The 57,369-nt window shown below is 69.3% G+C and carries 47 protein-coding genes and 7 pseudogenes (1 of these 54 only partly in view); 25 read left to right on the top strand and 29 right to left on the bottom strand.

Going from position 1 to position 57,369, the window contains the following annotated elements; all coding sequences use genetic code 11:
• The 10 genes and pseudogenes from AB0D57_RS29340 to AB0D57_RS29295 form a co-directional block, all read right to left on the bottom strand.
• Positions 1-137 (bottom strand): annotated as a pseudogene (locus AB0D57_RS29340) (lipocalin-like domain-containing protein); it reaches 369 nt to the left of the window's first position.
• 29 nt (positions 138-166) lie between these two features.
• On the bottom strand, positions 167-2,374 hold the full coding sequence (locus tag AB0D57_RS29335) for a xanthine dehydrogenase family protein molybdopterin-binding subunit (protein ID WP_362079402.1): 2,208 nt from the start codon (positions 2,372-2,374) through the stop codon (positions 167-169).
• A complete protein-coding gene (locus AB0D57_RS29330) occupies positions 2,371-3,360 on the bottom strand; it encodes a xanthine dehydrogenase family protein subunit M (RefSeq protein WP_362079399.1) in 990 nt (329 codons plus the stop codon). Before AB0D57_RS29330 ends, AB0D57_RS29335 begins: the two co-directional genes overlap by 4 nt.
• Positions 3,347-3,862: a (2Fe-2S)-binding protein gene (locus AB0D57_RS29325; RefSeq protein WP_362079396.1), complete on the bottom strand. Its 516-nt coding sequence runs from the start codon at positions 3,860-3,862 to the stop codon at positions 3,347-3,349. The genes AB0D57_RS29330 and AB0D57_RS29325 overlap by 14 nt, the downstream gene beginning before the upstream one ends.
• Before the next feature lie 248 nt (positions 3,863-4,110).
• Positions 4,111-4,707, bottom strand: a complete 597-nt coding sequence (locus AB0D57_RS29320; protein WP_362079393.1) for a TetR/AcrR family transcriptional regulator — start codon at positions 4,705-4,707, stop codon at positions 4,111-4,113.
• 39 nt (positions 4,708-4,746) lie between these two features.
• A complete protein-coding gene (locus tag AB0D57_RS29315) occupies positions 4,747-6,090 on the bottom strand; it encodes an MFS transporter (RefSeq protein WP_362079390.1) in 1,344 nt (447 codons plus the stop codon).
• A 274-nt stretch (positions 6,091-6,364) separates the two neighbouring features.
• Positions 6,365-7,648 (bottom strand): MFS transporter, encoded by a 1,284-nt coding sequence (locus tag AB0D57_RS29310; RefSeq protein ID WP_362079387.1) that lies wholly within the window; start codon positions 7,646-7,648, stop codon positions 6,365-6,367.
• A gap of 513 nt (positions 7,649-8,161) precedes the next feature.
• A complete protein-coding gene (locus tag AB0D57_RS29305) occupies positions 8,162-8,647 on the bottom strand; it encodes a lipocalin-like domain-containing protein (protein ID WP_362079384.1) in 486 nt (161 codons plus the stop codon).
• 50 nt (positions 8,648-8,697) lie between these two features.
• Positions 8,698-10,275, bottom strand: a complete 1,578-nt coding sequence (locus AB0D57_RS29300; RefSeq protein ID WP_362079381.1) for an aldehyde dehydrogenase (NADP(+)) — start codon at positions 10,273-10,275, stop codon at positions 8,698-8,700.
• Entirely contained in the window at positions 10,272-10,901 is a 630-nt protein-coding gene (locus AB0D57_RS29295) for a cysteine hydrolase (protein ID WP_362079378.1), read from the bottom strand. The genes AB0D57_RS29300 and AB0D57_RS29295 overlap by 4 nt, the downstream gene beginning before the upstream one ends.
• Positions 10,902-11,074: 173 nt before the next feature.
• Between AB0D57_RS29295 and AB0D57_RS29290 the strand changes: the two genes are divergently transcribed.
• Complete coding sequence (locus AB0D57_RS29290; RefSeq protein WP_362079375.1) at positions 11,075-11,665, top strand: TetR/AcrR family transcriptional regulator; 591 nt, start codon at positions 11,075-11,077, stop codon at positions 11,663-11,665.
• 206 nt (positions 11,666-11,871) lie between these two features.
• Here AB0D57_RS29290 and AB0D57_RS29285 read toward each other — a convergent pair whose 3' ends face one another.
• Positions 11,872-12,198 (bottom strand): transposase, encoded by a 327-nt coding sequence (locus AB0D57_RS29285; protein ID WP_362079372.1) that lies wholly within the window; start codon positions 12,196-12,198, stop codon positions 11,872-11,874.
• Positions 12,199-12,400: 202 nt separating this feature from the next.
• Between AB0D57_RS29285 and AB0D57_RS29280 the strand changes: the two genes are divergently transcribed.
• The gene (locus AB0D57_RS29280; RefSeq protein WP_362079369.1) at positions 12,401-14,653 is read left to right on the top strand and encodes a SpoIIE family protein phosphatase; all 2,253 of its coding nucleotides are present in this window, start codon (positions 12,401-12,403) and stop codon (positions 14,651-14,653) included.
• Between the two features lie 301 nt (positions 14,654-14,954).
• Here AB0D57_RS29280 and AB0D57_RS29275 read toward each other — a convergent pair whose 3' ends face one another.
• The gene (locus AB0D57_RS29275; protein WP_362079366.1) at positions 14,955-15,173 is read right to left on the bottom strand and encodes a hypothetical protein; all 219 of its coding nucleotides are present in this window, start codon (positions 15,171-15,173) and stop codon (positions 14,955-14,957) included.
• 18 nt (positions 15,174-15,191) lie between these two features.
• Between AB0D57_RS29275 and AB0D57_RS29270 the strand changes: the two genes are divergently transcribed.
• The 3 genes from AB0D57_RS29270 (at position 15,192) to AB0D57_RS29260 (ending at position 19,642) form a co-directional block, all read left to right on the top strand.
• Entirely contained in the window at positions 15,192-16,136 is a 945-nt protein-coding gene (locus AB0D57_RS29270) for a GMC oxidoreductase (RefSeq protein ID WP_362079363.1), read from the top strand.
• Positions 16,137-16,295: 159 nt separating this feature from the next.
• Complete coding sequence (locus AB0D57_RS29265; RefSeq protein WP_362079360.1) at positions 16,296-17,336, top strand: LacI family DNA-binding transcriptional regulator; 1,041 nt, start codon at positions 16,296-16,298, stop codon at positions 17,334-17,336.
• Between the two features lie 275 nt (positions 17,337-17,611).
• Positions 17,612-19,642, top strand: a complete 2,031-nt coding sequence (locus tag AB0D57_RS29260) for an RICIN domain-containing protein (RefSeq protein WP_362079424.1) — start codon at positions 17,612-17,614, stop codon at positions 19,640-19,642.
• A gap of 191 nt (positions 19,643-19,833) precedes the next feature.
• Here AB0D57_RS29260 and AB0D57_RS29255 read toward each other — a convergent pair whose 3' ends face one another.
• From AB0D57_RS29255 to AB0D57_RS29230, 6 genes and pseudogenes are all read right to left on the bottom strand, one after another.
• Positions 19,834-22,188 carry a glycoside hydrolase family 3 N-terminal domain-containing protein gene (locus AB0D57_RS29255; protein WP_362079357.1) on the bottom strand — a complete coding sequence of 785 codons (2,355 nt, stop codon included), beginning with the start codon at positions 22,186-22,188 and terminating at the stop codon, positions 19,834-19,836.
• A 123-nt stretch (positions 22,189-22,311) separates the two neighbouring features.
• Positions 22,312-23,232, bottom strand: a complete 921-nt coding sequence (locus tag AB0D57_RS29250) for a carbohydrate ABC transporter permease (protein ID WP_362079354.1) — start codon at positions 23,230-23,232, stop codon at positions 22,312-22,314.
• Positions 23,229-24,080 (bottom strand): sugar ABC transporter permease, encoded by an 852-nt coding sequence (locus AB0D57_RS29245; RefSeq protein WP_362079351.1) that lies wholly within the window; start codon positions 24,078-24,080, stop codon positions 23,229-23,231. The genes AB0D57_RS29250 and AB0D57_RS29245 overlap by 4 nt, the downstream gene beginning before the upstream one ends.
• 62 nt (positions 24,081-24,142) lie before the next feature.
• A complete protein-coding gene (locus tag AB0D57_RS29240; protein ID WP_362079348.1) occupies positions 24,143-25,483 on the bottom strand; it encodes an extracellular solute-binding protein in 1,341 nt (446 codons plus the stop codon).
• Positions 25,484-25,687: 204 nt separating this feature from the next.
• The gene (locus tag AB0D57_RS29235; RefSeq protein WP_362079345.1) at positions 25,688-26,638 is read right to left on the bottom strand and encodes a sugar phosphate isomerase/epimerase; all 951 of its coding nucleotides are present in this window, start codon (positions 26,636-26,638) and stop codon (positions 25,688-25,690) included.
• A gap of 46 nt (positions 26,639-26,684) precedes the next feature.
• A pseudogene (locus tag AB0D57_RS29230) lies at positions 26,685-26,807 on the bottom strand (inositol 2-dehydrogenase); the annotation flags it as partial.
• Positions 26,808-27,865: 1,058 nt separating this feature from the next.
• On the opposite strand from AB0D57_RS29230, the gene AB0D57_RS29225 reads away from it, so the two are divergent.
• Entirely contained in the window at positions 27,866-29,809 is a 1,944-nt protein-coding gene (locus AB0D57_RS29225; protein ID WP_362079342.1) for a hypothetical protein, read from the top strand.
• 635 nt (positions 29,810-30,444) lie between these two features.
• Here AB0D57_RS29225 and AB0D57_RS29220 read toward each other — a convergent pair.
• Entirely contained in the window at positions 30,445-31,029 is a 585-nt protein-coding gene (locus AB0D57_RS29220; RefSeq protein ID WP_362079339.1) for a hypothetical protein, read from the bottom strand.
• A 40-nt stretch (positions 31,030-31,069) separates the two neighbouring features.
• Here AB0D57_RS29220 and AB0D57_RS29215 point away from each other — a divergent pair.
• A pseudogene (locus AB0D57_RS29215) lies at positions 31,070-31,288 on the top strand (dihydropteroate synthase); the annotation flags it as partial.
• Positions 31,289-31,322: 34 nt separating this feature from the next.
• On the opposite strand, the pseudogene AB0D57_RS29210 reads toward AB0D57_RS29215, so the two are convergent.
• Positions 31,323-31,673 (bottom strand): annotated as a pseudogene (locus AB0D57_RS29210) (citrate/2-methylcitrate synthase); the annotation flags it as partial.
• 4 nt (positions 31,674-31,677) lie between these two features.
• On the opposite strand from AB0D57_RS29210, the pseudogene AB0D57_RS29205 reads away from it, so the two are divergent.
• Both AB0D57_RS29205 and AB0D57_RS29200 read left to right on the top strand, forming a co-directional pair.
• Positions 31,678-31,779: pseudogene (locus tag AB0D57_RS29205) on the top strand (hypothetical protein); the annotation flags it as partial.
• A gap of 15 nt (positions 31,780-31,794) precedes the next feature.
• On the top strand, positions 31,795-32,271 hold the full coding sequence (locus AB0D57_RS29200) for a hypothetical protein (RefSeq protein WP_362079336.1): 477 nt from the start codon (positions 31,795-31,797) through the stop codon (positions 32,269-32,271).
• Here AB0D57_RS29200 and AB0D57_RS29195 read toward each other — a convergent pair.
• Positions 32,256-32,573, bottom strand: coding sequence for a nucleoside 2-deoxyribosyltransferase domain-containing protein (locus AB0D57_RS29195; protein WP_362079421.1), 318 nt, complete (start codon positions 32,571-32,573; stop codon positions 32,256-32,258). The two genes, AB0D57_RS29200 and AB0D57_RS29195, sit on opposite strands and share 16 nt — an antisense overlap.
• A 398-nt stretch (positions 32,574-32,971) precedes the next feature.
• On the opposite strand from AB0D57_RS29195, the gene uppS reads away from it, so the two are divergent.
• A complete protein-coding gene (gene uppS, locus AB0D57_RS29190) occupies positions 32,972-33,670 on the top strand; it encodes a polyprenyl diphosphate synthase (protein ID WP_362079417.1) in 699 nt (232 codons plus the stop codon).
• Positions 33,667-35,133, top strand: a complete 1,467-nt coding sequence (locus tag AB0D57_RS29185; protein ID WP_362079333.1) for an oxygenase MpaB family protein — start codon at positions 33,667-33,669, stop codon at positions 35,131-35,133. The genes uppS and AB0D57_RS29185 overlap by 4 nt, the downstream gene beginning before the upstream one ends.
• A 235-nt stretch (positions 35,134-35,368) precedes the next feature.
• On the opposite strand, the gene AB0D57_RS29180 is transcribed toward AB0D57_RS29185, so the two are convergent.
• Complete coding sequence (locus tag AB0D57_RS29180; RefSeq protein WP_362079330.1) at positions 35,369-35,689, bottom strand: hypothetical protein; 321 nt, start codon at positions 35,687-35,689, stop codon at positions 35,369-35,371.
• A gap of 480 nt (positions 35,690-36,169) precedes the next feature.
• Here AB0D57_RS29180 and AB0D57_RS29175 point away from each other — a divergent pair, with 480 nt between their 5' ends.
• From AB0D57_RS29175 to AB0D57_RS29165, 3 genes are read left to right on the top strand one after another with little or no spacing between them, the layout of a single operon-like run.
• On the top strand, positions 36,170-36,661 hold the full coding sequence (locus AB0D57_RS29175) for a DUF2975 domain-containing protein (protein WP_362079327.1): 492 nt from the start codon (positions 36,170-36,172) through the stop codon (positions 36,659-36,661).
• Positions 36,661-36,882 (top strand): helix-turn-helix transcriptional regulator, encoded by a 222-nt coding sequence (locus AB0D57_RS29170; protein WP_054237256.1) that lies wholly within the window; start codon positions 36,661-36,663, stop codon positions 36,880-36,882. Before AB0D57_RS29175 ends, AB0D57_RS29170 begins: the two co-directional genes overlap by 1 nt.
• Before the next feature lie 3 nt (positions 36,883-36,885).
• Positions 36,886-37,536, top strand: a complete 651-nt coding sequence (locus AB0D57_RS29165) for a transposase family protein (RefSeq protein WP_362079324.1) — start codon at positions 36,886-36,888, stop codon at positions 37,534-37,536.
• A gap of 247 nt (positions 37,537-37,783) precedes the next feature.
• Here the strand turns inward: AB0D57_RS29165 and AB0D57_RS29160 are convergent, their stop codons facing one another.
• Entirely contained in the window at positions 37,784-39,565 is a 1,782-nt protein-coding gene (locus AB0D57_RS29160) for a helix-turn-helix domain-containing protein (protein WP_362079321.1), read from the bottom strand.
• Between the two features lie 213 nt (positions 39,566-39,778).
• Between AB0D57_RS29160 and AB0D57_RS29155 the strand changes: the two genes are divergently transcribed.
• Genes AB0D57_RS29155 through AB0D57_RS29115 form a run of 9 tightly spaced genes read left to right on the top strand, consistent with a single transcriptional unit; the run spans position 39,779 to position 49,326 of the window.
• Positions 39,779-40,267, top strand: coding sequence for a general stress protein (locus tag AB0D57_RS29155; protein WP_362079318.1), 489 nt, complete (start codon positions 39,779-39,781; stop codon positions 40,265-40,267).
• 43 nt (positions 40,268-40,310) lie between these two features.
• The gene (dnaK, locus tag AB0D57_RS29150; protein WP_362079315.1) at positions 40,311-42,209 is read left to right on the top strand and encodes a molecular chaperone DnaK; all 1,899 of its coding nucleotides are present in this window, start codon (positions 40,311-40,313) and stop codon (positions 42,207-42,209) included.
• An 8-nt stretch (positions 42,210-42,217) separates the two neighbouring features.
• Positions 42,218-42,829, top strand: a complete 612-nt coding sequence (locus AB0D57_RS29145) for a nucleotide exchange factor GrpE (protein ID WP_362079312.1) — start codon at positions 42,218-42,220, stop codon at positions 42,827-42,829.
• Between the two features lie 6 nt (positions 42,830-42,835).
• Positions 42,836-43,789: a J domain-containing protein gene (locus tag AB0D57_RS29140; protein WP_362079309.1), complete on the top strand. Its 954-nt coding sequence runs from the start codon at positions 42,836-42,838 to the stop codon at positions 43,787-43,789.
• Positions 43,786-44,193 (top strand): chaperone modulator CbpM, encoded by a 408-nt coding sequence (locus tag AB0D57_RS29135; RefSeq protein WP_362079306.1) that lies wholly within the window; start codon positions 43,786-43,788, stop codon positions 44,191-44,193. Before AB0D57_RS29140 ends, AB0D57_RS29135 begins: the two co-directional genes overlap by 4 nt.
• The gene (gene clpB, locus AB0D57_RS29130) at positions 44,184-46,823 is read left to right on the top strand and encodes an ATP-dependent chaperone ClpB (RefSeq protein ID WP_362079303.1); all 2,640 of its coding nucleotides are present in this window, start codon (positions 44,184-44,186) and stop codon (positions 46,821-46,823) included. The genes AB0D57_RS29135 and clpB overlap by 10 nt, the downstream gene beginning before the upstream one ends.
• Positions 46,820-47,278 (top strand): thioredoxin, encoded by a 459-nt coding sequence (gene trxA, locus AB0D57_RS29125; RefSeq protein WP_362079300.1) that lies wholly within the window; start codon positions 46,820-46,822, stop codon positions 47,276-47,278. Before clpB ends, trxA begins: the two co-directional genes overlap by 4 nt.
• Before the next feature lie 6 nt (positions 47,279-47,284).
• On the top strand, positions 47,285-47,545 hold the full coding sequence (locus AB0D57_RS29120; protein ID WP_075033266.1) for a UBP-type zinc finger domain-containing protein: 261 nt from the start codon (positions 47,285-47,287) through the stop codon (positions 47,543-47,545).
• A complete protein-coding gene (locus AB0D57_RS29115) occupies positions 47,545-49,326 on the top strand; it encodes an FAD-dependent oxidoreductase (protein WP_362079296.1) in 1,782 nt (593 codons plus the stop codon). Before AB0D57_RS29120 ends, AB0D57_RS29115 begins: the two co-directional genes overlap by 1 nt.
• A gap of 89 nt (positions 49,327-49,415) precedes the next feature.
• Here the strand turns inward: AB0D57_RS29115 and AB0D57_RS29110 are convergent, their stop codons facing one another.
• From AB0D57_RS29110 to AB0D57_RS29100, 3 genes and pseudogenes are all read right to left on the bottom strand, one after another.
• Positions 49,416-50,609 (bottom strand): PP2C family protein-serine/threonine phosphatase, encoded by a 1,194-nt coding sequence (locus tag AB0D57_RS29110; protein ID WP_362079293.1) that lies wholly within the window; start codon positions 50,607-50,609, stop codon positions 49,416-49,418.
• A 126-nt stretch (positions 50,610-50,735) separates the two neighbouring features.
• Positions 50,736-50,899 (bottom strand): annotated as a pseudogene (locus AB0D57_RS29105) (ISNCY family transposase); the annotation flags it as partial.
• A 203-nt stretch (positions 50,900-51,102) separates the two neighbouring features.
• Positions 51,103-51,552 carry a DUF1931 family protein gene (locus AB0D57_RS29100; RefSeq protein ID WP_362079290.1) on the bottom strand — a complete coding sequence of 150 codons (450 nt, stop codon included), beginning with the start codon at positions 51,550-51,552 and terminating at the stop codon, positions 51,103-51,105.
• Positions 51,553-52,357: 805 nt separating this feature from the next.
• Between AB0D57_RS29100 and AB0D57_RS29095 the strand changes: the two genes are divergently transcribed.
• Positions 52,358-54,535, top strand: coding sequence for an FUSC family protein (locus AB0D57_RS29095; protein ID WP_362079287.1), 2,178 nt, complete (start codon positions 52,358-52,360; stop codon positions 54,533-54,535).
• On the opposite strand, the gene AB0D57_RS29090 is transcribed toward AB0D57_RS29095, so the two are convergent.
• Positions 54,509-55,045, bottom strand: a complete 537-nt coding sequence (locus AB0D57_RS29090; protein WP_362079284.1) for a phosphate-starvation-inducible PsiE family protein — start codon at positions 55,043-55,045, stop codon at positions 54,509-54,511. The two genes, AB0D57_RS29095 and AB0D57_RS29090, sit on opposite strands and share 27 nt — an antisense overlap.
• 87 nt (positions 55,046-55,132) lie before the next feature.
• On the opposite strand from AB0D57_RS29090, the gene AB0D57_RS29085 reads away from it, so the two are divergent.
• Positions 55,133-55,744, top strand: a complete 612-nt coding sequence (locus AB0D57_RS29085) for a hypothetical protein (protein ID WP_362079281.1) — start codon at positions 55,133-55,135, stop codon at positions 55,742-55,744.
• Between the two features lie 187 nt (positions 55,745-55,931).
• Here the strand turns inward: AB0D57_RS29085 and AB0D57_RS29080 are convergent.
• Both AB0D57_RS29080 and AB0D57_RS29075 read right to left on the bottom strand, forming a co-directional pair.
• A pseudogene (locus AB0D57_RS29080) lies at positions 55,932-56,083 on the bottom strand (aldo/keto reductase); the annotation flags it as partial.
• A gap of 484 nt (positions 56,084-56,567) precedes the next feature.
• The gene (locus AB0D57_RS29075) at positions 56,568-56,984 is read right to left on the bottom strand and encodes an IS110 family transposase (protein ID WP_362079278.1); all 417 of its coding nucleotides are present in this window, start codon (positions 56,982-56,984) and stop codon (positions 56,568-56,570) included.
• Positions 56,985-57,369 lie beyond the last annotated feature (385 nt).

Raw genomic sequence — 57,369 nt, 5'->3', positions numbered from 1 at the left:
TCGGCCGAATACATGATCAGCCCTATGGGCTGTTCGCCGAAGGGCCGGACGATCTCCTCGTCGTCGACGCTGCTGGCTTCGTAGGAGACAAGGCGCCACGTTCCAACCAGAGCGGCGTGCAGTTCAGCCGGGGTCATCGTGTCTTCCGCCTTTCACCGTTCACCGTTCACAGCAGTTTGTCCAAGGTGATGGGCAGAGAGCGGATGCGGCGGCCTGTGGCATGGAATACGGCGTTGGCGACCGCAGGAGCGATGCCGACCAGGCCGATCTCTCCGATGCCCTTGGTGCCGATGGGGTTGGCAGGGTCGGGTGCACCTACGAAGGCCACCTCCATATCGGGGATGTCGGCGTTGACCGGAACGATGTAGTCGCCGAGCGTGGCGTTGGCGATGCGCCCGGATCCGGCATCGCTCACGGTCTCCTCGAACAAGGCCATGCCGATGCCGCCGACCGTGCCGCCGATGATTTGGCTCACGGCTGTCTTCTCGTTGAGAATGCGGCCGCCGTCGATGACGGAGACTGCCCGAGCCACGCGCAGCCGCCCGAGGTCGCGGTCCACGTGCACTTCAACGTACTTCGCCCCGAATGCCCCTGCCGGGGCCATGCCGAGTTCCTGCGCCTGCGCCGGGGTGCTTTCGCCTTCAGCGGTCAGCTCAAGGAGGCCGTGCCGCATGAGGATGTCTGCATACGACTCCGCCTGAGCTGGATCGTTGCGCCGCCGAAGGCCGCCCGCCCCGACCTCGACATCGTCGATGGCGCACCCTCGCAACGGGGAGTCCGAGTCTTCGGCCACGAGATCGAGGAAGTCGCCGATGAGCCGGCGGCACGCCTCGTACACGGCACTGCCGACGGAGCTCGTCAGCCCCGAACCTCCGGTCTGCGGGGCCACGGGCATGGACGAGTCGCCCAGGCCGAACGTGACCTGCTCGACATCGAGGCCCAGCAACTCCGCCGACAGCTGCACGAAGACGGTGTACGCGCCGTTTCCGATCTCGGTTCCGGCACTGCACACGTATGCGGTCCCATCCCGTCGAACCGTCGCACGCGCCCCGCAGCGTGCCCGGAACCACGGGTAGCCGACAGCGGCCAGGCCGTACCCGATGAGCATGTTGCCTTGGCGCATCGAACGTGGTTCGGGCGATCGCCGTGACCATCCGAAGAGTTCCGCGCCATACACGAGGCACTCCTGCAGCGCGCGGCTGGACCAGGGGAGTCCCAACTGAGGGTGAGTGGTGGCATCGTTGCGCAGACGCAGATCCAGGGGGTCCATGCCGAGCTCGAAAGCGAGCTCGTCCATCGCGCACTCCAGCGCGAAATTGCCTGTCGCTGCTCCAGGACCTCTCATGGAGTTGGGCACCGGGATGTTCAGCCGGGCCTGAGTGTCCCTCGTGGACACATGGGGGCAGGCATAGGCCGCGGCGGACACGGTGGCGGTCGGCTCGAAGTTGTCGTCGTCGATCGTGGTGGCCGTGAGTGCCTCGTGGTCGATGGCTACAAGCCTGCCGTCGCGGGTCGCGCCGATACGCACCCGCTGCTTTCCCTTCGGCCGGTGGCCGCAGGCCGTGAACATCTGCGGGCGGGTGAGGGCCAGTTTGACCGGTCGACCGGTCCTCCTGGCGGCCAGTGCCGCCAGGACCACGTGCGGCCAGACGCGGAGACCGGCACCGAATCCCCCGCCGACGTACGGCGCGATGACGTTGACGGAGTCCTGGGGAAGGTCGAAGGCGGCGGCCAGCGATGTCTGTTCGAGCGAGGCCCATTGCGTCGAGTTGTTGACCAGCAGGGTGTCGCCTTCCCACCGAGCAACGGTGGTGAGGGGACCCATCGGATTGTTCGTGTTGTCGCAGGTGAGGTACGTCTGGTCCAGCACTGCTTCGGCAGAGTCCAGCGCCTGAGCGACGTCACCTCTCTGCGCGTCCCGCCCCCAGGGATTGTTCCTGCGCTCTGCGCGCGGGTCGTCCAGTTCCAGGACGGTCTCTCCGGGGGTGTAGCTCACCCGGACCAGGTGGGCCGCCTCTGTCGCCTCCTCGAAGGTTTCGGCCACGACCACTGCCACGTGCTGGCCGTAGTGGTAGATCACGTCGTCCTGGAGCGGCGCCGGAGGTGAGACGCCCAAAGGCGTCGCGGGCGCGCGTTCGAGCCGGCCGGCATTCAGGTATGTGAGAACGCAGATGACCCCTGGCGCCCGTTCGGCTTCCACGGTGTCGATACCGGAGATCCGGCCCGCGCCAACGGTGCTGCCTACGACCACGGCGTGCGCCATGTCCGGATAGGAGAAGTCGTTGGGGTACGGCGCCCTGCCGGACACTTTGAGCGGCCCCTCGACGCGGTCGCGGCCGGCACCCACGAGCGGGGGGCGAGAGAGCATCGTCATGAGCTGACTCCCGTAGCAGACTGCAGCGACCGCACCAGCGTCCGTTGCGCGAGTTCCACTTTGAAAGCGTTCTGCGGACGGGGCTCAGCCCCTGCCAGCGCCGCCCGCGCAGCAGTCCGAAACACCTCGGTGCGTGCCGGAGCCCCCGTCAGTACCTCCTCCGCCTCGACAGCCCGCCAGGGCACCGTGGCAACTCCACCCAGGGCCACCCGGGCCGACTGAACGATGGAGTCCTCCATCGTCACGGCTACCGCGGCGGAGGAGAGGGCGAACTCGTAGCTTGTCCGGTCGCGCACCTTCAGGTAGGAGGAGTGGGCGCCTACCGGCAGGAGTGGCACTTCGATCGCGGTGATGAGTTCGCCCGGCCGAAGACTGTTCTCCACGTCAGGGGTGTTCCCCGGGGTGCGGTAAAAGCCGGTGAGAGGAATCGCGCGACTGCCACCGGTGTCGGTGACGTGTACGACCGCGTCCAGAGCGATCAGCGCCACGGCGAGATCCGAGGCATGGGTTGCAATGCAGTTCTCGCTCGTGCCCAACACGGCACTCGTACGGTGAGATCCCATGATCGCGCCGCATCCCGTCCCCGGAACCCTCTTGTTGCAGGTGGCAACCGTTCGATCACGGAAATACCGGCAGCGCGTCCGTTGCAGGAGGTTTCCGCCGATGGTCGCCATGTTGCGGAGCTGGACGGAAGCGCTGCGCAACAGCGCCTCCCGTACGAGCGGTAGGCGCTGGGTCACCAGGGAATCGGCTGCGAGTTCTTCCATCGTGGTCAGGGATCCGACGAGAAGCGTGCCGTCGCTCTGCTCGATGCCGCGGAGAGGTAGACGGGTGATGTCGATCAGACGGCTCGGCCGCAGAACGCCGTCCTTCATCAAGTCGAGTTGCGTCGTACCGCCGGCGAGGTACGCCGCGGAACTGTCCGCCTCGGCCTCGGCGAGTGCCACGGCCAGATCATCAGCGCGCAGATAATCAAATGGTCGCACCGTGATCACCAGCCACTTCCTGTATGGCAGCGACAATGTTCTGGTACGCACCACACCGACAGATATTCCCACTCATGTATTCACGGATCTCTTCGGGAGAGCCGGTACGGCCTTCATCGATCAGAGCGAGAGCGGACATGATCTGCCCGGGAGTGCAATAGCCGCACTGGAACCCGTCGTGCTTGAGGAACGCGGACTGAAGGGGATGCGGCGAGACATCGTCACCGATTCCCTCGATGGTGGTCACCTGCCGTTCATGGCACTGCGCCGCCAGAGTGAGGCAGGACAACACGCGTTTTCCATCCACGTGGACCGTACATGCTCCACAAGTGCCCTGATCGCAACCCTTCTTGGTGCCGGTCAGGCCCAGCCTGTCCCGCAAGACGTCAAGCAGGCTCACACGGGAATCCACGCGCATGAGGTGCTCTTCACCATTGACCCATAGCGTGAACTCAGCCTGCGGAACCGTCTGCTCGTCAGGCGGCTTCACCCCGAATATCATGGCATCTCGCCTTTCGTAGCCCCGCGATCTGGACGGCGGCGGCGAAGAACGAGACTTGACCTTCGGCGCGCAATTCGTCACACGGGCCACCGAGACTGTGGCTCGCGCGGTCACCGCTGCACTCGGTTTCAGCCATTTGACTCATCATAGGAGTGGAGGGCAGCACCGGCATCTGCGCGCCCATGCAGGTGAGGGCAGCCAGGATTGTCCATGCGCCCGGTGGCCGTCTGCACCCGCCATAAGACGCTTCACACATTGGTCGGTGACTTGGCAAGTGGCGCCGCGTCGAGGAGAGCGGCCGCAGCGGCGCGGGCGGTCGTGGCGGCGGAGGGGTCACGGTCCATCCGCGCAGATTGCCCTGCACCGTCGTAGAGCAGGTGGAGTTGGCGGGCCAGCTCCTCGGGGTCCGCATATCCGGACTTGGTGGCCAGTTCGGTGAACAGGCCACGCACCCAGGTCCGATAGTTCTCAGCGGCGCGGCTGATCGCACTGTCTGCCGGCGCCTCGGCGGTGGCCCGCACGAAAGCGCAACCGTTGTACCCGGGGTCGGTGAACGCCTCGCGCAGCGCGTCGAAGACACCGAGCAGCTGTTCGCGCGGGGTCCGGAAGCCGGTCAGGGTCCGGGTGATCCGGTCCCGAATGCGCACGTAGCGGAACTCCAGGTAGGCGCAGACGAGGCCTTCCTTGCTCCCGAAGGTGTTGTAGAGGGAGGCTTTGGCCACCCCGGCATGCTCGATGACGCGGTCGATGCCGACAGTCTGCACGCCTTCGCCGTAGAAGAGCTCGTTGGCGGCCTCGAGCAGACGCTCACGCGCAGATGCCTTGGTTGCAGTCCTGGTCGCCATGACCACCACCCTCTCAGACAGATCTGTCTATTCTACCGGTCACCCCTGCGAGGTCTGCGCCACGGGCACGACGTCGGAGGGGAGGTCGGCTTCCGTCCGGATCACCGCCACCGGCTCCGCACGGCGGCCGCTGCGCAACAGTCCGGTCAGTGCCACGAGGGCCAGCACGATGACGGCGATGCCGTACTCCCGTGAGGTTTGCACCAGGCCGCCGCCATGCACGACCAGGACTCCGCCGATCACGGCGGGCACACCGAGGCCCAGATAGCACACGACATACAGAAGGGACAGCACCCCGGCCCGTTCGTGCGGCTCCACCTGCGGCATGACCAGCCTGATGCCGCCCTGGAAACCGCCGCCGAAGCCGAAGCCGGAGATCGCGCCGCCCACGAAGAACCCGATCACGGAGGGGGTGCCGCCGGTGCCCGAGGCGATGGACACCACGGTGATGACCACGCCGACGACCAGCGTGCCGACGCCGATCAGCATGAGGTTCCGCGTCGCGGCTTTACGCAGTATCACGACGGCCAGACCCGCGGAACCGGCGAGCACAAACAGGGGCAGCCCTCCCCACACCGCAGAGGTGGAGTGCACCAAAGTCCGGGTGATGGCCGGTCCCAGAGCGCCATACAGGCCGGTCAGTGCCCATACCGCGAACATCACCGGCGCGGCGATCGCCACCGACGCACGGGCGGACCTTGGGAGCTTGATCTCGGGGGCCATGCTGGCCAGCGCGCCTGGCTTGCGACTCACTGTCTCCCCCAAGGCGAGCACGGCTAGCGCCTGCAGAACGAACACACCCAGCAGTACGAAGTAGACAAGGTGGGTGGGGGCCGGCAGGTACTGCACGATCAGACCGGAGACCAAGGCGCCTCCCCCGGTCCCCATCGTGGGCGCAAAGGAGTTCAGAAAGCCGCCCCTGCGCGCGTCGATGTCGAGCATTCCGGCGCCGAGCGCACCGACCGCCGCCCCGGTGCTTATCCCCTGGACGACGCGTGCGGCCAGCAGTGCGTCCACCCCGCCGGCGGTGACGAACACGACCATCGCCAGCGCCTGCCCGATCAGCGCCACCAGCAGGACCGGCCGTCGGCCCACGTGGTCGGAGATCTTCCCGAAAACCAGGAGCGAGACCAGCACGGCCACCGCATAGACGCCGAAGACGACGGTGATGGTGATGGGCGAGAAGCCCCAGCGTTGCTGGTAAACGGCATAGAGAGGGGTCGGCACGCTGGATGCCGCCAACAGCGAGACGAGGATCGAGGCCAACAGGCCGAGGGAGGCGACGGGCCCCAGTACCCGGCGTCGCGGGGCTGCGTGCGCGGGAGACCGCCTGACCGGGTTGCCCGACGGGGCGGCTAGAGGCGTGGTGGACACGGGGCTCATGGATCACTCTCAGGATTAGACGGAACGCGACCCCTTTCATGCTAGACAGGTCTGTCTAGTAATCGTGAGGCGCAGGATGGTGAGACATGTCGCAAAAGCTCTGCCAAGGCGAACCGGTCTCCGGAAGCGGCCACCGGCGGGATCCCGGCGCGGGGTATCCGCAGGATGCCTGGCGGCTCGGGGGGCGCTCCAAAGCCGGTTGCCGTATAGCGGGTTGCCGTATAGCGGGTTGCCGTATAGCGGGTTGCCGTATATGGGGGCCCGGCCTCGCGCTCTACCGCCGGCCGTTGGTGCTGCCGACGCGGCCGCCGTCCCCCGCTTGCTTCTCAACAGTGTCGGCGGCTACGGTCGTCCGGCCGGCTGCGCGGGGGGCGCGCAGGGCGTACCCCACCAGGACGACACCTGCGAGCAGCAGGAAGCCGAATCCGCTGAACACCACGCCGGTCCACCCGAAGGCAGAGAACAGGATCCCGGCGACTGCGGATCCGACGGCGCCTCCGGCGAAGACCGCGAAGATGTAGACGGTGTTGAGCCGAGCCCTGATCGCGGGGGCCGCGGCGAAGATGCGCGCCTGGTTGGCTATCTGGCCGCTGGTCGTCCCGTAGCCGAGAAGGTTGCAGCCCACAGCGAGGGCGATCAGTGACTGGCCGGCGAACCTGAACAGCGCGAAGGCGAGCAGCGCCGACGTGAGGGACAGGACGTTGACGCTGCGCGTGCCCCATCGGTCGGCAAGGCGCCCCGAGTAACGGGCAGCCAGGGCGCCGGGCACGCTGAACAGGCCGAAGAGTCCGATCACCGCGGGGCCCAGTGAGATCGGGGCCGCGGTGAGGTGGAAGGCGAGTGCCGACCAGAAGGCGGAGAAGGCCGCGAAGACCGTCGCTCCCAGCGCGGCCGACACACGCAGGGGAGCGTGTTCGGCGATCAGTTTGGGGAGCGACGCCAGCAGACGCAGGTAGCTTTCCGACGCTCCGGTCGGGGTCGGCCGGTCGTCCGGCATATAGCGCGGAAGGACCAGGAGCAGGGCTCCAGTTGCCAGGGCGGCGATGACAAATCCGGCCCGCCAGGTACCGGTGGCCTCCGCGATGAGGCCGGCGGCGGTGCGCGAGAGCAGGGCTCCCATGGTCAGCCCCGTCCCCACCGCTCCCAGGACGCGACCGGCATTGCCGGGAGTCGCCATGGAGACGACGGTCGGCATGATGACCTGCGGCAGCACGGTGCTTGCAGAGAGTATGAGGGTGGTCATGCTCAGCAGAGCGACCGAGGGGGCGAAAGCGCCCGCGAGGAGGGCGGTGGCGGTGACCACCAGCAGAAGGACGGACAACCGGCGAAGCCGAACGGTGTCAGCAAGCGGAACGATGGCGATTATGCCCAGCGCGTAGCCGATCTGTCCTGTCGTGGCCACCAGCCCGGCAGCGGAGGGTGATATCCCGAAGCCCCGGGCGATCTCGTCGAGGAGCGGCTGGGTGAAATAGATGTTGGAGACGGTGATCGCAGTCGCGGTGGCGAAGACGGGGATGGTCCCTCGCTTGACGTCCGGGCGGGTGGCTGCGCTGGTCATGGGGTCCTTATGTGCGTGACGCACTGGTTGTGATGGGCGGAGACTCGATCGCGTCGATAGGGCGCGGCAGCGGCTGTCACGGTGGTTCCAGCACGCCGTGGCGATCCGGCGACAAAGAGCAGGCCGGTCCCTGTGCTCCCCGTTGGATACGCCCTGCCGGCTTGCAGGCATGGCCGCAGCGCCTGCACGCCTACCGAAGCAATGCCTGTTCGCGGCACTGAACCCATAGGACGACCTGGCACCGAGCGGCAACGGGAACATCGCCGTCGAGCACGTGCGGCAGAATCGCGCATTCGCGGCTCGATGGACTGGCACCACTCGATGCTCAGGCGGTCACGCCTACGAGACCGGAACCGCTGATGACGGACAGCGACGCGGCCCTGGACGGGAGCACCGCCGAGGTGTCCGAGGAGGGCCCTGAGCTGGTGGAACAGGCGCTAGGCGCGACCTTGCTCAACCCTGCGAACGATGTGCGGGGCACGTCGCGAGGAGTGCCCGCGGCGCAGGCCGCAGTCAGGCCAGCCTGCTCCAGATGATTTCGGCTGTGCGTTCCGCACCCCACAGTCTGGTGGGAGTGGCGACGCCGAGTTTGAGGAGCGAGCCTCCGAAGCTCACCTTCCGCACCTGGGACCGCCCGATCCAGTTCGGAAAGAGACCGGTCGTGACGTGGTGTTCGACGGTCGTGGGATCGACGACCTCGAACGGCCCGCCGTAGGCAACGTAGCCGGCCGCTGCCTGGGCAAGTTCATCGGCCGCCGCGTCCTCGAGACGTGCCGATCTCATGGGTGCGCGGTCGCCGCGCCCCAGCTGGGCGGACATGTATCCCTGAGGGGTGTAGACGATCAGGCCGTTCGGGGTGGGGCCGAGGGGGTGGATGACCTCCCCGTCGGTGCTCGTGGCGGTATACGACACGAGTTGCCATGCGCCGAGCAGCTTCTTGCGTATCTCTTCGCGGGCCTCGCGTTCATTCCCCGCGGCAGCGTGGTCGGTGATGGTCATCGAAGGGACTCCTTTCATGTCACGAGAGCGAACGGGGCCCGTGGCAACGATCAGTGCTGGGTGAGTTCGCCGTCGACGAGCCGCCACACGTGCAGCGGGTTCGCCTCGCGCAGTGGCTGCGGCAGAAGTTCGTCGGGGAAGTTCTGGTAGGTGACCGGACGTACGAACCGCTCGATCGCGCCCATGCCCACGGAGGTGAAGCGGCTGTCGGAGGTGGCCGGGAACGGGCCTCCGTGAGTGGAGGCGTAGGAGACCTCCTGCGGGATCGAGAAGGCGTTGAACACGATGCGTCCGGTGCGGCGCTCCAGGATCGGCAGGAGCTGTTCGGCGGCGGTGCGGTCGTCGACCTCGGCGTGCAGGGTGGCCGAGAGTTGTCCGCGGAAGGCGCGGGCCACCTCAAGCAGTTGATCCGTGCCGGTCAGCCTGACCAGGAGGATGGCGGGGCCGAAGACCTCCTCACGGAGGGCCGGTTCGGCCAGCATTTGCTCACCGCTTACCTCGTACAGCAGCGACTGACCGTCCACTGCGTGGGCCGGGGCTGATCCTGCGCCGATCAGGCTGGCGCCGTCGTTCTCCAGCCGCTGCACGTTGCGGGTGTAGGAGTCGTGGATGCCGGGCGTGAGCATGGTCCGTGCGGCCACCTTCTCCACCTCGACCGTCGCCGCGTCACGCAGTTCCTGGAAGCCGGGTCCGTCGACGGCGAGGAGGATGGCGGGCTTCAGGCAGGCCTGCCCGACGTTGTACATGGCGCGCTGGATCAGGCCTGAGCCGATCTCGGCGCCGCGGGCCGCCAGGGCGGCAGGCAGTACGAAGGTCGGGTTGACGCTGGTCATCTCGGTGAACACGGGGATGGGGTCGGGACGCTGCTGAGCCCGGCGGTAGAGGGCCATGCCGCCGCCCTCGGAGCCGGTGAAAGTGACCGCCCGGACCAGAGGATGGTCCACCAACGCCTCACCGATCTCGTTGCCGGCGCCCCGGACGAGGGAGAAGACGCCTTCGTGCAGTCCCGCCTCGGAGACGGCCTGCTGGATGACACGGCCCTGGATCTCGGAAGCGCCAGGATGTGCGTTGTGAGCCTTGACGATCACGGGGCAGCCGGCCGCCAGGGCCGAGGCGGTGTCGCCGCCCGCCGCTGAGTAGGAGATCGGGAAGTTGCTGGCGCCGAAGATCACCACGGGGCCCAGGGCCACCTTCTGCAGCCGGTGATCCATGCGCGGCGCGGGCCGGCGGTCCGGCTGGGCGGGGTCGATGGCAGCCTGGAGGAACCGGCCCTGACGGACAACGGTGGCGAACTTACGGAACACGGCGGCGGTCCGCGCTGCCTCGCCCTCGAACTGGGCAGCCGGCAGGCCGGTCTCCAGGGCGGTACGTGCGGCGAGCTCGTCCTTGACCGCCTCGAGCTTGTCCGCGATCAGGTCGAGGAACGCAGCCCGCTCGGCCAGCCCGGTGTGGCTGTAGCTGTCGAAGGCCTCATCGGCGAGGTGGAGCGCATGGTCGACCTCGGCCGCGCCGCCGAAGGCGAACTCGGGCTCGATGAGCTCTCCGGTGGCAGGGTTGAGCGCCTTCATGGTCCCGGCGGTGGCGGACACCCGGGCCGCTCCGATCAGCAGTTCTCCGGTCAGGGTCATGCGTGCGCTCCCTTGAATGCGGCGGTGAGCTCGTCCGTGGTGGTGATGGCGTGGGCGTAGGTGGGGCCGTTCAGCTCGTGCGCGGCGTGCATCATCTCGGGGAGGACCGCCGCGGTGGCGTCGCGGACCAGCGTCACGTGGTAGCCGAGTTCCATGGCGAACCGGCCGGTGGACTCGATGCAGGTGTTCGCCAGCAGGCCGACGACCACGACGTGGATGATGCCGTGCTGCTTGAGCTGGAAGTCCAGGTCAGTGTTGGCGAACCCGCTCTGCCCCCAGTGCTCCTGAACGACGACGTCGCCGGGCTGCGGCTGGAAGTCGGTGTGGAACTCCCCGCCCCAGGTTCCGCGGGCGAAACTGTGCCGCTCCATGATGGCCTGCTGGGTGGGGTTGGGGTGATCCCACGTCTCGTAGTCCCCCGCCTCCCAGCGACGGTGCGGAACGAACACCACGCGGACACCGGTCTCACGGGCGGAGGCGACCACAGACCGCAGGTGGTCCAGCAGACCCACCTCCTCCGCTATGGGCTCCAGGCGCGGCCAGATCTTGCCGCCCTCGGACAGGAAGTCGTTGTAGGGGTCGACCAGCAAAACGGCCGTGTGGCGGGGGTCATAGGTCTGGGACACGGTTTCTACTCCGATCAAGATGATGGCTAGCATCCAGTTGCTAGATTATGCCTGTCATCCTGAAAGTCAAGCAAACGACGTCGGAGCTGCCCATACGGGACATGCGTGTATGATGACCGTCATCCAGTCACACGGTGGTTGCACGGCGCCGCCCCACGAAAGGCAGGGTCGACATGGGCCACTCACAGGCGGAGAAAGCGGCGACCCGCGAAAGGGTCCTGCGGATCGCGTCCCGCAAGGTCCGCACCGAAGGCGTCACCCGCCCCGGCATCGCAGACCTCATGAAGGAAGCCGGACTAACGCACGGCGGCTTCTACAAACACTTCGACTCACGTGATGATCTGATCACCCAGGCCGCCGCCATAGCTCTGGCCGAGGGCTCAGCGAAGATGGAGCGCGCCGCACGGAAGAACGAGCAGGATGCACGGGCCGGTCTGGTTGACGCCTACCTCACAAAACAGCACCGCGACGCGCCGGCCACCGGCTGCGCGCTGGTCCCTCTCGGCGCCTCCGCGGGACGCGGTGACCAGCACTTCAAAGAAGCCTACGAGAAGCAGGTCCGCACGTACCTGGAACTGATCGCAGGCCTGGACGACAACGTCGAAGACGCCCGGGCCGAGGCAATGCTTACCCTCAGCGCCCTGGTCGGTGCCGTACTCATGTCCCGGGCCGTGGCCGACAAGGACTTCTCCGACGAACTACTGGAGACGGTCTCCAAGCAACTCAAGCGATACGCCACAGGGCCCCGGCCTCCGGCCGCTTGACGCGTACCCCCGGGGCCTGGGTTCACTGCCGTCCGGCAAGGTTCCGGGCCGCGGCTGACCTCACCTGCACGTTTCGGTCGGGGTCGATTGAACTGGGCTGATGTAGGCGGTGGCTGCTCGACATCGGGTGGGCATGGCGGGGCCCGGCACCTGGCCGGGTGCTCCAAGTTCCTCGGGTCGCGGGCGGACGGTGGCGGGGTCGTCGGTCAGGTGGCTGGCCGGGGTAGGTCCGCCAGACGGGCGAAGGCCGTGGTCAGTTCGTGTCGCCAGGACCAAATGGCAGAGATCCGCAGGCGGAGGCGGCTGGCTCCTCGGTTGACGCAGGCTGCGGCGTTCAGCAGCCGATGGCGGAGCTTCTTCGGTTCGGCGGCGGTCAGTTGAGCGTCCAGCAGCAGGCTGCGCATCCAGGCGAGCAGGTCGATCGCGGTCAGGGACAACTCCGGCCACGCCTGGTTGATGGGGATCGTTTCAACTCCATCGGCCGTACGCAGTGACTCCAGCAACCGCATCAGGTCGGACTGGGACGAGGCCATCGCGCGCTCCTCCGGTCGAACTCCCCGTTCACCAGGGAGACCTGGGCGATGGCCAGCTCCTCTTCAGCGAACAATCACCACCAGCGGATGCACGCCCCGGGCAGACACCCGCGCGTTCCCGGACCACGATCGGCTCCACCACTTCGCGGGACGCCATCCGTCCGCTGGCAAACCTATACTTCTCGGTATAGGGAGCTGTTCAGTGGAGAGCGTCGACGCAGCAGGAAAAGACCGCCGCAGACGCGGGGCGACGCGGATCCGGGGCACTGATCTGGTGACGATCCTGCACTGCGGGATCTGCGAGGCGGTGCACCGACTGGGTGCCGTGACGGCAGCGGTCTACCTCCTGGACGAGGATCGCAACGAACTCAGGGCGGCGATGATCGGCGGCAGCCTGCCTTCCGTCTTCACACTTCCCGGGCGAATGGACGTGGACGCGCCCTGGGCGTCGGCACGTGCCCTGGCGTCAGGAAGAGTGGAGATTCTGGCCGATCCCGGCCCGGGGGAAGCGGGCCAGCAGTGCATGCCGAGCTATCCGTACGTGGCTCTCGCGGCTCCCGTCATTGCCGAAAAGCACCGCTTCGGCGCCCTCACGGTCGTCCGACTGGAGACCCACGGCGCCTACGGGGCGGCGGACCGCACAAGGTTGCAGGAGATCGGTGACGGACTTGCCGTGGCCCTCGCTGAGCTCGCCGGGAGCGGCGCTGTCATCGCGCCCGGACCCACGCCGCTGCTCGTTCCCGTCTTCAGCCCGGAGACGGACACCGACACGCCGGGCTGGGGGATTCCCGGTGTCCCCGGTTCTGTGGGCACAAGCCTGGTCTACCCGCTTCGGCGCCTTGCTGAAATGCTGAACCAGGCAGCGACCATGGACGACATTGTCCGGGCCGCCCGGTCCTACGTCATGTCCCCGTTCCGCGCCCGATCCCTGGTACTGGCCTCGGCCAGTGAGGGCCGTCTGTGGGTTCTCGGGCAATGCGGGACCTCTTCCGGCGTGGTCCGGAACGTCCACGGCGCCAGGCTGAACGCCCGGACACCGGCGGCGGAGGCGGTCCGAGGACGTCCGTTGTTCATCTCCGAGTGCCGGCTGTCGGCTGCCGACTCGGACCTCTCCGATGACGAGTCGCAAGCTGAGGCCTACCTTCCTCTGAGCGGAAGCAGGTCGTACTTCATTGACCTTCCTCGCATCGGTGGCAGACATGCCGTCGGCGTCTGCTGCCTGTCGTTCAAAGGCCCCCGCCGCTTCCCACCCGAGGAGAGGGCCGTGCTGAGCACGATGGCAGGATTGCTGGGTGCGGCGGTGAAGCGTGTCGAGCTGAGCGCGGAGCAGCACGCGGTCGCCGAGTGCCTCCAACGGCGGCTGCTCCCGTCCACGCTTCGCGAGCTGCCCCAGCTCACCACCACCGCGCGGTTCCGGCCCGCCACGGGCACGTCCAAGGTGGGCGGCGACTGGTACGACGTGATCAAAGGGCCGGGCGAACGGGTGGTGCTGGTCGTCGGCGACGTCGAAGGCCATGCCATGGAGAGCGCCGCAGTGATGAGCCAGGCGCGCACCGCCGTGACTTCCTACGCCACCGAAGGTCACAGCCCCTCCGCGGTGATCGACCGGACCGGCAGGCTGCTCGCCGCCCTCGGCGCGGAGCAGCTGGTGACCTGCTGCGTCATTGCGTTGGACACGGCCGACGGGATGGCGGAGGTGGCCCTGGCCGGCCATCCCGCGCCGCTGGTGCAGCGGCCCGACGGGACCATCGGCACGCTCGATGCGCCCGCCAACCTGCCTCTGGGCGTCACGCTGAACCATGCCTACCAGGGACGTGAGCACGTCGTCGAGCCCGGGAGTGTGCTGATGCTGTACTCCGACGGCCTGACCGGCTGCGACGGAACTGACCCCGAGCCGCGCGCGAGAGCCCTGTTCGGTTCCAGCAGCCGGGAGACCGGGGGCGATCTCGAGCAGTTGGCCGACCGCCTCATCGCCGACGTACTCGGCCCCCACCAGCGCCGCGACGACGCGGTGCTGCTGCTGGCCTGCTACGAGGACGCCGGTGGCGAGGGTGCGCCGCGGACGGGAAGCCTGCACATCCAGCAGCGTGACCTGCACGGGGTCAAGTCCGCGCGTACTTTTGTGGCCGACCGGTTGAACTCCTGGGGGCTGGCGGAGATCTCGGACACCCTCCGACTCATCGTCTCCGAGATCGTGACCAACGCGCTCATCCACGCGGGCAGCGACGTCGACGTGCGCCTGCGGGCCTTTGCAGACCATGTTCGGCTCGAGGTGCGGGACTCCGACAGCAACCCGCCCGTCCCCTCTCCCCTGGCGCTCTCCGAAGAGGAGAACGCACAGGCCGAGCACGGCCGTGGCCTCCTCATCATGGAGGCCCTGTCCAAGCAGTGGAACACCTCCCCGAACGGCCGCGGCAAAACGGTGTGGCTGGATGTGGCTATTCCGGATGCCTGAGCCACTCGGCACTCACCCTCCCCGGAACGTGGCGCCGGTACTGTAACGACGCCTGCTCCCAGGTCCTGATGGTCCAGTCGCCCAAGGCGCGAAAGACGCTCATCCCATGGTGGTGGGCCATGGGCGGGTCGACGAGCGCTGGATGGAGTTGGAGCGCCCCATGGTGCCGGCCGGTTGAACCCGTCCTGGTCCCGACGTCACGGGTACCCGGATCCCCTGGGCCCTGCACGATCCTACGAATGAGCGGCTCAGACCCGCATCAGAAAGGTGGGACAAGCCTGGGGCCGACCAGCGCGACGCATCAGAGACCGGATGGCGCGCTGACCGGCTCCGACAGTGCGGCCTTGACGCTCCGGGTCTGCTCGTCGGCCAGAACTTCCAGTTGAGGGGCCACGAAGTTTCCGGACAGGGACCCAATAGGGTTGTCCTGAACAGGAAACGAGGAAGAAGTGGCGCCACCCAGTAAGTACTCGCCGGAGTTCCGCGAGGAAGCCGTCCAGATCGCGTTGAGGTCGAGCAAGACGCCTGGACCGCCTTCGTGGAGCCCGTGCTCGACAGTCCGCTGCTGACCGTGCTGACGGGCTCGACGGTCGTGCGGATCCTCGTCGAAGGCGAGGGCGAGCGAGGAAGGGCCCGCGGGGTCGAGCTCGTCAAGGACGGCCGGCTCACCCCCGTACGCTGCACGGACGGCGGCGAGGTCATCCTGTCCGGCGGCACCATCGGCTCCGCCCACCTGCTGCTGCTCAGCGGGATCGGCCCCGCCGACGAGCTGCGCGAGCTGGGCATCGACGTGGTCGCCGACCTGCCGGGGGTGGGCGCCAACCTGCACGACCACGCGCTCGCCCCGGTGGTGTACGAGTCGGCGCGTCCGGTGCCGTCGGGCACGTCCAACAAGATCGAGGCCCAGTACTTCGCGAAGACCGACCCGGCGCTGGCCGCCCCCGACCTGCAGCCGGTGATGTCCCACGTGCCGCTGCCCGTCGTGGGCCAGGACGTCCCGGCGGAGGGGCACGGCTACAGCATCGCCCCCGGCACGATCCGCACGCTCAGCCGCGGCCGACTGTGGCTGCGCTCCGCCGACCCCGCCGAGGCGCCCGCCCTCGACCCCCGGTACTTCGCCGAGCCGTACGACCTGAAGGCGATGGTGACGGCGGTCAAGCAGGCGCGGGAGATCGGGGAGCAGAAGGCGTTCGCCGACTGGCGGGCCCGCGAGGTCGCGCCCGGACCGGGCGTGGTCACCGACGACGACATCGCCACGTACGTCAGACGCAACCTGACCAGCTATCACCACCAGGTCGGCACCTGCCGCATGGGCACCGGGCCCGACGCGGTCGTGGACCCCCAGTTGCGGGTCCACGGTGTTCCGGGGCTGCGGGTCGCGGACGCCTCGGTCATGCCGGCCGTCCCCTCCGGCAACACCCACGCCCCCACCGCCATGATCGGCGAGCGCTGTGCCGACTTCCTCCTGGCGGAGCGGGCCTGACCACACCGGCGCCGGGCGGGAGGGCGGATGCGCGTCGCAGAACGGTGCGCAGCGGTCTTGCCTGTCCGTAGCCGTCCCCGTTACGTTTCGGCGGAGCTTGTGACCAGGTACGCGGTGCGGTCCGGCGCATCAGGGTTCGGCGTACGGAACGGACATCGGGTGACAGGTCGAATCAGGGGGCGGCAGGAAGCACAGCACGGTCTGCTGACGAGCATCGCCGCCGAGGCGGGGGTCTCGCTCAGCACCGTGTCCAAGGTGGTGCACCGGCGCCGGGACGTGGGCACGGCGACCCGGGACCGGGTCGAGACACTGCTGGCGCGGTACGGATACGTCCGCCCGTGGGAGCGGGGTCCGGCGACGCCCCGGCAGATCGTCGTCGTCTTCCGTGACCTGTCCGGCCCGTACACCCTGGAGGTCGCCCGGGGCATCGTGGACGCGGCCGGCGAGTTCGGCATCGACGTGATCACCGGGACGACGAGCCGGCGGTCGATCTCCATGTGGCTGGAGGAGTGCGTGTCGCTCGGTGCGGCGGGGATCGTGATCGTGATCTCCATGCTGGCCGAGGAGGACCAGCGGCGGATCGTCGAGCAGCGGCTGCCGGTGGTGCTGATCGACCCCCTGAGCGCACCTTCCGAGGACATTCCGAGCATCGGTGTGACGAACTGGAGCGGCGCCCGGGACGCCGTCCAGCACCTCCTTGCCCTGGGGCACACCCGGATCGGCATGGTCGCGGGCCGCTCGCACTCCCTGGCGGGGGCGGCGCGCGTGCACGGTTACCGGGCCGCGCTGGAGGAGGCCGGGGTCGCCTACGATCCGGCGATCGTCCGCTCGACCGACTTCGACTACACCGAGGCGCTCGCCGCGAGCCTGCAGATCCTGCGGGCCGGCGATCCGCCCACGGCCGTCTTCGCGGCCAGCGACGCGCAGGCGCTCGGCGTGCTGGAGGCCGCCCGGCAGCTGGGGCTCTCGGTGCCCGACGACCTGTCGGTCATGTCCTTCGACGACACGCTCGTGGCGGCCATGGCCTGCCCGCCGCTGAGCGCGGTCCGCCAGCCGTTCGAGGAGCTGGGGCGCGAGGCGACCCGGGTGCTGATGGATCTCGCCGAGGGCCGGCCGCCCGCGGCGCCGCGCATCGAACTGGCCACGGAGCTCGTCCTGCGGACCTCGACAGCGCTGCGCGGCCGCGTCAATACCCCGTAACCCGCGACTCCGCGAAACCCTTTCGCAACGTGCCGGTGACAGCACGATGTCGCCTGCGAATACTGGCTTCCTCCCCCGGCACCCCCGGCACCCCTCCGGTGAAAGGAAAGCCGTTGAACAGATCCTGGGCGCGAAAGGTTTTCGCTTCGGCGACGGCCTTCGGCATAGGCGTGGCATTCGCCGTCGCCTCCGCGACGAGCGCGTCGGCGTATCAGCCGAGTCCCGCGAACCTGTATACGGCGGACAACACCGCCGCGTGCAACAAGAGCCCTTGCGTGCTCTACCCGAAGTCGGCCCAGCTGCCGAGCGGCCGGCTCGTGGCCACGTTCGAGAACAGCCAGAGCGCTCCGGTGGGCCAGACCCTGCCCATCTACAAGAGCGACGACAGCGGCACGACCTGGGCGAAGCTGGCCGACGTCAAGGCCCCGGCGTACCTGTCCGGCGACAGCGCGTACGCCAAGTACACGAGCAACTGGACCAACGCGTATCTCTACGTGCTCCCGCAGGACGTCGGAAGTCTGAGCGCCGGCACACTACTGCTCGCGAGCATCGTCTCGGGCGACGACTACTACTACAAGGAGCAGAAGGCCGCCAACCCCAACTGGACGCCGACCGGTGACGGCGACCGCAAGGACGTGGCGCTGGCCCTCTACGCCAGTTCGGACGACGGGGCGACCTGGAGCTTCAAGAACATCATCGAGGCCGGCGGCTGGCAGGGCGGCAGCGCGGGCGCCATCGGCCGCGTCTCCGCGGCCAACACCAACGCCCAGGTCGACCCCATCTGGGAGCCGCACCTGCTCGCCCACAACGGCCGGCTCATCGCCTACTACTCCGACGAGAGGGACTACACCGGCTACAACACGAGTACCGGCGTCCCGACCCTCGACCCGGCCAACGACACGGCGACCGACTCCGGCGGCCAGGTCCTCCTGCACCGCACCTGGAACGGCACCAGTACAACTGCCTGGAGTTCCCCGGTCGTCGACGTCCCGGGCGCCACGGTGAGCATGGGCGGCGGAAAGACGGAGATCGGCGGCGGCCGTCCGGGCATGACGACCATCGCCCCGACGACCGACGGCAAGTGGCTTCTGACATACGAGTACTGGGGCGGCGGTACGAACGTCCGCTACCGGATCTCCGACGACCCGACGAAGTTCTTCTCGGCCACGGACGCCGCGATCACCTCGCTGCCCGTGCCCTCGGGCGGGGCCGCTCTGTCCACCGGCGGCAGCCCGGTCCTGCTGCCGATGCCGGACGGCCGGATCGTCTACAACGCGGCCGGCAGCGGCGACGTCTGGGTGAACCAGTCCGGGCTGTCCACCGGCACGTGGAAGCAGTACAAGACGCCGATCGCCGCCGGGTACAGCCGCATGCTGCAGTACGTCAACGGCACAGGCCGCGCTCTGGTCCTCCAGGCGTCCTGGAGCGGCGCCAGCGTCGGCCCCGTGAAGTACGCCGAGGTCGACCTCGGCCGCTCCGACGGCGCCTACTACAGCCTCGTCAACCGGCTGACCGGCCAGGTCCTCACCACCGCGTCCGGCAAGACACAGGACGCGAACCTCACCGGGAACACCCCCGACCTCGTCCTCGGCGCGTCGAGTTCCACCTCCGACACCCAGCGCTGGCACCTGACCGCCAAGGGCGGCAACGTGACCCTGCTCAACAAGGCCGGGGGCCGCTCGGTCGCCATCTGGACCGGCACCGCGACGGCCGGGCAGAAGCTGGCCCAGTGGGTCGACGACGGATCCACCGACAAGCAGTGGACCCAGGTCGCGTCGTCGACCAGCGGCTACTACAAACTCCGCTCGGTCCTCAACACCAGCCTGTACATGACCGGTTCGACCGCGGGCGGCTCCGTCACCGTGGCGGCGTCGACCACCGACGGCTCACAGGACTGGCAGCTCGTCCAGGACCCGCTCCCCACCGCCGCGGCCTTCACTCTGAAGGGCGCGTACTCCGGCCGCTGCCTCGACGTCCCGAACGGCGCGACGGGCGTCCAGGTCCAGATCTACGACTGCTCGGGCAACGCCAACCAGACCATCACGCAGACCACGACGGGCGAACTCCGCGTCCTGGGCAACTGCCTGGCCGCGAACAGTGACGGCACGACCGCGGGCACCACGCTCATCCTCTGGGCCTGCAACGGCAAGTCCAGCCAGAAGTGGTCGTTCCGGGTGGACGGCACCATCGTCAACCGCTCCAACGGCCTGGTCGTCGACGTGACCAACTGGGGGACGGCCAACGGCTCGAAGGTCGCGCTGTGGACGGGGCTGGGCAACGCGACCCAGCAGTGGAGCCGAGGCTGAGCGCTCCGCTGGAAGCACGGTGACAAACCCGCGGGCCGGTGGGGGCTGGTCGCGCCCACGCGGCGGAGCCGCATATCGAGACAGCCCCGCGCCCCTTTCGGGGCGCGTCACCGCACCGGCGCAAGGCAAAGGCGGCGACACCGGATCCGATGGACCGGTGGCGCCGCCCTCGTTTCACGCGTCCCCGCGGCTCACTCCCGTTCGACGGTCACCGGCACGGCGTGCTGCCGCAGGACCGTCGCGTCCCGCTCCTCGCCGACCAGCTGCACGACCTCGCGCACGGGTGTGTCCAGGCTGGAGGAGCCTGCCTGGAGCACGATCTCGCCGGGCTCCACGATGCGGCGGCCGGCCAGGCCGGTGAAGGCCAGGCGGTCGGTGTGGACGTGGAAGTGGACCGTGGCCCGCTCGCCGGGGGCGAGAATCACCTTGGCGAAGCCGAGCAGGGCGCGTACGGGCCGGGTGACCTGGGCGACCGGGTCGACGGCGTACAGCTGGACGGTCTCGGCGCCCGCGACCGTCCCCGTGTTCCGCACCCGCGCGCGGACCGTGAACTCCCCGTCCGTCGTCACCTGTTCGCGGTCGGCGGTGAGCAGGTCGACCTCGAAGGAGGTGTAGGACAGCCCGTGGCCGAAGGGGAACGCGGGGGTGGGGTCGAGGTTGGACAGGAAGCTCTGCCGGTCGGCGAGCGGCGGGTGCAGGTAGGTGTAGGGCTGCCCGCCCGGCGAGGCGGGGATCTGCACGGGCAGCTTGCCGCTGAAGTTCGCCTTCCCGGCGAGGAGCCCGGCCACCGCCCGGCCGCCCTCCTCGCCCGGCAGGAACACCTGCACCATGGCCGCGGCGGCGGACGCGAACCGGCCCACGGCGTAGGGCCGGCCACTGCTGACGATCAGCACCACGGGCTTCCCGGCCGCCAAAACCGCCTCGACCAACTCCTCCTGGACACCCGGCAGTCGCAGGTCCTCGACGTCGCAGCCCTCCCCCGAGGTGCCGATGCCGAACATGCCCGCCTTGTCGCCGACGACGAGGACGGTGAGATCGGCGGCGGACGAGGCCGCCACGGCGGCGGGGATGCCGGAGGCGTCCTCGTCCCGGATCGGGCAGCCTTGCGTGAACTCCCACTCCACGCCCGGCAGTTCCTCGGCCAGCGCGGTCCGCAGGGAGACCGCCTCGACCCCGTTGCCGAGGTCGTCGCGCTCGGCGAGGACGTGGTTGGGGAAGCTGTAGCAGCCGAACATGGTGCGTACGTCGTCGGCACACGGGCCGATCAGCGCGATCCGGCCGCCGGCCGGGAGGGGCAGGGTCCCGTCGTTGGACAGCAGGACGGCACCGGCGCGGGCCACCGCGAGGGCGAGCGCGCGGTTCTCCCCCTTGTCGAGGTCGAGTTCGCCCGCGCGCAGGGCGGGGGGCCGCGAGTCCCAGTCCGGGTCCAGCAGCCCGAGCTCGACCTTCTGCCGCAGCACCCGGCGAACGGCGCGGTCGACCAGGTCCTCCTCGACCGCGCCCTGCTCTACGGCGTGCACGAGGGCGTCGCCGAAGCCGCGCTGGTCGGGCAGTTCGACGTCCAGGCCGGAGCGCAGGGCGAGCGCCCCGGCGTCGGGCAGGTCGGCGGCGACCCGGTGGGCGGTCACCAGGAAGGGCAGGGACCAGTAGTCGGAGACGACGGTGCCCTCGAAACCCCACTGCTCGCGCAGGACTTCGGTCAGCAGCCAGCGGCTCGCGGCGGGTGCCTCGCCGTCGATCTCGGCGTAAGAGTTCATGACCGAGCCGACGCCCGCGGCGACGAGCCGTTCGAAGGGCGGCAGGATCACGTCGAGGAGCTCCCGGCGGCCGGCGTGGACGGGGGCGTGGTTGCGGCCGCCCATGGAGGCGGAGTAGCCGGCGAAGTGCTTGAGGGTGGCGTACACCCCGGCGCTCTGCAGGCCGGTGACATACGCCTCCCCCATTTCCCCGACCAGGTACGGGTCCTCGCCGTAGGTCTCCTCGCAGCGGCCCCAGCGGTAGTCGCGGATCACGTCGACGACCGGGGCGAGCCCCTGGTGGACGCCCGCCTCGGCCAGGTCGGCGCCGATGGCCTCGCCGACCCGGCGGATCAGCTCCGGGTCGAAGGTGGCCGCCATGCCGAGCGAGGTGGGGTAGATCGTCGCGCCGTAGGCGGTGAAACCGGTCAGGCACTCGTCGTGCGCCATGGCCGGGATGCCGAGCCTGCTCTGCTCCATGATCTGGCGCTGGCGCTCGGCCAGGGCCCGGGAGAGCTCCAGAGCGGGCCGGGGCAGGGTGCCGTAGGGGCGGGTGAGCTGGCCGAGGCCGTGCCGGGCGGTCTCGGTGAGGTCGCCGACCCGGTCGAAGATGCTGGTGCCCGGCGCCACTTCCGGGCCGGCCGGTTCGACGTCCTCCCAGGCGCTGCTGAGCTGCGCGACCTTCTCGGCGAGGGTGAGCCGGGCGAGCAGTGCCTCGACCCGGTCGGCGACGGGGAGGGCGGGGTCGGTCCAGGCACGGCCGTCCTCCTCCTGGGGGAGGCCGCCGTGGTCGGGCATGATGGTCGTCATTCACGACTCCTCAGGGAGTTGCGCGGGCATGCCGACGGGGCCGGGCGCCGGGCCCGGCCGTCGTGCGGGGTGAACTGCCCGGTGATATGGGCTGCTTGATGCCTTGGCTGATTGACTGCTTGGCTACTTGGAGAAGCCCGCGGTGAGACCGGCGACGAGCTGGCGCCTGGCGAGGATGAACAGCGCGAGCATCGGCAGAGTGGAGAGCACCACCGCGGCCATGGTGGCCGGTACGTCGATGCCGAACTGGCCCCGGTAGAGGGTCAGCGCCAGCGGCAGTACGGCCTTGTCGCCGCTCTGGGTGAGGATCAGCGGGAAGAGGAAGCCGTTCCAGACCTGGAGTCCGTCGTAGACGGCGACCGTCATCAGGGCCGGGCGGGCCAGCGGCGCCGCCAGCGACCAGAGCATGCGCCAGTCGCCGGCCCCGTCCACGATCATCGCCTCGAACAGGGAGCGGGGCACGTCGCGCAGGAAGCTCACCAGGATCATCACGGTGATCGGCAACGCGAACGCGGCGGAGGGCAGGACGATCGCGAGCAGGCTGTCGTACAGCTGCATCCTGATGATCAGCAGGTACACGGGGATGATCACGGCCTGCAACGGGATCGCCAGGCCCAGCAGGAACAGCCGGAACGACAGCCGGGACAGCCGGCTGCCGGCGCCGCGGACGATCGCGAACGCGGCCATGAGGGCGAAGGCGACCGCGAGCACCACCGTCCCCGCGGTGACGACCACGCTGTTGAGCAGATAGGTCGTGAAGTCGCCGTCCAGGACGGCCCGGTAGCTGTCGAGCGTCGGGTGGCCGGGCAGGGCCAGTGGGCTGTCGGCGGTGAAGTCTGCGCGGCTGCGCAGACTGGTCACCACCAGCCAGTACACGGGTACGACGACGAGTGCCGCCCACAGGATCGTGGCGCCGCCGGTGAGGGCGCGGCGGAGGATGCCGGGCACGGGGTTGGGCCGTACCGGCCCGGGGGCCGCCGTTCCCCGGGCGGGGAGGTCGTCCCGTCCGGTGGCGGCGCGGGCCTTGGTCACGGTGGTGCTCACATGCCCTCCTGCCGGCTGTCCATCCGGGTGAAGCCGGACAGCCGGGTGGTCAGCAGCGACAGGCCGAGGCCGAGGACCACCAAGAGGGTGGCGACGGCGCTGGCCCGGCCCATGTCATGGGCCTGGAATCCGGTGATGTACATGGCGAGGGGGAGGACGCGGGTGGCGGTGCCGGGACCGCCGGTGCCGCCGGACAGGACGAAGACCAGGTCGAAGTAGGTCAGCGAGCCGACGAGCATGAGCGTGCTGGAGGTGACCATCGTGTACTTCAGCTGCGGCAGGGTGATGTGCACGAAGCGGGCCATGGGCCCGGCGCCGTCGAGCGCCGCGGCCTCGTAGAGAGCCGTCGGAATCTGGCGTATGCCGGCCTGGTAGAGCAGGGCGTGGAACGGAACGAACTGCCAGGCGATCACGAAGATCACCGTGTACAGCGCCAGGTCCGGCGAGCCCAGCAACGGCTGCGCCAGCCAGTGCAGGCCGGGCGTGGCACCGATGCCGAAGGACGGATCGAGCAGCGCCTGCCAGGTCAGGCCGATCGCCACCGCGGAGAGCAGCAGCGGGAGAAAGAAGAGGACGGCGAACAGCGCCCGCACCCGGCCCCTCGGTGCCTGGAAGACACCGAGGGCCAGGGCGATCGGGGTCTGCACCAGCCAGCTCACCACCATCACCTTGAGCGTGAGCCCGAGCGCCTGCCAGGTGGCGCCGTCGGTCAGGACGTCGCCCCAGTTGGCGAGGCCGGACCAGCCGATGGAGCCGAGGCCGTCCCAGCGGGCGAGGCTGAGCGCCGCCACCCCGACGAGGGGGACGAGGCCGAACAGGCCGAAGAGGAGGAGTGCGGGGGCGGCCATGAGGAGGCCGCTGCCCCCTCTCCGGCCTCTCCGGCCGTTTCGGCGCGCGGGGATGGTGACCGTCACGACCCCGCCTTGCTCATGTTCACACCGAAGTCGGCGGGCGCGATCTGGCGCAGGAACGACTTGTCCGTGTTGGTCAGCAACGGGTCCGCCTGGTCGGACGGGAGTGCCTGGTCCCACGAGAGCTGGAAGGTCGGCGACTTCTCCACGAGGTCGTAGACGAAGGTCAGCCACTCCTTGTCCGACGACGACTTCACCGCCGCCAGCTTCGACTCCAGACCGTTGACCGGCGGCACGCTGCCGGCGGCGAGGTAGGCGTCGACCTGGGAGTCGTCGAGGACGTAGTCCTTGAGGTAGGTGAGGGCCGCGGACCTGTTCTTGGTCGAGGAGTTCAGGGACAGGAAGTTCGAGGGGTTGCCGACGATGCTGTTCGGGTCGCCGGCACCGCCGGACAGCGAGGGGAAGGCGGTGTAGCCGAGGTCGCTCTTCAGGAAGTCGGGATCGGCCTTGGCGATGTTGGCGTACTCCCAGGTGCCCATGACCTCCATGGCCGCCTTGCCCGTGTAGAGCAGGGCCGTGGAGGCGCCCTGGTCGTAGTTGACGGAGGAGGCGTTGTCCCCGAAGGCGCCGGCCTCGGCCAGGTCCTGGAGCTTCTGGTTGGCCTCGGTGACCGACGGGTCCTTCCAGACCGCCGTGTCACCGGAGGCGATCTTCGAGAACACCTCGGAGCCGCCCTGGCGGTCGAGCAGGTACTCCAGGTACATCAGCGTCGGCCACTTGGAGTTGGCGGCGAGGGAGAGCGGCGTGACGCCCTCGCCCTTCAGCTTCTTCACGGCCGCCAGCAGGTCGTCGTACGTCTTCGGCGGCTCGACGCCCGCGTCGGCCAGCACCTTCTTGTTGTAGTAGAGGACGACCGGGGCGAGGCCGTTGGCGGGGACGCCGTAGACCTTGCCGTCGAAGGTCGCGCTCTGTATCACGCTCGGGGTGAACCGGTCCGTGTCCGCCTCGGCCGCCGTCAGCGCGTCGACCTTGCCGGCCTTGACGTAGTCGTTCAGGGCCCCGCCGCCCCAGCTGAAGAAGATGTCCGGGGCCTGGTTCGCGCCGAAGGCGACGCGCAGCTTCTGCTTGTAGTCGTCGTTGGCGAACAGCCGCAGGGTGATCTTCTCGTCGGGGTGGTCCTTGTTGTAGGCGTCGACGGACTCCTTGAGGATCGTCTGGTCGTTCAGCGCCCACATCGTGAGGCCCTTGCCGGACGAGTCGGCGGACGATCCGGACGGTCCCGAAGTCCCGCACGCGGCAAGGCCCATGGCCGCCGTGAGAGTGATCGCGGACGCGACGACGCATCGAACTCTCGGACCGCCGAGAGTTCCGCGAGTTCCGTTGACCGGGATTCCCCGCATGGTGTGCCCCTTTTCTTTCCACATGCCGTCGGTGGCCAGACAGATCGGAGACCCGTACGAAAGGGTTTCGGATGCCACGCTTCCGACGGCCTGCCTGCTGGCCGGGACACTGACACGGAATTCACGACCGGGACAAGGACGGGAAATGCCCCGGTTACGAAATACTTTCGCGATCCCGGGGCGGCGACGGGGGCAAGCGGTCGCTCAGATCTCCTGGGTCTTGTAGGAACTGGGGGCGCGCAGGGCGACTCGGCGCAGCAGGTCGACGGACTTGGTCACGCCTTCGACGGGTTCCATGAGGACGTCCTCGTGCTCGATGCTCAGGACGTCGTCGTAGCCGGCCCGGCGCAGAGCGAGGCAGAAAGCGCGCCAGAACGCGTCGTCGTGGCCGTAGCCGAGGGTGACGTAGTTCCAGGAGCGTTCCTTCGCGGCCATGACCGGGAGCGTCTCCAGCCTGCTGGTCAGGGCCTGGCGGGAGGGTTCCAGGCGGGTGTCCTTGGCGTGCACGTGGAGGATCGCCTCGCCGAGGGACTCGATGGCGGCGAGCGGGTCGGCGCCCATCCACATCAGGTGGCTGGGGTCGAAGTTGGCGCCGACGACCGGGCCGACCGCCTCGCGCAGGCGCAGGAGTGTGGGGACGTTGTGGACGGCCTGGTGGGCGTGCATCTCCAGGGCGAGTTTGCGCACGCCCTGCGCTTCGGCGTGGGCGACGAGGCCGCGCCAGTACGGGAGTACCTTCTCGGTCCACTGCCAGGCGAGGATCTGGGTGGTCTCCGGCGGCCAGGAGACGGTGATCCAGTTGGGGTTGGCGTCACCCGGGCCGCCCGGCAGGCCGGACATCATCACCACGCGGTCCAGGCCGAGGGCGATCGTCCTGCGCGCGACCTGGTCGTGCTCGCGGCCGCTGGGCCCGGGGTGCAGAGGATTGCCCGAGCAGGTGAGAGCGCTGATCGCGAGGCCCCGGTCGGCGACCTTGGCCAGCAGGTCGCGGCGCGCGCTCTCGCTCCCGAGCAGCCGGTCGACGTCGACGTGCGGGGCGGTGGACCAGGCGCCGGTGGCGAATTCGACGTAGTCCAGGCCGAGTTCGGCGGCCAGATCGAGTGTCTCGTCGAGCGTGAGCTGCCCAACGCTGTCGGTGTTGAGACCGATCTTCATGGGGTGTCCTGTCTGCGGTGGGGGTGGGTCGGCGATAGAGGCCGGGTCAGCGATAGAGGGCGGGGCGGTCGACGAGTTCCACCTCGACGCGTCGGCCCTCGGTCAGGGCGCGCACGCCCGCCTCGCAGATCGCGGCCACGGCGTAGCCGTCCCAGGCGCTGGGTCCGGTGGAGCCAGGTCGCGAACTGCCGTTCGTGCCGGTCGGTGTTGTCGATCTGCGGCAGGCCCAGTGCGCGCCAGGCGCGGTTGGCCTCGGCCAAGGGCACGGACAGGGCCCTCAGCTGTCGTTCCGGATCGTCGTCGTCGAGGAGCCGCATGAGGTGTTCCGCGTCCGGTGCGCCGGTCCGGGCGAGCCAGGCCAGGGGGGCGGCACGGTCGGGGAAGTCCTCGACGCGTTGTTGAAGTTGCTCCGCGAGGTCGAGGTCGAGGCAGGCGAGGAGCGGCACGAGCCGCGCGCTGCCGGAGCGCTGCGAGGCCCGCTCGGCGAGGACGGCCCGCAGATGGTGCTGCCGCAGTTCCAGGACGTCCGCGAGATCCTCCTCGGGCACGTCCTCCGTCTTCAGGCCCCGCTCCTCCAGCCGCACGCCGCCACTCCGTCACCTCTGCCTCGTCCGGATCGCGGACGACGACACTCCCCTCCGCGACGAGCCGCTCGACGGAGGTCCGTCGCCTTCACGCGCCGCGCCCGGGCCACGGGTCTCTCGCTGTACGGCACGCAACTCCGTCGCCGAGCCGCCGGCCGCGTCCCCTCACCACCCGGTGCGGCGGTCTCGGGCTTTCCCAGGCCCGAAGCAGCACCCATATCCGCGTCATGCGCCGACGCGCGGCGATCCGGGTGGTGGCCGTGCTGGACGTAGAGTGTCCGGCCGGCGTGACCCGGACCTCGACAGCACCGCCTCCACGGGTGACCGTCACCAACCCGCGGTCCCGCAGTGCGTATACCGAACGCCACCCACACGCGCCCTGTACGTCGAAGGTCTCACCCCCCACGAGACGACCGAGCAGTGCCTGCTGCCGCTCGTTCAGAGGGGACCACCGATGCATGGAACCAGCCCACACCGTCCCCTGACGCTCCGCAATGACTCGTACGAATGACGGCCCCCCCAACGCATCGACACGTGGGGACCAGAACACCCACAGTGAGCCGAACTCTGGTCGTCACCTCCGGAATGTCAGAGGCATGAGCCACCATAGGCACCGCAGCTATGACGAAACGTGGGGGAAAGCATGACCACTGATGAGCCGCGCTCCGGGCTACCCATCGAATTCCTGCTCGCCGTCGTCGCGGAGGCGGGCCCTGGCTCTCCGCCGATAGGTATGGCGCTGGAGAAGGCCCGAGAGTTGCCGGAAGGAACCCATCGCGACGATCTCCTGCTGGCGCTGCTCAGTGGCGCACTCAGCACCTCCGCTCCACAGTGGACACTCCAGGCCGCCGTCGACAGCGGGCTGCAGAAGGAAGCCCAGCCGTACGAGGGCTCGCTTCTGCTCCTGGCCCGCGTAGCGCTCGCACACCCCTCGTGCCCAGGTTCACTGCGCCAGGAGGCACTGCGCCGTTGCACCGTCGCACAACTGGGCGCTCTCGGTCGCGAAGGCTGTGGTGACGCACTGGCCTCAGCTGTGGTGTCCGAGTTGAAGGACCGTTGCCCGCAGAGGCAGCCGATGAGTCCTGAGCTGCTGAAGGAGCCCGGAGTCCCCCAGCTGCTCCTGCGCGAATCCCGTCTGCACGATGCCGTGTTCTTCGCCACGCTCGACCTCCTCCCGGAGTTTCCTCGGCTCCGCGCCAAGGACGAATCCGAAGAGGACGGCGCCCTCACGCGCTTCGACAGCTTCTGGGCCGCCCGGGAAGCCTGGAACGGCATGTGGGAACACATCGTTACCGTGCAGACCAGCCGCCACCGTCAGCTGATCGACTGGGCGCAGGACAACCGCTCCCGGACCACCATTCGAGATCACCTCCTCGGAACTGTCCCGTGGCACGTGGAACCGTCCTTGCTGGAAGAGATGGCCACCGAGGACCTCGCCGGCTTCGCCGTCAGCGACCTGATCACTCGCCTGTGCCAGATGCTGCGGGACGGAATCTCCGAGGACGAGGTCCGTGCCCGGCTCGCCGTCGAGCTCGACACCCTGAAGCCCGAGGTCCACGACCGCATTGAGGACTACTTCGACAACTCTGCCGACATCCGAACGTTCGGCCTGCATGCAGCAGTCTCCTGGGCCTCATCCAACGCGAACGGCTCCTGGCACTACATCCTCACCCCCGCGGAAGCGAAGACTTCCTACGGCAGGCCGCACGGCTGGCTGGCATCCGAGGAACTCCTCGCCACGCTCGGCCGGCGCTTCGCAGCCGCGGCCGTGAAGGCCCTGCACCTGTGGGAGCCCGACCCGGACTCCGTCCGCCCGAGTCCCCGAGACCTGCGCTGGCTGCATGCGGCACTGCTGCATCTACCGCACGTGACGGAGGAAGTGAAGGAGAAAGCCCGTGCCGTGGTTGGGCACATCCGTCCTCGCTCACGCAGCCCCTGGGAACGCGTCGACCACGAGACGCAGCAGGAAGACCGTCGGCTCGCCGAGCTTCGCACGGCGATCGAACGCATCCTGGGTGACCCTGCCGCGCCGTCACGCGGATCGGCACTCGGAGACCCCCACCAGGTCACCGTCCGCGACCTGGCACGCGCCTCCGACGAGGTCCTCAGCGACTACCTGACCCGGCATGCCGGAGACGACGCTCTCGTGGAACTGGCACTGCTGTCCTTCGCCAGTTCCACGTACCGGTCGAAGCCGTCCTTCTCCGAAATCCTGGCACTCCACTCCTCCCCGAAGGGAGCCCTGGCCCAGATCACCACAGAACTCCGGAAGCGCCTGGGCGGCGGACCCAACCTGAGGGAGGCGTGGACCCGTCAGGTGCTGGCGCTGCCGGACCTCACACCCGAGGTGATTCGAGCCCTGCCGGCGTGGACGGCCCTGACCGTCGGTGGCCCCCGCTACAGAACAGCCCACAAGGCCGTGGCAGCGGTGGTACTGGACGCGCTCGGCGACAGCGACGAGGCATGGTCCCGCTTCGCCACCAGTCCGGCGTCATACTCCGGACCGACGGCATGGCTACGACTCGGAGACGTCCTCAACGCCGCCGTACAGGGAACGGACTGGCCGACTCCGCCGAACTCGAAGTGACTGCCTGACGAAAACGCCTTCCGGAGGAACGAGAAGATGTTCTTCGATCAGGCGGCGAAGCATCGCGACAGGACGAACACGCAAGAGACCCCCCAGCCGGGCAAGCCCACGGGCGTTCTTCAGCGCGTTTTCTGTCACATCCCTATCACGAACCCCGTAGACGCTCTCGCGCCACGGTGCACTGCCCTGGTCTTACCCGTTCGTCTTCGACCAACTGGACGCTCCCTACGACCTGTGCCATGTGGTACCCGCACACGCGGCGACTCCCGTAGGGCGTCACGCTTCCCGCTGCTCACGCCCTGCACACACGGAGGCACGGGATCAGTCAAGATCCGGACCATACGCGGGCCAGCCAAGCCGAGAATGCCACCGCCTACACCATCACCGCAGTTCAGGGGCTCGAATGCGCCGTACCACCAGCAGACCAAGAATCTTCTGGTGCCGTACTCGCCGAAGAAGCTGGGCTTCTTCTAGAGGCATGGAAAAGGGCGCCTGAACTGGGGAAACTCCCAGCCAGGCGCCCTTCATTAGCCGCAATCAAGGAGCGAGGCGAAATGCTTCCTTACTCCCAGTTCATCCCACCGTCATCCCCGCCCTGACCAGCTGGTCCGGAATATTTCCGGACCAGCCTGCGCCTAACCCGGCGTCCGCGTCGCCTCCCACTGGTTCATCGAATGCTCGATCAACTGGTTGGCGCGGTCACGTGTTCCGGCCAAGAACTTCGCGTAGTAGCGGAAGAGCACCTGGATGCTCTGCCCGGCCCTGCGCGCGCATTCCGCGGGGTCAACACCGGAGGCCAGCCAGAACGAGATGCCAGCATGGCGTAGGTCATAGGGCCGCTTTGCGAGGTTCAACGCGTGTTCGTCCACCGTGAGGACGGCCTCTCTGGCACAGTCCCACGTGATGTTGTAGGCGGAAGTGTCGACGTATTTACCTGCCGCGTTTTGGAAGATCCGACCGTCCGGAGCCACACCGAAGCAGGCAACGTGATCGCGGAGCATCCGGACAAGGACGGGCGGGATGGGGACAGGGCTCGTGGCCTTTGCCGCGCGACGCTTCAATGAGTGAATCTCATGGACAGCGCCATCGTCCGTCCAGTCCTTTCCCGCTGTGACAACCCCGCCGTGAAGGTTGAGTAGCCCCCAGCCGGTTACGGGAAGGCGGCACTGGGACTTCTTGAGATGGATCACCTCCGCCGGACGCATTGCGGCGTAGTACATGCAGCCGAAGAAGGCGTACAGGTGAGCTCCTCGTCCCGCCCGCTTCGACGTACCGGTGCTCGTCTCCCCCTCTCGTAAATCGTTCCTGCGGACGCTCACCGGCAGCAGTCTTTCCGCCATCGGTCCGGCCACTCTGGCGGCGGAACTGTATGCCGCGCGCAGCGGGGCGGACTTCATTCGCACCCACGACGTCGGCGCCCTCCGCGATGCGCTCACGGTTTTCGAAGCCCTGGAATCGGCAAAGGAGGGGGGTTGGTGATGCGGCGGTGAGCGTGCCGGCTCCTGCCTGTGTGCTACCGAACCGCCGGCACCTCTCGCTGATCCGGTCCCGCGTAGGAGGCGAGGGGCCGGATCAGCGCGTTGTGGGCAAGCTGTTCGGTGATGTGAGCCGTCCAGCCGGTGATGCGGCTCATCACGAAGACCGGCGTGAAGGCGGGGATGTCGAAGCCCATCAGGTGGTAGGCGAGCCCGGCCGGGTAGTCCAGGTTGGGGTGGATGCCCTTACGGGTGAGCATGGCGTGCCGCAGCGCGGCGTGCAGGGTGGCCAGCCGGGTCACCTCCGGATCTGTGGCACGGGCCACCAGTCGGTCCAGGGCATCCTGCATGATCGGGACGCGGAAGTCGCCATGCTTGTAGACCCGGTGCCTCCTGCGCGCTGAGTTCGTCCACGAAGCCGAGCCCGACGATGTCCAATGGACGATCGGCGCGTACGAGAGCCCGGTCGGCGAGCGCCTGTGGCATGCCACCGCGACCACCACGGTGCCGGTGGAGATCATGCGCGTGCTCCTCGACAGCCTCGCCTCCGGTGACGCGCCTCAGATCGCGGCAGGAAGCCAGGTCTCGGAGGCGGCCATCGGCGAGGCCACACGCCCCCTGGCCGACGCGGGCTGGGAGCACACCGCCGACGGCCGCTGGATCCGCTGGCAGGCACCGGGAGATCACCCCGCCGGCGTCCAGTTCGACGCCTTCGCCGCGCAGGCCCATCCCAGCACTCTGCCCGCGTGGACGTTCTGGGCCGGCGGCGACTCCGAGACCCCCAGGTGGGCACTCCACTTCTCACCGCACGCGGCGTCCTCGGTACTGCAGGACGTGGCCTTCGAGGTGGCACACGGGCTCACGCAGAGCCCGGTTACGGCCCGTTCCAGGGGCCCGCACACCATGAGTCGTACCGACACCCACGCGTCGTTTCGGCAAGGGGACCGTGACCCGTTACAGCAGCCTCGTGCTCATCGGATCGTGTGAACCGCGTTGCGGCAAGCCGCGATCGTGTCGTCGAGGGTGGCGTGAACACGTAGGCCCGGACGCGCATGGCTGAGCTGCGCCACGACGTTTGTGCGGCGCACGTCATCAACGTCAGCGCCGACGATGAGGTCCGCGTCCTGGTCAGCGGCTGCCATACCCAACTCGTACAAGGCAATGGGCTGGTGGCTGGTCGGAGACGCAGGGAACCAGAACAATCGAATTTCAGCGCGACGCAGGTGTCGGTACTCCCAACTCACGTGATCTTGCTCGGCGTTCGGGTTGAAGCGCGCGAGTTCGCGGATTCTTGGATGCGGTCACGCTCCAACCCACGCATCGATTGGAGCTTTGAAAGGACCTGTGCGCGAGTTCGCCGCTCTAGCACTCGGACAGATTCGATCGTACGAGTCAAGGGTGACGGCCACTCGTTCGGCCGGTCAGGGCCCTTTCGCGCTGTCAGACTCCCGGGAGGGAACGCGCCGGTGGGGCGTGGGCGAGGCGGGAGCGGCGAGGCAGGGTGGGCGTGACCGAGCGCGGTACGGCCGGTGGTGCCGCTCCGGACGGGGCGGGGCCGGGCGTGACGGACCACGGCGTGCCGCGCGCACGCGCGGTGACGGAGGACCGGCCGGGCGGGCGACAGTGCGGTGGCGGACCCGGCGGGCAGCGGCGGGACGAGGGGGCGGCGCGTGCGGGGCCGCGGCACGTGGCCTGCGTGATGGACGGCAACGGCCGTTGGGCGCAGCGGCGTTCGCTTCCCCGTACGGCGGGTCATCGGGCCGCGGAGACCGCCATCATCGACGTCATCGAGGCGGCCCGGGCCGTCGGCGTGGAGTGGCTCAGCCTGTACGCCTTCTCCACCGAGAACTGGAACCGTCCTGGCACCGAGGTCGAATTCCTGATGCGTCTGGTGCGGCGGGTTGTGCGCAAGCATGCGCCGCTGCTGCTCGCGCGCGGCATCCGCTGCCGCTTCCTCGGGGTCGCCGACCCGCGCATCCCCCGTGAACTGGCCCAGGACTTCGACGACTTGGCGGCGCTGACCGCCGACAACCGGGGGATGACGCTGACCGTCGCCTTCGACCACGGCGGGCGCCGGGACATCGTCGAGGCCGCAAGGTCGCTGATCCGCAGCAAGACGCCCGCCGACGAGGTGACCGAGCGGCTCTTCGCGGACCACCTGCCTTTCCCCGACACCCCCGATGTGGATCTGGTCATCCGCACCTCCGGTGAGCAGCGCATCTCCAACTTCATGCTCTGGCAGGTCGCCTACGCCGAGTGGGTCTTCCCCGAGGTGCTCTGGCCGGACTTCCGGGGTCCCGACTTCCTCGCCTGCCTGCACACCTACCGGCGCCGCGACCGCCGCTTCGGCGGCGTGCCCGCCCGGACGAACGGAGACCCATCATGACCACCGAAACCACGGGAACGGCCGACGAGGCATCCCTGTTCGGCCCGAAATCGCAGTTCAGCGCCTTCTTCGACGACCCGCGCTGGGCCCTGGCCGTGATCCGCGCCACCGTACTGGAGGCCGCTCACCCGCAGATCGGCGCCGCCCTCGTCGACAACTCCACCTTCGTCGCCCACCCCTGGCGCCGACTGCGCAACACCTTCCTCAGCATGCGGCGCATGTTCGGCACCGACCCGGCGGTACGCGAACGGGAGGCCGCCCGACTCAACCGGCTGCACGCCCGCATGAGCGGCTCCGACTCCCGCGGCCGCGCCTACGACGCGATGGACCGCGCGACCCGCGCCTGGGTGGTCGCCACCCTCTTCGAGAGCGCCGTCACCATGTGCCGGCTGAGCGGCCAGCCGCTCGACCAGGACACGATGGAGCGGATGTACGCCGAGTACCGCGCGTTCCTCGCCGCGCTCGACGGCGACGCCGCAGAACTCCCCGAGGACCTGAACGACTTCTGGCGATATTTCGACCGGGTCGTCGAAAACGAGCTGGAGAACACCGAGGCGGCCCGCGTCATCCTCTACCGGCTCTTCGATCACCTGCCCGCCCCTGCGCTGCTCGACGGCGCGCCGACACTGTGGGCGGCCGGCCGCGCTGTCGCCGGTCCGCTCCTCGGCGCGATCACCGTCGCCTCGCTCCCCGAGCCCTACCGGCGCCGGGCCGGCCTGCCCGAGATGCCCGGCGCCCCAACGCTCATGCAGGGCGCCTACCTCGCCGCCGGGCTCGCCCGATTCCTGCCCGAGGGCTGGATCAACGCCGAGAGCATCATCGAAGCCCTCTCACTCTCGCCCGACAGCGACGACCCCCGCGCCCGCACCGTAACCGCCCTGCGCGCCCGCATGAAGCGGGCATCGGCCCTGCTCCGCCTCCTCACACCACTGAGCGGCGACACCAACCCCGACCCGGCACCTTCGGCGGGCACAGAAGAGAACCGACGCTCGGCGGAGGAGTTCTTCCGCCGAGTGCTGGACCAGACCGGCGACGGCCACCTCGACTGGCCAGACCTCGCCGCCATGGCACGCGAACTCTCCACCCGCCTCGACCTGGACGAACCCGAGGAGGCCCGGCTCTACGACGCCTTCGCCGCCTGGTGGCGCGAGCTCCAGGCCGCCCTCGACACGGACGGCGACGGCCGCGTCAGCGCCGAGGAGTACGCCACCGCCGTCCCCTCCCTCGCCGGACCCGCGCTCATCCGCGTTGCCGAGGTCCTCTTCGACGCCACCGACAAGGACGGCAACGGGAGCATCGACGCAGACGAGTACCGAACCCTCTTCCGCACCGCCTTCCACCGCGACCTCACCACCACCACCGCCGGCGCCTACGGCCGGAGCGCCTTCGTGGGCGACTTCCTCTCCTTCATGGCGGGCCGCCGCACGGGCACCCCGTACGACCCCCTCCTCGCCGACGCCTAACGAGCTCGTGCATGGGTTGGCGGCCACGGCTGCACGCTCCTGCACCTACGTCCCTTCTTGCGACTCAGGTACCGGCGAAACGCCCCTCGAGGGGTCATGCTGACCGCCGGATGGTCGAGGTCGAGGGCCGTGCGCTGGCTGACAAGCAGGTGGGGATGAGAACTCGCCTCGACAACGCCCCACAGGGCGCTCTGGTAACGCCACATGGGGGTCGGCAGCCAGCGGCGTGTGCAGCTCACCGAGACATTTTGGCGGTGCGTTCAGGGTGGGCGGCACTGACGTACCGCATGGCGGTCTGCTCGGTGATGCCGAACAGACGCATCAGTCTGAGGGGATCAGCGCTCTCGGCTGCTTCGTTGAGGATGCGGTCCTGATGCAGACCGCTCAACGTCAGTCCACGAGGCAGGGCTCCGCTCAGCAAGCCCATGCTGACGGGCGGATGGTCGGGCTCGACTGCGGTCTTCTGGCTGACCAGCAGATGGGGGTTGGCCGAGGCCGGCCAGCGCTGGTGGCGGTAGGTCGTCCAGTCGGCGGCAAGTTGGTGGGTGAGCTCCACTAGTGCAGCGGGAAGTCCACACGTCGCGGGTTGAGCACAACCACATCGAGATCATCGAGCGCGGCCGTCGTGGCCTTCTGCCAGTCGGGGCAATCGCTAATGCCGCCAGCCAAGAACCCACACGGACCGGGGCCGTCGAACTCTTCGGGCGCTTCGACGTAGCCGCCATCCGACGCGCACCGCCGTTGAAACCGCTGGACAACACAGACTGCGGCCAACCTTCCCGGTCAGAGCTCTTCCCCGCGTGCGCCGACACCTGGGCACCGGGGCAAGGCTTCGGCGTAGTCGCATGGCGTCCGATTTGTGGCTAAGTGAGGTCGACTTCAGCAAGATCGAAAACCTTCGCATCGCGCCATGCCGCGGGAGGGGGCGGCGACATCCCGCCATGGTGCGACACCGCCACCCGCCCTCCGACCCAGCCCTTGTTTCACCTATCGAGATTCGATAGATTCCCATCGTAGATCGATGGAAGGATGGGTCATGGGGAAGCTGACAGTGCGCGCGCTGCGCGCCGTGCTCGTGGTGGTGCTCACCGGCACCGTGTTCGTACAGGCATTGATGGTGTGGGCGTTGGTCAGCGGGAGCGACCCTGAGGACGGGTCGCTCCCGCTGACCCCGCTGCGCGTGATCACGATCCTGGGCATCGGGACGGCCCAGGTCGCCCTGGTCTGTGTATGGCGACTGGTAACGATGGTGCGACGCGGAACCGTGTTCTCCCACGCCGCCTTCCGGTACGTGGACGTCATCATCGGCGCGATCGTTGCAGCTGCTCTCGTGTGGTTCGCGGTCACGGCCCTGAATGCGCCCGGCCAGCGGGACGACCCGGGCGTCACCCTCATCATGGGCGGGATTGGCCTGGCCATCCTGGGAGTCGCGCTCATCGTGCTCGTACTGCGGATGCTGCTCGCCCAAGCCGTCGCCCGCGACGTCGAAGCGGCGCAGATGCAGGCCGAGTTGGACGAGGTGATCTGATGCCGATCGCCGTCGACATCGACGTGATGCTGGCCAGGCGGAAGATGTCCGTGGGCGAACTCGCAGACCGCGTAGGGATCACGCCCGCCAACCTGGCGGTACTCAAGAACGGCCGCGCCAAAGCGGTGCGCTTTGCGACGCTCGCCGCGCTCTGCGAGGTACTCAAGTGCCAGCCAGGCGACCTGCTGCGCTGGGAGGCCGAGGACACCGCGGGCGAATGAACCGTGCCTGCCGACGCGTCATCGCCGATCCCGCTTGCCTTTGACCAACTCCGCGAGCATCCCGGGGCTGTACCCGGGGAGATCCCGGGCCTGCTGGAGTGTCTGGCCGAGGTGCCCGACCCTCGCGATCCGCGCGGCGTACGGCACGCGCTGGTCGTCATGCTTGCGCTGACCGCGTGCGCGGTTCTGGCCGGAGCAACCTCCCTGCCGGCGGTGGGTGAGTGGATCACCGACGCCCCCGCCGTCCGTCCTAGGGCGTCTCGGCGTACGGCCCGATCCGCTGTCCCCGAAACGGTGCCTGCCGGCGGAGGCGACGGTGCGTCGGCTGCTGGGCCGCATCGACGGCGACGCGCTGGACCGGGCGGTGGGCCGCTGGCTGGCCGACCGGCGCGCTGGGGCCGACGGCCGGCTGCACGCAATGGCGGTCGACGGCAAGACCCTGCGCGGAGCGGCCAGGGCCACGGGCCGCAAGATTCATCTGCTCGCCGCCTGCGACCATCTCTCCGGCCTGGTCCTGGCCCAACTCGACGTTGGCGAGAAGACCAACAGGGCACGTGCGGGTGGGCCAGCAGAGAAGCATCGGCGGTACTTGCGTCTCCTCCGGGGAGGGACCCGCCGATGCTTCCGGATCTGGCTGAACATGATTCGGGATGACGCGATTCTCGTGGCCTTCGGGGCAACGCGCCAGCACCGGCGTGTGCGTGTTGACGTAGTCGCCGAGAATCGTTCCGCCCGGCTCGGTGACGCGCTGCCGGTACTGCGGCTCGGAGAGCCCGCGAATCCTGTCGGAGCAGGTGGCGCAGATTCCGCCGCCCGTGCTGATGTAGCTGGGCCAGGGACCGCACAGGGCAGCCCTACCAACTGCCGCTGACACCGCTCGCACAACAGTTCCAGCGGGCCATCAGCCGTGTCCGCCCAGCACGATCTTCCACACTCGGGTCGCCACCTGGAGGTTGAGCCGGTCCTCGACGTTCGCGAGGTCGTTGCCGCTGATGTCGCGGATGCGCTGGAGCCGATAGCGCAGCGTGCTGCGGTGGATCGCGAGGGATTCGGCGGTCTCGTCGTAGTTGCCGCCGCAGTCGAAGTACCGGGACAGGGTCTCCACCATGGTCGCGTGGTGCAGGGAGTCGTAGTCGATGAGCTGCCCGAGCCACTCGTGGACGAACGTCTCTAGTTCCCGGTAATCGTTGCCAGGTCCCAGGATGCGGTAGAGGCCAAGCTCGTCGAAGAACGTCGTGCCGTAGCGCTCGCGGGAGTAGCGGCGCACTTCCAGGGCGCGCTGCGCCTCCTGGTAGCGGTGGGGGATGTCGTCCAGGGAGTCGCAAGGGGCGCTCACCCCGATCGTCCCGGACCGTGTCCCGGTCTCCCGGGCGAGCGCCTCGTACAGCGCGCGGGCGTGCGGCCTGTCGTCGGCGACCAGGACCACGTGGTCGGAACGTCGGGTCAGCAGCGAGCGCATGCCCACGGCAGAGGCCGCCCGGCCCACGGTCTGCGCGAAGGAATCGTCCGCAGTCCGGTTCGACCACTGCACCACGACGACGTAGTGGCTGCGGTGCAGGTCGTGTCCGACTGCCTCGGACCGGGCGTAGGCGCTCGCCTCGTCCGTCCCTGCCAGGAGGTCGTCGACCAGCTCGCGGTGCAGCCTCAGCTCCACTTCGGCCAGATTGCGCAGGTGCGTCAGCTCCGGGGCGAGTGACGTGGCGGCGTGTTCCAGCGCGAGCACGGTGTGCTCGTCGGCCTCGTCCCGGGCATCGACCAGGGCCAGCACGCCCAGGATCTCGCCGTGCGGGCGGACCAGGGTGATCAGCCGGTCCTTTATCCGCACCGGCCCGGCCTGACGGGCGACGGCGTGCAGCATTTCATCCTGGCCCACGGGGTCCGGTTCGGGATAGGGGTCGGGGCGGCTGGGGCCGGTCCAGGACCTCAGCCGACCGAAGCGGTCCTCGACCAGCGCGGGGAGTCCAGTGAGCCTGTGCAGTGCGCGGGTGATGGCTTCCTCGCCGCCGCTCGAGGCAGCGACGTCGGCCATGAGCGCGTGAACGGCTCGCTGGTACCCCAGCTCAGCCACGACGGAGATCAGCTGCCGCTGGAGGGCTGCGCGTTCGTCCCTCAGTCGGTGCAGTTCCAGCGCGTCCTCGCGTTGGCGGCGGTGTGCGAAGGCGACTGACAGTGCAGCAGCGGTGTGCCGGACGAGCGTGGCGAGCAGGGATCGCTCGGCCTCGGTGGGTCGGGAGCGGGACGTCACCACGAGGTAGCCGTGGAGTCTCTCAAGTCCGCGTAGCCCCAGGGCCCAGCCCCAGGGCCGGCCGGGTACGGTCACAGGGCCGTCTTGCCCGTTCAGCTCCCGCACTCTACGGTCCACGGCCGAGGCACGGATCTGCCCGTCCCGCGGCCTGGGGACCAGCTCGCCGTCCACCCTGAGGTATCCGGCCTCGGCGCTGTATGGCCCTGCGGCGGCTATGTGGTCCATGGCCAGGCGCAGGATCTCGCCTTCGTCCCGAGTGTCGAACAGGGCGCGGGAGAGCGCCATCAGTTCGTGGGGGGCATGGTCGGCTGGGGTTGGAACGGGTGGGCGGGGCCCTCTCCGCGCGGCCGGGGGGTGTCGCCCGGCGCTGCCCCGCGGAAGGCTGCCCTCCCGGTCGGAGCGGCGGCGGTACAGGTCGTGCGCCCGGTTGCCGGCCATGGGATCACTCCGTTCTCCCCGAGCCTACAGGCGAGCGGTGGTACCCGCTCTCGGGCCGGCTCATCCGAGATGTTCGGATTCTTCCTCTAGTACTCGTGGGGCGACCGGACCCGTGCATTTCTGACTCGCCAGGCGCAGGCGTGGAGCCACTCGGCTCGCCACCCTGGGGAGTGTTCGAAACCGTCCGTGCGCACCGGCAGGAAGGACTGGGCGATGACCGAGCAGCATCGCAGGCCGGTTGCCTCGTACAAGACGTACCGGGAAGCCGAACGCGCCGTTGACCACCTCTCTGACCAGGGTTTTCCGTTGGAGAGGGCGGCGATCATCGGCCAGGACGTGCGCCTGGTCGAGCAGGTGATCGGCCGGATGAACTACGGCAGGGCCGCCCTTCACGGAGCGGCGAGCGGTGCGCTCCCCGGTGTCCTGATCGGCTGGCTCTTCGGCCTTGTGAACTGGCTCGACCCCGTCGTCTCCGCCCTGCTCCTCGCCCTGTACGGGCTGATCTTCGGAGCGATCGTCGGCGCGCTGTTCGGCATGCTGCTGCACGCCCTGCCGGGCGGTGGCCGGGATTTCGCCTCGCTCCGCTCGATGCAGCCGAGCCGGTACGAGGTCGTCGTGGACGAGGTGGTCGCCGACGAGGCTGTACGGCTGATCGGCGGGCTGCTGACCACCGGCATCCCACCCGTACCTGAACGAACGTGATCCGGAGAGTCGGCGCAGGCCGCCGTACCGGGAGGAGTTCCTCATGGCCAAGGCAGTGGGCATCGACCTGGGCACCACCAACTCGGTGATCGCCGTGTGGGAGGGCGGCGAGCCGTCGGTCGTGCCCAACAGCGAGGGCAACCGCACGACACCGTCCGTGGTGGCCTTCACCGACACCGGCGAGCGCCTGGTGGGACAGCTGGCCCGGCGCCAGGCGATCCTCAACCCCAAGGGCACCATCTACTCGGCCAAGCGGTTCATCGGCCGGCATTTCGACGAGATCTCCGACGAGGCCAGGGCGGTGGCGTACGACGTCGTCGAGGGCGACGGCGGGGCGGCCCGCTTCAAGGTGCGCGACAAGCTGTACGCGCCTGAGGAGATCAGCGCACAGGTGCTGCGCAAACTCGCCGACGACGCGTCCAAGCAGCTCGGGGAGCGGGTCACGGAGGCGGTCATCACGGTGCCCGCCTACTTCAACGACGCTCAGCGCACCGCCACCAAGGACGCCGGACGGATCGCGGGACTGGAGGTGCTGCGGATCATCAACGAGCCGACGGCGGCCGCCCTCGCGTACGGCATGGACAAGAAGCAGCACGAGACCGTCCTCGTCTTCGACCTGGGTGGCGGCACCTTCGACGTGAGCATCCTCGACGTCGGCGACGGCGTGGTGGAGGTGCGCTCCACCGCCGGCGACAGCCACCTGGGTGGCGACGACTTCGACCGGCGTCTGGTGGATTACCTCGCGGACGACTTCCAGAAGGAGAACAGCATCGACCTGCGCAAGGACCCGCAGGCACTGCAGCGACTTTTCGAGGCGGCGGAGAAGGCCAAGACCGAGCTCAGTTCGGTGACGCAGACGCAGGTCAGCCTGCCGTTCATCACCGCCGACGCCTCGGGCCCCAAGCACCTCACCGACTCGATCATGCGGTCCACGTTCGAGCAGATCACCGGCGACCTGGTGGAGCGTTGCCTGGGACCGGTCCAGCAGGCAATGGCCGACGCCAAGGTCGGCGAGAGCGACATCGACGAGGTCATCCTCGTAGGCGGCTCCACACGTATCCCGGCGGTCCAGGCCCTGGTCCGCCGGCTGACCGGCGGCAAGGCACCCAACATGAGCGTCAACCCCGATGAGGTCGTGGCCCTGGGCGCCGCAATCCAGGCCGGGGTGCTCAAGGGCGAGGTCAAGGACGTCCTGCTGCTCGACGTCACACCCTTGTCGCTGGGCGTCGAGACGCGCGGCGGAGTGATGACGAAGATCATCGAGCGGAACACCACCATCCCGGTGCGCCGCAGCGAGACCTTCTCCACCGCCGAGGACAACCAGCCGGCCGTCGATGTGGTGGTCCTCCAGGGCGAGCGCGAGAGGGCCGCCGACAACCGGGTGCTCGGCCGGTTCCAGCTCACCGACATCCGGCCGGCGCCGCGGGGCGAACCACAGATCGAGGTCACCTTCGACATCGACGCCAACGGCATCCTCAACGTCAGGGCCCGCGACCGGGACACCGGCAAGGAACAGGGCATCACCATCAGCGAGAGCTCCAACCTGGACCGCAGTGAGGTCGAACGCATGGTCCAGGAGGCCGAGCGCAACCGGGGCCAGGACCAGGCACTCCGCGAGGCCGTCGACGCCCGCAATGAGCTCGACGCCGTCGCGTACCAGGTCGAGAAGCGCCTCGCCGAACTGGGCGACGCAGCGCCCGCGCACGAGAAGGCACGCGCCGAGATGCTCGTGTCCGACGCCCGGGCGGCGGTCAAGGAAGAGGCGGGCGTGGAGCGCGTACGGCCCCTGACCTCCGAACTCCAGCAGGTGCTCGCCGGGCTGGTGGCCCATCAGGGCGCCGCCGCCACGGGCGGTCCCGGCCAGGACGCCGCCACCGGTGGTCCCACCAGTGGCGGTGGCGGTGGCGACGATGTCATCGACGCCGAGTTCGACAAGGACTGAGGCGCGCCATGCCCAGCCACCCCCAGGAACCCGACCGGGCCGGGTCGGATCCGGTCGAACCGGTCCCGGAAGGCGCCGTACGCCCTCCTCGCGGGGATTTGCCGCAACCGGGCCCGCCGACCCGGCCGGAAGCGGCGAACGGCGAACCGGGACCCGACGCCGCCGGCCCCGCGCTTGGCGAGGACGAGTACACGACCGCGATCCAGGAACTGGAGGACCGCTGGCGGCGCGCGCTCGCCGACCTCGACAACCTTCGCAAGCGTCACGCCAGGGAACTGGAGCGCGAACGGGCGGTCGAGCGGTCCCGCACGGCGGCCGCCTTCCTGCCCGTCCTCGACAACCTCGAACTCGCCCTGTCCCACGCCGGGGCCGATCCGAACGCGATCGTGGAGGGCGTCCGGGCCGTACGCGACCAGGCGGTGAACGTCCTCGAACTGCTCGGCTACCCGCGGCGGGCGGAGACCGGCGTCGCCTTCGACCCGGCCCGGCACGAGGTGGTCGGCGTCGTCCAGGACCCCGACGTCGAGCCGGGCACCGTCGTCGAGGTGCTGCGCCCTGGCTACGGGGACGGCGAGCGGCAGCTCAGGCCGGCCGCGGTGACCGTCGCGAAGCGGGAGTGACCGGCGATGGCACGGGACTACTACGAGGTGCTGGGCGTGTCGCGGAGCGCGAGCCAGGACGAGATCCAGCAGGCATATCGCAAACTCGCCCGCAGGCACCACCCCGACGTCAACAAGGACCCCGGGGCGGAGGAGCGTTTCAAGGACCTCAACGAGGCATACGGCGTCCTGTCCGATCCCAAGACCCGGGCCCGCTACGACCGCTTCGGCGAGGATTTCCGCAAGATCCCCGAGGACTTCGACGAACGGGTCGCGGCGGGCGCGGGCGGCGGCTTCCGCGGTCGGAGGACCGCGGGCACGGGCGGTCCTCGCGTCCGGTACGCCACCGGCTTCGGCGACGACTTCGGAGCGGAGGGCATCGACATCGAGGACCTACTCGGCTCCATGTTCGGAGCCGGCGCCGCCCGAGGCGGCGTCCCCGGAGCGGACCAGGAGGCCGAGCTGCCGCTCACCGTCGAGGAGGCGTACCGAGGCGGCCGTCGCACCGTCACACTCACCGGTCCCACCGGGCAGCCGCGGCGGTACGAGGTCGACGTGCCGCCGGGCGTCACCGACGGGCAGCGCATCCGGCTGGCGGGCGAGGGCGGCCGGGGCAGTGGGGACGCCCCCGCGGGCGACCTGTACCTGCGGGTGCTTATCCAGCCCCACCCCCGGTTCCGGCTGGACGGCCGCGACGTGCACGTCCAGGTACCGGTGGCCCCCTGGGAGGCGGCCCTGGGTGCGACCGTGCCGGTGCCCACCCCCGGTGGTGGCACGGCCAAGGTCACGGTGCCCGCGGGCTCGTCCAGCGGCCGGCGGCTGCGGCTGCGCGGCGAGGGCATGCCGAACCCGCGCGGCGCGAACGGCGACCTGTACGCCGAACTCCGCATCATGGTGCCGCCCACCCTCGGCGACCGGGAGCGCGAACTGTTCGAGGAGCTCGCCGCCACCTCCTCGTTCGACCCCAGGAGGACGCAATGAACGACCGACCCGCGGGAGCGGCAGGCATCGGCCGGGCCGGCGTGGGCGACCGTCCGGTACGAACGGGCGTCGACGTCACCGCCTCGACGGCTGTCCGGTACGCGCTCGTGCCCGCCCCCAGGCTCTCCCTGGACGCCGTGGCCCGTCGCTCGGGCCTCCACCCCGATCTGATCCGCCGGTTCGTCGCCCTCGGCCTGGTCGACGCCGAACGCGACGCCGCGGGGCACCTGGTGTTCGACCCCACGGCCCCGGCGGTTCTCGCCCGCATCCAGCGGCTGCGCTCCGGACTCTGCCTCAACTACGCATCCATCGGCCTGGTGCTCGACCTGCTCGACCGCATCAGCCTGCTCGAAGCCGCCCTGCGCGGCCGCGGCACGAGGAGTGAAACACCCCCATGGACATGAACCGTCTCACCCAGAAGTCCCAGGAAGCCCTCCAGGAGGCCCAGACCGCGGCCGTCCGCATGGGCCAGACCGAGGTCGACGGTGAACACCTGCTACTCGCACTTCTCGATCAGGAAGACGGTCTGATCCCGCGGTTGCTGCAACAGGCGGGCACCGAGCCGAAGGAACTGCGCGCGGCCGTGCGCGAGGAACTCTCCCGCCGCCCGAAGGTCACCGGCCCCGGCGCGGCACCCGGCCAGGTCTTCGTCACTCAGCGCCTCGCCCGCCTGCTCGATGCCGCCGAACGGGAGGCCAAACGCCTCAAGGACGAGTACGTGTCCGTGGAGCACCTCCTGCTCGCCCTGGCCGAGGAGGGCTCTTCAACCGCCGCCGGGCGACTGCTCAAACAGGCCGGCATCACCACGGGCTCGTTCCTGAGCGCGCTCACCCAGGTCCGCGGCAACCAGCGCGTCACCTCCGCCAACCCCGAAGTGGCCTACGAGGCTCTGGAGAAGTACGGCCGCGATCTCGTCGCCGAGGCCAGGGACGGCAGGCTCGACCCGGTCATCGGCCGGGACGCCGAGATCCGCCGCGTCACCCAGATCCTCAGCCGCAAGACCAAGAACAACCCCGTCCTCATCGGCGACCCCGGCGTCGGCAAGACCGCCATCGTCGAGGGCCTCGCCCAGCGCATCATCCGCGGCGATGTCCCCGAGGGCCTGCGCGACAAGACGGTGTTCGCCCTCGACATGGGCTCCCTGGTCGCCGGCGCCAAGTACCGCGGCGAGTTCGAGGAACGCCTCAAGGCCGTGCTGTCCGAGGTGAAGGCCGCCCAGGGGCGCATCCTGCTCTTCGTCGACGAACTCCACACCGTCGTCGGCGCGGGCGCCGCCGAAGGGGCCATGGACGCGGGCAACATGCTCAAGCCGATGCTCGCCCGCGGCGAACTCCACATGATCGGCGCCACCACCCTCGACGAGTACCGTAAGCACATCGAGAAGGACGCCGCTCTCGAACGCCGCTTCCAGCAGGTCCTGGTCGACGAGCCGAGCGTGGAGGACACCATCTCCATCCTGCGCGGACTGCGCGAACGCCTGGAGGTCTTCCACGGCGTGAAGATCCAGGACACCGCGCTGGTCTCCGCGGCCACCCTCAGCCACCGTTACATCACCGATCGATTCCTGCCCGACAAGGCCATCGACCTCGTCGACGAGGCGTGCGCCCGGCTGCGTACCGAGATCGACTCGATGCCCGCCGAACTCGACGAGATCACCCGCCGCGTCACCCGCCTGGAGATCGAGGAAGCGGCCCTCTCCAAGGAGACCGACCCCGCCAGCAAAACCCGCCTGGAGGAGCTGCGCAGGGAACTGGCCGACCTGCGCGGCGAGGCCGACGCCAAACACGCCCAGTGGGAGGCCGAACGGCAGGCGATCCGCCGCGTGCAGGAACTGCGCCAGGAACTGGAGCAGGTCCGCCACGAGGCGGAGGAGGCCGAACGCGCCTACGACCTCAACCGCGCCGCCGAACTCCGCTACGGCCGCCTCCAGGACCTGGAGCGCCGACTCGCCGCAGAGGAGGAGCAACTGGCCGCCAAACAGGGGCAGAACCGGCTGCTGCGCGAGGTCGTCACCGAGGAGGAGATCGCCGAGATCGTCGCCGCCTGGACCGGCATCCCCGTCGCCCGCCTCCAGGAGGGCGAACGCGAGAAACTGCTGCGCCTCGACGAGATCCTGCGCGAGCGCGTCATCGGCCAGGACGAGGCCGTCAAGCTCGTCGCCGACGCCATCATCCGCGCCCGCTCCGGCATCCGCGACCCTCGCCGCCCCATCGGCTCGTTCATCTTCCTCGGCCCCACCGGCGTCGGGAAGACCGAGCTGGCCAAGACCCTCGCCCGGACTCTGTTCGACTCCGAGGAGAACATGGTCCGCCTCGACATGAGCGAGTACCAGGAGCGGCACACCGTCAGCCGGCTCATGGGCGCACCGCCCGGATACGTCGGCTACGAGGAAGGCGGCCAGCTCACCGAGGCCGTACGCCGCAAGCCGTACTCGGTTGTGCTGTTCGACGAGATCGAGAAGGCGCACAGCGATGTCTTCAACACGCTGCTGCAGATCCTCGACGACGGCCGCATCACCGATGCTCAGGGCCGCACCGTCGACTTCCGCAACACCGTGATCATCATGACGTCCAACATCGGCTCCGAGCACCTCCTCGACGGCGCCACCGCCGAGGGTGAGATCAAGCCGGACGCCCGCGCCCTGGTGATGGGCGAGCTGCGCGGGCACTTCCGCCCGGAGTTCCTCAACCGCGTCGACGACATCGTGCTGTTCAAGCCGCTCGGTGAGCGGCAGATCGAGCGGATCGTGGAGCTGCAGTTCGACGAGCTGCGGCAGCGGCTCGCCGAACGCCGCATCACCGTCGAACTGACCGAGGCTGCCCGGGAGTTGATCGCCCACCAAGGCTACGACCCGGTCTACGGGGCCCGGCCGCTGCGGCGTTACATCTCCCACGAGGTCGAGACGCTGGTCGGACGCGCCCTGCTGCGCGGCGACGTCCAGGACGGCGCGACGGTGCGCGTCGACGCCGAGCACGCAGAGCTGGCGGTCACCTACGACCAGCCCGGGGACGTGAAGGGAGCGAGGGCGGCATGAGTACCGGGCAAGCCACCAACGTCACCTGCCCGCACTGCGGGCGCGCCAACCGGGTACCCGTGGCCGCCGAGGGCCGCCCCAGGTGCGGCAACTGCAAGCAGCCTCTGCCGTGGATGGCCGACGCGGGCGACGACGACTTCACCGAGGTCGTCGAGCAGGCCACCGTGCCCGTCGTCGTCGACCTGTGGGCCACCTGGTGCGGCCCCTGCCGCATGGTGAGCCCCGCGCTGGAGAAGGTCGCCGCCGATCTCGCGGGAACGATCAAGCTGGTCAAGGTCGACATCGACAAGAACCCGCGCCTGGCGCGGCGGTTCGAGGTCCAGGCGGTACCGACGCTGCTGGTCCTCGACAAAGGACAGACCATCGCCCGGCAGGCGGGTGCCGCACCTGCCCCTGCCCTGCGGCGGTGGGTGGAGCAGTCGATCGCGGGCCGCGAACCAGCCGGGAAAGGGTGATCGGCCATGACCGTACGGACCGACCCCCACCTCGCCCTCGTACGCCCCGTCACCCCGCGCGCCCCGGGGTGCGAGGAATGCCTGGCCACGCGTTCCCCCTGGGTCCACCTCAGGCTCTGCCTGACCTGCGGCCACGTCGGCTGCTGCGATTCCTCGCCGAACCGGCACGCCCGCCGTCACGCCGCCGCCGACGGCCATCCGATCGTGGCGTCGCTGGAGCCCGGCGAGGACTGGCGGTGGTGCTTCGTCCACGAGGCGTTCGTGTGATGCCCGGCGACGAGACGCGGCCGGGCGCAGCGCCTGTGCCGGACGAGGCGGAGGAGAGCGTCCCCTTCGAGACGCCCGACATCTACGGCGCCTATCCCCGCCTGCCGGACGACCAGATGGCCCGCCTGGCGCAGCATGGCCGGAGGCGCCCGGTTGACGCCGGTGACGTGCTGATCCGGGAGGGGGAGCGGTGCGAGACGTTCTACGTCGTCCTCAGTGGCTCGGTCGCCATCGTCGAGGGCTACGGCACACCCGGCGAACGCCTGCTGCGTGTGCACGGCCCTGGCCGCTTCATCGGCGAACTCGGCCTCCTGAACGGACAGGTGGCCTTCTACACCGCCGTGGTCAGGGACCCCGGCGAGATCCTCACCCTGTCCATGGATCAGCTGCGTGACCTGGTGACCCGGGACTCCACCCTTGGTGATGTGGTGCTGCGCGCCTGCCTGGGCCGCCGTGCCCTGCTCGTCGGGCAGGGCGCCGGTTTCCGCATCATCGGCTCGCGCTACTCGCCCGACACCCGGCGGCTGCGCGAGTTCGCCGCCCGCAACCGGCTGCCGCACCGCTGGATCGATCTGGAGACGGACGAGGAGGCCGAAGCGCTGCTGCGCCGCTTCGCGGTCGGTCCGGAGCAGACGCCGCTGGTGATCTGGCGGGACACGACCTTGCTGCGCAATCCGAGCAACGCCGAACTGGCCCGGTTCATCGGCCTGCCGCCCCTGCCGTCGGGCAACGGCCGCGGCGATCTCCTGATCGTCGGCTCCGGTCCGGCCGGTCTCGCCGCCGCGGTGAACGCCGCCTCGGAGGGCCTCGGCACGACCGTGGTCGAGGCGATGGCCACCGGCGGCCAGGCCGGGACGTCCTCCCGCATCGACAACTGCTTCGGCTTCCCCTCCGGCATCTCCGGCGCCGAACTCACCGAGCGCGGGGTGCTCCAGGCGGGCAAGTTCGGCGCCCGGATCAGCGTCCCGGCAGAGGCGGCCCGGCTCGAACCGCGGGACGGCCACTACGCCGTCAGGTTCGCCGACGGCAGCGAGATCACCGCCCGTACCGTCGTCCTGGCCACCGGCGCCCGCTACCGCCGCCTCCATGTGCCCGGCATCGAGCCGTTGGAGGGCGCGAGCGTCCACTACTCGGCGACCGTCTACGAGGCCCAGCAGTGCCGTACCGACCCGGTGGCGGTGGTCGGCGGCGGCAACTCCGCGGGCCAGGCCGTGCTCTTCCTGGCCGGGTACGCACCGCAGGTGTATCTGCTCGTCCGTGGGCCGAGCCTCGAGGCGCACATGTCCCGCTACCTGATCGATCAGATCGAGCGCCACCCGCGGGTGCGCGTGCTGCTGCACACCGAGATGACCGAGGCACTCGGCGACAAGGCGCTGGAGGCGGTCACCGTGGTCGATCACCGTACGGGCGAGCATCGCCACCTCGCGGTGCGGGCCCTGTTCGTCTTCACCGGCGCAGACCCTCACACCGAGTGGCTGTCCGGCGCGCTCGCCCTCGACGCGCGCGGCTACGTGCTCACCGGCGCGGATGCGCAGGCGTGCTCCGTTCCCGAACTGTGGCAGAGCCAGGGCCGCGACTGCCTGACGTTGGAGACCAGCCTGCCTGGCGTCTTCGCCGTCGGCGACGTCCGCAGCGGCTCGGTGAAGCGTGTGGCCTCCGCGGTCGGCGAAGGCGCGATGAGCATCCACTTCGTGCACCGCTACCTGGGCCACACGGCCGCGCACGGCGGCACCGACAGCTCACCGCACACCCGTCCGAAGGAGTCCGCTTGGCTCGCATGACACCCAGCGGGCGACGAGATCACGAGAAGGAGGCGATGGGAATGACCATGCCCGTCCGGCGCCACGGCTGCGCTCTCCGGCTCTTGCGGTCACGGATCAGGGGGCTGCCACTCGAACATCAAGATCGTGGCGTCGTCGCTGAGTTTGTTGTGCCGATGCTCGAGGATGGCATGGATGAGCAGGCGCAGCACTTCCGGGGCGCTCTGCCCCGCTGCGGTCGACCGGATGATGTAGTCGGTGAAGCGCTCCAGGCCGAACTCTTCGCCTGCATCATCGCGTGACTCCACGACGCCGTCTGAGTAGAGCAGTATTCGGTCACCGGGTTCGAGGCTGACGTCGTGCACCTGACGGGCGGTCCCGGCGAGACTGGCGGGCAGACCCAAAGGAGGCTCAGGTGGCCGCTCCAAGACCTTATGGAGCAGGCGGTGGCGACGGATGAGCAACGGAGGCGGGTGGCCGCAGTTGCACCAGCGCAGCACACCGGTGGGCATGTGCAACTGGGTGAAGACACCCGTGCAGAACTGCTCCGGAAGCCACTTCGCCAGCGCCTCGTCCACGGTGCCCACGAGTTCGCGCAGGTCTGCCCCGCTGCGCCGGGCGTTACGGCAGCCTGCCATGGCGACAGAGGTGGCAAGTCCGGACGCCAGGTTGTGCCCCATGCCGTCAAGGATTGTGGCGTGCAGAACGTCCTCGGTGAACGCATGGTCGAAAGCATCGCCGCCCAGTTCGTACGCAGGCTCCAGAACCGCCGTCGAAACGACCCGCCCGGTGCCGATCGACCGGGGAGGGAGAAAAGCCCTCACCATCTCCGTGGGCAGGTGCATCGGCCTGGTGCGCATGCGCTGTGCGATGGTGTCGCTGTAGGTGCGCTTGGATGTGATGATCAGTGCGAGGAGCAGCGCCGTCGTTCGACAGCGCCGTAGCTTGAGCCCGTCCAGGGTACTCATGTTCAACTCCACGACACCCAGCCGCTCCGCCCCGTCGGCCAGGGGTAGCCATACGTTCAGCCCGCCGGAGGGGCCTTCTTCCACTCGGAGAGAGTCGGTGCGGTAGGCCCATCCGGCCAGCGAAGTGTCGAGCTCCAGTTCCGGCTCGCCTTCAACAAGCGGCACCAGCAGTCTTTGCTGGATGTCGACCAGATAGACAGCGGCCCTGCCCAGACCCATGGCCTCGGCATACCGGTTCAGGACCACGGGCAGTTCCGCAGGTGATGCCGGCTGGGCTGCTCTGACCAGTTCCTCCAGCAGCCGCTCCCCGGACCCGACGGACACGTTCCTGTCCATGCCTTCGATGATCCCTGCGAGGTCGAGCCGCCACAATCTGAGCTCTCCGAACCCGAGATGTGGGCCGATCAGCCTGGGGTGCTGGGGCTTGCCCTTGCGGATTGGTCGGGCTTCGGGATCGGCTTACGACACCAGCCGGTCGGGATCGTGCGGATCCCCGCAAGCCGCACAGCGGTCTGCTCCAGCAGCCGGCGGGTGCCCGCCGCGGTCTCGGCCAGCTCGCCGACCAGGTGCGTCAGCCGCCCCAAGGGCTGTTTGCCCAGCGCGCGTCGGGCGTTGCGCTCCACCGCAGGACGAGTTCGACGTGGACGCGGCGCTGCAGCGCGGGCTCTGGACCGCCTGGCGCTGCTGGCGGAGGTCACGACCGCTCTTGGCAGCACCCTGGACGTGGACCAGGCCCTGCGGCGGCCAGCAGGATCGTTGCGGCAGCCGAGGAAGCAGAGCACGCTGACGCTGTTTGGCCGTGGCCTGCACCGCCTGGTCCGGTCGCCACTCACAGCAGGAGGTCGAAGACGGCTCGGGCGTCGTCCCAGTGCTGAGTCTGGGGGTTCTTCAGGTCGGGGTGGAGGATCTTGAAGCTCTGGGCAAGGGCCAGGCTGAGTCCGCCGATGATGTCCGGATAGGCCGCCTCGGTCTCCTCGTCGGGCGTGCGGTCCAGAGCGGGGTGGGTGGCGAGCTGTTCCAGGATCGGCTTGAGTTCTACTTCCTGATCGATCTTCCGGAAGTGGTGAATGCTCTCCTGCAGGCCTTTCGTGATCGGTAGGTCACAGGTCCGGATGATGTCGCGCCCGTTGGCCTTGGCAGTGGCCTGGGCGACGGTCAGCAGATCGTAGAGCTTGGCGTCGACGAAGTCGCTGTAGCGTTTGAGATCGTTCTTGTCGACGTCCAGCCCCGCGGCCGCGCGGAAGAACCTTTCGAACCTGGCGATGGACATCACGGTCATGACGGCAACCTCCGGCTGCGGGCGCCGGGGTGGTTCCCGGCCCCTGGGCTTCCCATTCAGCCTGGCCGACGGGACGCGGGAACGCATGCGCATTTCGGGCCCAATTAGCCTCCCTGTATTGCCCTGCCAGGCCCAGGTGTTCGACTGCCCGGGTAGTCGGACGGGCGTGCGGATCGACAGCAGGGTGAACACCGCGTCGCGGAGCGGCCCCACGTAAAGGGTGACCCTCCAGATGTCGCTTCTCATGAGGCCGAACGCCGCAGTGGCGAACACGCCAGGGAGGCGCTCGGGAGAGGCCGGTGAACAGCAGCCAGGGCCGGTTGACGCGGACCAGCCTGCCTAGCAGCCGCAACCGACCGCGGACGCCGGGCAGGACGTAGTGCGGTGCCTCGCTGGTGTACTGGATCCTCCCGGGTGGCAGGGCGTTGCCGGACTCCGGGATCAGCGCTCCGATCACGCCGAGGGCCGCTCCCCTCAGCCGGTGGGCGACACGCATCAGGCTGAGCATGGGCAGCGACAGCAGCGCGATGTGCTCCGGCGGGCTGATCATGGCGATGACGGGGCGGGTGTTGTCCCGGTAGGGCAGGTCCGTCACCCTTCTTCAGTCGCTTCGCGACCTCCGTCGGCCACCCCGGATCGGCCACGAGGACGACGTCGAGCCGCGGCCGCTGGGGCTGAACAGGCGGCGCTGGGGGTGCGGTCATCGATTGCCCTGTACGCGAGGGTGCCGGTTTGTGGGTGTAGGTCGGCCCGGGGTCGCGCGGCCGACGCGACCCGGCAGAACGTTCCGGCTAGGCTCACATCCGTGACGTGGCTGCGGGCCTTCGGGGAGGTCGTGCGATCCGGGCTCACGATCGAGGAGACGCGGCTGGAGCCCCTGCTCGCGCTGCGCACGGCCGCTGGGGTGGCAATCGTCATCGGGCCGGCGCTGTGGCTGGTCTCCCCTGCGTACGCCGCGTCCGCCGCCCTCGGTGCCTACTCCGCGGGTGGGGCCACCTTCCAGCGCACCTGGCGTCCACGCAAGGTGATCGCGCTCGGCGCGGGCGCGGGTTTGGCGCTCAGCACCTTCGTGGGCTACCTGGCGGCGGGACGACTCGTGACGTTCCTCCCACTGCTGGCCGTATGGGCCTTTGTCGCGGGGATGGCGTGGGCCGTCGGATCGACCGCTGGGATCGTCGCAGCGACGACCGTCGGTAGCATGCTGGTGACCATCACCCTGCCCACTAGCGTCGGGCGAGCCCTGGAGCACGCCGGCGTCATCGCGCTCGGAGGCGTGGCGCAGGCCGTGCTGATCTTGCTGTTCCCGATCCGCCGTTGGGGGGCGCATCGTGACGCGCTCGCCGACGCCCTGGCCGCCGTGGCGGACTACGCCCGCCGGCTGCGGCACGACCCGACCGCCCCGTTCGACCCGGAGCCGTTGATGACAGCCCGGGACGCGGCCGCCGTGACGCCATCACAGGCCCGCACCCGCCCCCCCGTCCTCCACGGCCCCCGGGGCCTCGCCGAGCGCATTCGGCCGGTCGTCGCCGCGCTCGCCGACCCGGACGTCGGCGCCCCGGCGGAGGGACCAGCGCGGGACCGCGCGCGGGAGTTGCTCGACGCAGCCGCCGACGTCCTGGACGCGGCCGCCCGTTCGATCCGCCGCGGCACTCCCGCCGAGGTGCCGCCCAGGAGCACGGACGTCCTGCGCGTCGACGACGAGCACGAGGTGCTGGAGGGCCCCGCCCGGCAGGCCGCCGAGCGGCTCGTGGAACTGCTCGGCGAGGCGTTGGAGATCGCCGAGAGCGGCGGCGCACGCGGGAAGACGCCCACGCCGCCCGGCCCCGCGGGCGCCCAGTTCCTGGTGCGCCCGACAATGCTCCGGCTGGTCCCGGTCGTCGTCCGGGCGGTCCGCCGTGAGCTCCGTGGGGACTCGCCCGTGTTCCGGCACGCCGTCCGCCTGGCGACGGTGGCCACGCTCGGCTATCTGATTGCCGCCCGGCTCCCCCTGGGCCACGGCTACTGGGCGCCCATCACCTCGGTGATGGTGATGCGGCCGGACTTCCACCGGACGTACGCGCGCGCGGTGGCCCGTCTCGCCGGGACCCTGGCGGGGGTCGCGCTCGCCACCGTGATGGTGCGGGCCCTGGGCCCGGACGCCCATGTGTTCGGCGCGCTGGCGGTGGTCTCGGCGGGCCTGTCGTACACGCTGATCCGTACCGGCTACGCCTACTCCCAGTGCTTCACTGCCACGTACGTCGTCTTCCTGCTCGGCATGGGCGGCCAGGCGTGGGAGCAGACGGTCCCGGAGCGGGTGGTGCTCACCCTGCTCGGCGGGGCCCTGGCAATGCTGGCGTACGTGGTGTTCCCCGCATGGGAGACGCCCCGGCTGGCGGGCCGGCTTGCGGACTGGCTCGCCGCCAACGGCCGCTATGCGGCCGCGGTGCTCCGCAGCTACGCCGAACCGACCCGGGAGCATCGCGCCGACATGCGCAGGGCACTGCTGGCGAGCAGGAAGGCACGTGCCGCCTGGCAGGAGGCATACGACCGGGCAAGGCAGGAACCGGTCCGCCCCAGGGGTCTGACGTCGCGCGAGGCGGAGGAGGCACAGGAGGCGCTCAAGGGGTTCGGCCGGGCGGCGATGCTCATGGAGAGCCACGTCCCGCGGGCCGACAGCCGTTTCGTCCCCGAGGCGGAGCGGTTCGCCGAGGCCCTGGAGGCGGACACCGCGCAGGCGGCAGTCGACGTGCGCGAGCACAGGAATCCGGACTGGGGGCGCGTGGAGGAGGCGCTCCACGCGTGGGAGGGCTCCGCCGCCGGGGACCGGAGCCCGGCGGTGCGGCGCGGGGCGGAACTGCAGAAGCAAGCCTTGGAGGACCTTGCGACGGCCGTGAGCCGCACACCCCTGGAACGGGATGTCGGCTCCGCTCGCGAGGAGCAGCGGGTGCGGGCGGCCGCGGCGGCGGAAGGTGACGGATCAGGATCCGCGCCCCGGGGTGGGTGACGGCGCCGGCGACGGGGAGCGCCGCACCTCCTGGAGCGGGAAGTAGTCTCCCGGCCGCGTCGAGCGCCGCCACACGTACGCCGCTGTCGCCATCACGAGGATCAGCCCCGCCAAGATGAGCAGCTCGATCCCCTCGACGTTCCACCGGAAGGACTTCTCCGCCTCGGCCGTCACGATGAGCACCTTGCGGATGCCGGCAATCAAGCCGACGACGAGGAACGGCTCCGCGTCGAGGGTCTGGTTCCTGATGGTGAGGCGGACGGTGTGGAGCAGCTCGGCCACGATGAACAGCACAAGGCCGTTGTCCAAGGCGGAGAGAACGACCGTCTCCTCGCGGTACGGCCCCTGGATCGACCTGATGACGTCGTGGACGACCCCGACGGTCAGGAGCCCCGCGAGCAGTACGAGGAGCGCCGCGACGACAAGGTGGATGCCGTCCTCGACGAGCTGCAGGAGGCCCTGTACCCGGCCGCCCTCGATCTTCGGGAGAATGGGTCGCACAGTCAGCATGCTAGGGGTGCGGCGGCCCGCAGGCGCGGCGTGCTGCCGAACGGGTGCCGCCGCATCGCCAGGGGCATCCGCTGACAGGCGGACACCGTGACGGCGCCCCTGGTGGCGGACGAGCAGGGCGACGTGTCCGACGTGGCCGAAATCGCCGGCACCCGTCTGGAGGACGGCAACTGGGACATCGGCGTCTTCCTCACCGACCTGCCGAGCCGGATGGAGCGCAACCCGGTCAGCACCGAGGTCGACCCTGAGCACAGGGTCGCTCTGATGTCACTGCCCGCCCTCGGCTCCCGGCGTCTGCGGCGCCGGGTGCGGCAGACGGTGGCCGGTGTCGTCAGGCAACAGGCCACGCAGGACGAAGAGCTGCTGGATTCCCCCATCGTCGGCCGTCGGTACCCGGGGAGGAGTCCAGGCACGAGCGCCACGCGGTGCGGGGGCTGCGCGGCCACGTCCGCCTGGTCCTGGGCATGGTGCGCGCCAACCGCCCCTGGGCGGCTGTGTACGAGCCTGTCCCGCGCCCTGGCGGGCGTCTTCGCCACGGCGGCCGTCGGGTTCATCACCGGCACGACCTGGCAGGTCGTCACGGAGAAACACTGGCCGCCCGCCCTCCGCTTCGTCCGGCGTACGGGCTCGACCATGGGTCGGCCGGTCTCACCGTTGGCTGTCGTAATCAGAATCGTGCGTCACGCGGAGCAGTGGTGACGCCGCATGCAGAACTACTGCGGGAGGCGTGACACCCCCTGCCGCGGGTGCAGGGTCGGGGATCCGAAGCACTCGCATGGGAGCCGGCGCGTTGAGCCTGTCGACCGCCCGTGACCTGCCGAGCCGACTCGCGTACTCGCGTCACCGCCGCCCGCTGGTCGGCGCGCAGCTCGAAGTCGCCGTAGCTGTTGTCGACCGGGTTGACCGTGACCCCAGGGGCGATGATCTTGTCGATGGCGTCCAGCACGTCGGCCGACAGCGTGACATCGGCGGCGGGCAGAAACGCCTCCACTGTTCCATGGTGCGGGGCCCGATGATCGCCGAGGTGACGCCGGGGTGGTTGATGACTGGCCCCCTTTCCCTGCAACCAGACGGCACGGCGATGGCACTGAGAATCTTGCCGCTTCGACAGCAGCGCAGGTCCTGAGCCGCCGCGCTCTGCACCAGACCAGGCGGCTTCGGCTGAGCCTGCGCCAGATGCGGACTGACATCCTGTCACCCTCAACCTGACAACGCGATGCGCCAACCACTCCTCACTCGATCCGCACATGGCGCATTCCCGAAAAACGTAGGTCCTCCCTTGCCAGCGGCAAATACTGCAATGCTGACGAGCACCTTGCCGTCTTGCTGCGTGAATAAGACCAATTCGATGAAGCAGAGAGGCTCGTGCGCGACGGAGCGGATCAGGGGGCGTCTCTCTGCCCAGAACAGCAGACAAGGGCCGTGGAGGCCACGTCGACCATCGCTCAACCGGGCACGTCGCCGAACACAGAGACGGGCCCCGCCGGAACGAGCCGATGGGCGGGACCATCAACCAAAGTCCCTATGAGCGGGGTCCTGGCTTTAACTGTCCGAGTAGGTGGAAGACTTCCCGGGCCGCATAGCACTTGAGGCAACGGACGATTTCACGCCGGGTCTTACCCTCCTTGATCCGGCGCTCGTAATAGTCCTGCGTGCGCGGGTCGACCCGCAGACGGGTGAACACGATGCGATGGAGCGCCGCATTGGCCTGACGATCACCACCACGGTTCAGGCGACGGTACTGCCGGCGCCCCGAGGAACGCTCGACAGGACTGACCCCGCACACCGCAGCGAAGGACGCCTCACTCTCCAGGCGTTCCGGGTTGCCCCCCACCATGATCAGCAAAGCTACCGCCGTGTCCGGACCGATCCCCACCACCTCGAGCAGCTGCGGCACATGACATGGCGCCGGGCGGCCACCCCGCTCGAAGGACCACATCGGTCAAGATCCGGACCATTCCCGGGCCAGTAATCCTGCCAAAGCCGCGACAGGCGCTGTTTGCGCTGGTCAGCAATGCGTTGCCTCTGTACCACCAGCAGGCCAAGAACCTCCTGGTGTCGTACTCGCCGAAGAAGCTGGGCTTTTTCTAGACGCAGAAAAAGGGCGACCCGGGCCAGCGTCTATCGGCCCGGCGAACCGCGCTACTCCGGCAGCCACCTCACCGCCGTCGGCCTGCCCGTGCAGTGGACCGCCGAGCACGACGCCGAACTCGTCGTGCTGCGGCGCGCCTGACGCCGTCCGCTCCCCATCCGGGCCGGCCCGACATCACGACGCCGTGGCGCGTAACCGCGCCACGGCGTCTCAAAGTCCTGGCGAATCGGCC

Source organism: Streptomyces sp. NPDC048275, from assembly GCF_040652275.1.
Classification (GTDB): Bacteria; Actinomycetota; Actinomycetes; order Streptomycetales; family Streptomycetaceae; genus Streptomyces.
The sequence above is the reverse complement of the archived record's forward strand: the minus strand, read 5'-3'. Positions and strand labels throughout refer to the sequence as shown.

Excerpts from the sequence above, each read along its gene's own strand:
- AB0D57_RS29335 (WP_362079402.1), bottom strand. The coding sequence starts at position 2,374 with ATGACGATGCTCTCTCGCCCCCCGCTCGTGGGTGCCGGCCGCGACCGC.
- AB0D57_RS29325 (WP_362079396.1), bottom strand. The coding sequence starts at position 3,862 with ATGATATTCGGGGTGAAGCCGCCTGACGAGCAGACGGTTCCGCAGGCT.
- AB0D57_RS29320 (WP_362079393.1), bottom strand. The coding sequence starts at position 4,707 with ATGGCGACCAGGACTGCAACCAAGGCATCTGCGCGTGAGCGTCTGCTC.
- AB0D57_RS29315 (WP_362079390.1), bottom strand. The coding sequence starts at position 6,090 with ATGAGCCCCGTGTCCACCACGCCTCTAGCCGCCCCGTCGGGCAACCCG.
- AB0D57_RS29310 (WP_362079387.1), bottom strand. The coding sequence starts at position 7,648 with ATGACCAGCGCAGCCACCCGCCCGGACGTCAAGCGAGGGACCATCCCC.
- AB0D57_RS29305 (WP_362079384.1), bottom strand. The coding sequence starts at position 8,647 with ATGACCATCACCGACCACGCTGCCGCGGGGAATGAACGCGAGGCCCGC.
- AB0D57_RS29300 (WP_362079381.1), bottom strand. The coding sequence starts at position 10,275 with ATGACCCTGACCGGAGAACTGCTGATCGGAGCGGCCCGGGTGTCCGCC.
- AB0D57_RS29290 (WP_362079375.1), top strand. The coding sequence starts at position 11,075 with ATGGGCCACTCACAGGCGGAGAAAGCGGCGACCCGCGAAAGGGTCCTG.
- AB0D57_RS29285 (WP_362079372.1), bottom strand. The coding sequence starts at position 12,198 with ATGGCCTCGTCCCAGTCCGACCTGATGCGGTTGCTGGAGTCACTGCGT.
- AB0D57_RS29255 (WP_362079357.1), bottom strand. The coding sequence starts at position 22,188 with ATGACGACCATCATGCCCGACCACGGCGGCCTCCCCCAGGAGGAGGAC.
- AB0D57_RS29245 (WP_362079351.1), bottom strand. The coding sequence starts at position 24,080 with ATGGCCGCCCCCGCACTCCTCCTCTTCGGCCTGTTCGGCCTCGTCCCC.
- AB0D57_RS29240 (WP_362079348.1), bottom strand. The coding sequence starts at position 25,483 with ATGCGGGGAATCCCGGTCAACGGAACTCGCGGAACTCTCGGCGGTCCG.
- AB0D57_RS29235 (WP_362079345.1), bottom strand. The coding sequence starts at position 26,638 with ATGAAGATCGGTCTCAACACCGACAGCGTTGGGCAGCTCACGCTCGAC.
- AB0D57_RS29225 (WP_362079342.1), top strand. The coding sequence starts at position 27,866 with ATGACCACTGATGAGCCGCGCTCCGGGCTACCCATCGAATTCCTGCTC.
- AB0D57_RS29220 (WP_362079339.1), bottom strand. The coding sequence starts at position 31,029 with ATGTACTACGCCGCAATGCGTCCGGCGGAGGTGATCCATCTCAAGAAG.
- AB0D57_RS29185 (WP_362079333.1), top strand. The coding sequence starts at position 33,667 with ATGACCACCGAAACCACGGGAACGGCCGACGAGGCATCCCTGTTCGGC.
- AB0D57_RS29175 (WP_362079327.1), top strand. The coding sequence starts at position 36,170 with ATGGGGAAGCTGACAGTGCGCGCGCTGCGCGCCGTGCTCGTGGTGGTG.
- AB0D57_RS29170 (WP_054237256.1), top strand. The coding sequence starts at position 36,661 with ATGCCGATCGCCGTCGACATCGACGTGATGCTGGCCAGGCGGAAGATG.
- AB0D57_RS29160 (WP_362079321.1), bottom strand. The coding sequence starts at position 39,565 with ATGGCCGGCAACCGGGCGCACGACCTGTACCGCCGCCGCTCCGACCGG.
- AB0D57_RS29155 (WP_362079318.1), top strand. The coding sequence starts at position 39,779 with ATGACCGAGCAGCATCGCAGGCCGGTTGCCTCGTACAAGACGTACCGG.
- dnaK (WP_362079315.1), top strand. The coding sequence starts at position 40,311 with ATGGCCAAGGCAGTGGGCATCGACCTGGGCACCACCAACTCGGTGATC.
- AB0D57_RS29145 (WP_362079312.1), top strand. The coding sequence starts at position 42,218 with ATGCCCAGCCACCCCCAGGAACCCGACCGGGCCGGGTCGGATCCGGTC.
- AB0D57_RS29140 (WP_362079309.1), top strand. The coding sequence starts at position 42,836 with ATGGCACGGGACTACTACGAGGTGCTGGGCGTGTCGCGGAGCGCGAGC.
- AB0D57_RS29135 (WP_362079306.1), top strand. The coding sequence starts at position 43,786 with ATGAACGACCGACCCGCGGGAGCGGCAGGCATCGGCCGGGCCGGCGTG.
- clpB (WP_362079303.1), top strand. The coding sequence starts at position 44,184 with ATGGACATGAACCGTCTCACCCAGAAGTCCCAGGAAGCCCTCCAGGAG.
- trxA (WP_362079300.1), top strand. The coding sequence starts at position 46,820 with ATGAGTACCGGGCAAGCCACCAACGTCACCTGCCCGCACTGCGGGCGC.
- AB0D57_RS29120 (WP_075033266.1), top strand. The coding sequence starts at position 47,285 with ATGACCGTACGGACCGACCCCCACCTCGCCCTCGTACGCCCCGTCACC.
- AB0D57_RS29115 (WP_362079296.1), top strand. The coding sequence starts at position 47,545 with ATGCCCGGCGACGAGACGCGGCCGGGCGCAGCGCCTGTGCCGGACGAG.
- AB0D57_RS29110 (WP_362079293.1), bottom strand. The coding sequence starts at position 50,609 with ATGGACAGGAACGTGTCCGTCGGGTCCGGGGAGCGGCTGCTGGAGGAA.
- AB0D57_RS29100 (WP_362079290.1), bottom strand. The coding sequence starts at position 51,552 with ATGACCGTGATGTCCATCGCCAGGTTCGAAAGGTTCTTCCGCGCGGCC.
- AB0D57_RS29090 (WP_362079284.1), bottom strand. The coding sequence starts at position 55,045 with ATGCTGACTGTGCGACCCATTCTCCCGAAGATCGAGGGCGGCCGGGTA.
- AB0D57_RS29075 (WP_362079278.1), bottom strand. The coding sequence starts at position 56,984 with ATGTGGTCCTTCGAGCGGGGTGGCCGCCCGGCGCCATGTCATGTGCCG.